General features: G+C 66.3%; 32 protein-coding genes and 1 pseudogene. 18 read left to right on the plus strand and 15 right to left on the minus strand.

Annotated elements, in window-relative coordinates; all coding sequences use genetic code 11:
• The 8 genes and pseudogenes from VLF18_RS14365 to VLF18_RS14400 all read left to right on the plus strand — a co-directional run.
• Positions 1–565 (plus strand): annotated as a pseudogene (locus VLF18_RS14365) (FAD-binding protein); the annotation flags it as partial.
• Between the two features lie 3 nt (positions 566–568).
• Positions 569–1,306, plus strand: a complete 738-nt coding sequence (locus VLF18_RS14370) for an SDR family oxidoreductase (protein WP_325280321.1) — start codon at positions 569–571, stop codon at positions 1,304–1,306.
• Positions 1,306–2,250, plus strand: a complete 945-nt coding sequence (locus VLF18_RS14375) for an NAD-dependent epimerase/dehydratase family protein (protein WP_325280322.1) — start codon at positions 1,306–1,308, stop codon at positions 2,248–2,250. Before VLF18_RS14370 ends, VLF18_RS14375 begins: the two co-directional genes overlap by 1 nt.
• A 3-nt stretch (positions 2,251–2,253) precedes the next feature.
• Positions 2,254–3,570, plus strand: coding sequence for a hypothetical protein (locus VLF18_RS14380; protein ID WP_325280323.1), 1,317 nt, complete (start codon positions 2,254–2,256; stop codon positions 3,568–3,570).
• Positions 3,571–3,646: 76 nt separating this feature from the next.
• Entirely contained in the window at positions 3,647–4,945 is a 1,299-nt protein-coding gene (locus VLF18_RS14385; protein WP_325280324.1) for an NAD(P)/FAD-dependent oxidoreductase, read from the plus strand.
• Positions 4,946–4,953: 8 nt separating this feature from the next.
• Positions 4,954–5,622 carry a class I SAM-dependent methyltransferase gene (locus tag VLF18_RS14390; RefSeq protein ID WP_325280325.1) on the plus strand — a complete coding sequence of 223 codons (669 nt, stop codon included), beginning with the start codon at positions 4,954–4,956 and terminating at the stop codon, positions 5,620–5,622.
• Positions 5,623–5,635: 13 nt separating this feature from the next.
• Positions 5,636–6,025: a GtrA family protein gene (locus tag VLF18_RS14395; RefSeq protein WP_325280326.1), complete on the plus strand. Its 390-nt coding sequence runs from the start codon at positions 5,636–5,638 to the stop codon at positions 6,023–6,025.
• A 33-nt stretch (positions 6,026–6,058) separates the two neighbouring features.
• On the plus strand, positions 6,059–7,849 hold the full coding sequence (locus VLF18_RS14400) for a hypothetical protein (protein WP_325280327.1): 1,791 nt from the start codon (positions 6,059–6,061) through the stop codon (positions 7,847–7,849).
• Between the two features lie 458 nt (positions 7,850–8,307).
• Here VLF18_RS14400 and VLF18_RS14405 read toward each other — a convergent pair whose 3' ends face one another.
• Positions 8,308–8,523: a hypothetical protein gene (locus VLF18_RS14405; protein WP_325280328.1), complete on the minus strand. Its 216-nt coding sequence runs from the start codon at positions 8,521–8,523 to the stop codon at positions 8,308–8,310.
• An 86-nt stretch (positions 8,524–8,609) separates the two neighbouring features.
• Between VLF18_RS14405 and VLF18_RS14410 the strand changes: the two genes are divergently transcribed.
• The 5 genes from VLF18_RS14410 to VLF18_RS14430 all read left to right on the plus strand — a co-directional run bounded on the left by VLF18_RS14410 (position 8,610) and on the right by VLF18_RS14430 (position 17,893).
• The gene (locus tag VLF18_RS14410) at positions 8,610–10,469 is read left to right on the plus strand and encodes a delta-60 repeat domain-containing protein (RefSeq protein ID WP_325280329.1); all 1,860 of its coding nucleotides are present in this window, start codon (positions 8,610–8,612) and stop codon (positions 10,467–10,469) included.
• An 81-nt stretch (positions 10,470–10,550) separates the two neighbouring features.
• Entirely contained in the window at positions 10,551–12,692 is a 2,142-nt protein-coding gene (locus VLF18_RS14415) for a hypothetical protein (RefSeq protein ID WP_325280330.1), read from the plus strand.
• Positions 12,693–12,799: 107 nt separating this feature from the next.
• Positions 12,800–14,101: an OmpP1/FadL family transporter gene (locus VLF18_RS14420; protein WP_325280331.1), complete on the plus strand. Its 1,302-nt coding sequence runs from the start codon at positions 12,800–12,802 to the stop codon at positions 14,099–14,101.
• 191 nt (positions 14,102–14,292) lie between these two features.
• The gene (locus tag VLF18_RS14425) at positions 14,293–16,761 is read left to right on the plus strand and encodes a hypothetical protein (RefSeq protein WP_325280332.1); all 2,469 of its coding nucleotides are present in this window, start codon (positions 14,293–14,295) and stop codon (positions 16,759–16,761) included.
• Between the two features lie 454 nt (positions 16,762–17,215).
• On the plus strand, positions 17,216–17,893 hold the full coding sequence (locus VLF18_RS14430) for a class I SAM-dependent methyltransferase (protein WP_325280351.1): 678 nt from the start codon (positions 17,216–17,218) through the stop codon (positions 17,891–17,893).
• 754 nt (positions 17,894–18,647) lie between these two features.
• Here VLF18_RS14430 and VLF18_RS14435 read toward each other — a convergent pair.
• From VLF18_RS14435 to VLF18_RS14490, 12 genes are all read right to left on the minus strand, one after another.
• On the minus strand, positions 18,648–20,030 hold the full coding sequence (locus VLF18_RS14435) for a right-handed parallel beta-helix repeat-containing protein (RefSeq protein ID WP_325280333.1): 1,383 nt from the start codon (positions 20,028–20,030) through the stop codon (positions 18,648–18,650).
• A gap of 512 nt (positions 20,031–20,542) precedes the next feature.
• Positions 20,543–21,400, minus strand: a complete 858-nt coding sequence (locus VLF18_RS14440; protein WP_325280334.1) for a class I SAM-dependent methyltransferase — start codon at positions 21,398–21,400, stop codon at positions 20,543–20,545.
• A gap of 165 nt (positions 21,401–21,565) precedes the next feature.
• Entirely contained in the window at positions 21,566–22,417 is an 852-nt protein-coding gene (locus tag VLF18_RS14445; RefSeq protein WP_325280335.1) for a phytanoyl-CoA dioxygenase family protein, read from the minus strand.
• A gap of 25 nt (positions 22,418–22,442) precedes the next feature.
• Entirely contained in the window at positions 22,443–24,674 is a 2,232-nt protein-coding gene (locus VLF18_RS14450; RefSeq protein ID WP_325280336.1) for a glycoside hydrolase family 99-like domain-containing protein, read from the minus strand.
• A 91-nt stretch (positions 24,675–24,765) separates the two neighbouring features.
• Complete coding sequence (locus VLF18_RS14455; RefSeq protein WP_325280337.1) at positions 24,766–26,229, minus strand: hypothetical protein; 1,464 nt, start codon at positions 26,227–26,229, stop codon at positions 24,766–24,768.
• On the minus strand, positions 26,226–27,569 hold the full coding sequence (locus tag VLF18_RS14460) for an ABC transporter ATP-binding protein (protein ID WP_325280338.1): 1,344 nt from the start codon (positions 27,567–27,569) through the stop codon (positions 26,226–26,228). Before VLF18_RS14460 ends, VLF18_RS14455 begins: the two co-directional genes overlap by 4 nt.
• The gene (locus tag VLF18_RS14465) at positions 27,559–28,386 is read right to left on the minus strand and encodes an ABC transporter permease (RefSeq protein WP_325280339.1); all 828 of its coding nucleotides are present in this window, start codon (positions 28,384–28,386) and stop codon (positions 27,559–27,561) included. The genes VLF18_RS14460 and VLF18_RS14465 overlap by 11 nt, the downstream gene beginning before the upstream one ends.
• A gap of 25 nt (positions 28,387–28,411) precedes the next feature.
• The gene (locus tag VLF18_RS14470) at positions 28,412–29,581 is read right to left on the minus strand and encodes a cystathionine gamma-synthase (protein WP_325280340.1); all 1,170 of its coding nucleotides are present in this window, start codon (positions 29,579–29,581) and stop codon (positions 28,412–28,414) included.
• 49 nt (positions 29,582–29,630) lie between these two features.
• Positions 29,631–31,001: a pyridoxal-phosphate dependent enzyme gene (locus VLF18_RS14475; protein WP_325280341.1), complete on the minus strand. Its 1,371-nt coding sequence runs from the start codon at positions 30,999–31,001 to the stop codon at positions 29,631–29,633.
• Between the two features lie 475 nt (positions 31,002–31,476).
• Positions 31,477–31,878: a YdcH family protein gene (locus tag VLF18_RS23165; protein WP_414717229.1), complete on the minus strand. Its 402-nt coding sequence runs from the start codon at positions 31,876–31,878 to the stop codon at positions 31,477–31,479.
• Between the two features lie 160 nt (positions 31,879–32,038).
• Positions 32,039–33,076, minus strand: a complete 1,038-nt coding sequence (locus VLF18_RS14485; protein WP_325280342.1) for an OmpA family protein — start codon at positions 33,074–33,076, stop codon at positions 32,039–32,041.
• On the minus strand, positions 33,073–33,579 hold the full coding sequence (locus tag VLF18_RS14490) for a DUF4398 domain-containing protein (protein WP_325280343.1): 507 nt from the start codon (positions 33,577–33,579) through the stop codon (positions 33,073–33,075). Before VLF18_RS14490 ends, VLF18_RS14485 begins: the two co-directional genes overlap by 4 nt.
• Positions 33,580–33,600: 21 nt before the next feature.
• Here VLF18_RS14490 and VLF18_RS14495 point away from each other — a divergent pair, with 21 nt between their 5' ends.
• The 5 genes from VLF18_RS14495 to VLF18_RS14515 all read left to right on the plus strand — a co-directional run bounded on the left by VLF18_RS14495 (position 33,601) and on the right by VLF18_RS14515 (position 41,267).
• Positions 33,601–34,713, plus strand: a complete 1,113-nt coding sequence (locus VLF18_RS14495; protein WP_325280344.1) for a PilT/PilU family type 4a pilus ATPase — start codon at positions 33,601–33,603, stop codon at positions 34,711–34,713.
• Positions 34,714–34,783: 70 nt separating this feature from the next.
• Positions 34,784–38,041 (plus strand): CHAT domain-containing tetratricopeptide repeat protein, encoded by a 3,258-nt coding sequence (locus VLF18_RS14500; RefSeq protein WP_325280345.1) that lies wholly within the window; start codon positions 34,784–34,786, stop codon positions 38,039–38,041.
• A 92-nt stretch (positions 38,042–38,133) separates the two neighbouring features.
• The gene (locus tag VLF18_RS14505; protein WP_325280346.1) at positions 38,134–38,520 is read left to right on the plus strand and encodes a hypothetical protein; all 387 of its coding nucleotides are present in this window, start codon (positions 38,134–38,136) and stop codon (positions 38,518–38,520) included.
• A 67-nt stretch (positions 38,521–38,587) separates the two neighbouring features.
• The gene (locus tag VLF18_RS14510; RefSeq protein WP_325280347.1) at positions 38,588–40,081 is read left to right on the plus strand and encodes a S8/S53 family peptidase; all 1,494 of its coding nucleotides are present in this window, start codon (positions 38,588–38,590) and stop codon (positions 40,079–40,081) included.
• 163 nt (positions 40,082–40,244) lie between these two features.
• Positions 40,245–41,267 carry a hypothetical protein gene (locus VLF18_RS14515; protein ID WP_325280348.1) on the plus strand — a complete coding sequence of 341 codons (1,023 nt, stop codon included), beginning with the start codon at positions 40,245–40,247 and terminating at the stop codon, positions 41,265–41,267.
• A 137-nt stretch (positions 41,268–41,404) separates the two neighbouring features.
• Here VLF18_RS14515 and VLF18_RS14520 read toward each other — a convergent pair whose 3' ends face one another.
• Both VLF18_RS14520 and VLF18_RS14525 read right to left on the minus strand, forming a co-directional pair.
• Positions 41,405–43,720, minus strand: coding sequence for a hypothetical protein (locus VLF18_RS14520; RefSeq protein WP_325280349.1), 2,316 nt, complete (start codon positions 43,718–43,720; stop codon positions 41,405–41,407).
• Between the two features lie 152 nt (positions 43,721–43,872).
• Positions 43,873–44,288: hypothetical protein (locus tag VLF18_RS14525; RefSeq protein WP_325280350.1), on the minus strand; the 416-nt coding region annotated here is incomplete at its 5' end.

Raw genomic sequence — 44,288 nt, forward strand, 5'->3', positions numbered from 1 at the left:
CCTCTCGGTGCCGTTCACGTTTCCGGTCCCGGCGGTCAACCGCCTGACCCTGCCGCTGCTCGCGTCGCTCTACTACCAGCGCCAGCGCCGCCGCGTCGCGCATGCGCTCGTCCACTACGACCCGTATTTCTATCCGCTCGACGCGATCGCCGACTGGAACCGCGCCTACGGCCCGCGCGGCTTCCTGCAGTATCAGTGCGTGCTGCCGCCGGACGCCGCCGAAGCCGGCGTCGCCGAGCTGCTGCGCCGCATCGCGCGCGCGGGCGCGGGCTCGTTCACGAGCGTGCTCAAGGTATTCGGCGAGCGCGCGTCGGCTGGTATCCTCTCGTTTCCCCGGCCCGGCGCGACACTCGCCCTGGATTTTCCGAATCACGGCGAAGCGACGCTGCGCCTGCTCGACGAACTCGACGCGATCGTCGCGACCGCCGGCGGCGCCGTGTATCCGGCCAAGGACGCGCGGCTGCCGGGTGCGCGGTTCCGCGCGTTCTTCCCGAACTGGCAACACCTGCAACCCTATCTGGACCCGCGGTTCTCCTCGGGTTTCTGGCGCCGCGTCACGGAGTAGCCCATGCGCAGAATCCTCATCGTCGGCGCGACCTCGGCGATCGCCGAAGCGACCGCCCGCCTGTTCGCCGCGCGCGGCGACGCGCTGTGCCTCGTCGGCCGCGACGCCGCGCGGCTCGCGACGATCGCCGCCGACCTCGCCGTCCGCGGCGCCGTGCGCACGGCGACCGCGACGCTCGATGTCACCGACTACGCCGCGCACGAAGGCGTCATCGACCAAGCCGAACGCGAACTCGGCGGCCTCGACACCGTGCTGATCGCCCACGGCACGCTGTCGGACCAGAACGACTGCGAAAACTCCGTCGATGCGCTGCGCCGCGAATACGACATCAACGCGCTCAGCGTCATGGCGCTGCTGACGCCGATCGCGAACCGCTTCGCGAAACAGGGCTTCGGCGACATCGCCGTGATCTCCTCGGTCGCCGGCGACCGCGGCCGCATGTCGAACTACGTCTACGGTTCGGCGAAAGCCGCCGTGACCGCGTTCCTCTCGGGCCTGCGCCAACGCCTGCAGAAATCCGGCGTCAACGTGCTGACGATCAAGCCCGGCTTCGTCGACACGCCGATGACGAAGGACTTTCCGAAAGGCGCGCTCTGGGCCCAGCCCGATGCGGTCGCGCAGGGCATCGTCAAGGCGATCGACAAGCGCCGCAGCGTCGTCTACCTGCCGTGGTTCTGGTCGCTGATCATGCTCGTCATCCGCAACGTGCCGGAGTTCGTGTTCAAGCGGGTGAAGCTCTGATGGTGGCCAAGACCGACAAACTCGTCCTGACCGGTGCGGCCGGCCTCGTCGGCCAGAACCTCGTCGTCGAGCTCAAGGCGCAGGGCTATACCAACCTCGTCGCGATCGACAAGCACGCGCACAATCTCGCGATCCTGCGCGAGTTGCATCCGGACGTCGCGATCATCGAGGCCGATCTCGCCGAACCCGGCACCTGGAGCGACAGCTTCGCAGGCGCGGCCGTCGTCGTGCAGCTGCATGCGCAGATCACCGGCAAGTTTCCGGACGAATTCGTGCGCAACAACGAGCAGGCGACGCGGCATGTGCTCGACGCCTGCCGCCAGCACGCCGTGCCCTACCTCGTGCACATCAGCTCGTCGGTGGTCAATTCGGTGGCGGTCGACGATTACACCAACACGAAGAAGACGCAGGAGAAGCTCGTCGTCGACAGCGGCCTCGCGCATTGCGTGCTGCGCCCGACGCTGATGTTCGGCTGGTTCGATCCGAAACACCTGGGCTGGCTGTCGCGGTTCATGGCCAAGGTGCCGGTGTTTCCGATTCCGGGCCACGGCCGCTATATGCGCCAGCCGCTGTACGAGCGCGATTTCTGCCGCTGCATCGTGAAATGCATCGAAACGCAACCGGCCGGCGCGATCTATGACGTCTGCGGCGACACGCGCATCGACTACGTCGACATCATCCATACCATCAAGCGCGCGAAGGGATTGCGCACGCCGATCGTGCACATCCCGTATTGGTTCTTCAAAGCGCTGTTGAAAACCTATGCGCTGTTCAGCAACAAGCCGCCGTTCACCGCGGCGCAGCTCGACGCGCTGACCGCCGGCGACGAATTCACCGGCGTGGACACCCGCGCCGTGTTCGGCGTCGAGCAGACCCCGTTCGCCGAAGCCGTGCGCGAGAGTTACTGCGATCCGCGCTATGCCCATGTCGTGCTGGAGCGGTAGGGGATGAACGCGTCTGGATCCTCCGCTTCGGCGCCGCCGTCTGCACAGGACGAAGCCAGCACGCTCTCCGTCGCCTGGGCACGAATCGCAAACAATCCGCGCCGCCTGTTCTGGATCAAGCTCGTCTCTCTGGCGGCGCTGACCCTAGTCGTTATCCTGCTGCGCCGACCAGATCAGTTCGCGGCCCCTTATGTATGGGTCGAAGACGGCAGCGAGAACCTGCGCGACTTTCTCGCGCACGGCTGGGGCTCGCTGTGGCACCCGATCAGCGGTTACTTCAGCGTGCCGATCAAGTTCGTACACGCGTTGTCGATGACGTTGTCGTTTCGCTGGCTGCCCGAAATCAGTCTGATACTCACGCTGCTGTTCTGTTACGGCGTGCTCGCCGCCGTAGCGTTCGCGCCGACAGCGCTGCGCTGGCCTTTTTCCTGTGCCGTTGCCGTGCTGCTGATTCCGACGGACGCCGAAGCGTTCGGTGTTTCGCTGTATGTCGGATGGTGGGGCACGTTGCTCGTCCTCGTTGCGCTGCTGTGGAATACCGAAAAACGCCGGAACGGATGGCGCACAGGCCTGCTCGCGATCGGCGCGCTGTCCTCACCGCTCGTGGTCGGCATCGCTCCGCTGTTTGTGATTCGCGCTCTGCTGCTGCGCCGCCGCGGCGAGTTGATCACAAGTGGCGTCGCGCTGCTTCTCGCTGCCGTGCAATGGATGGCGATTTCACGAGCCCGCATCGGACCCGGAATCGGCGTGCTCAGTTCCAACATTGGAATCGTTGTCGAACGCTTCTTCGGTTTCTTTCTCGACTCGTCCGACCGCTTCACCGCGGCAGGAGGCGTGATCTACCTCGGTTGCATGCTGGCCATGTTCCTCGCGGTGACATGGCTCGGGCATCGGCGGCAGCTCGGCCTCGTCTTCGTGCTGCTCGCGCTCGCGTTGGGCGCCGCCATTGCCGCGTCGATTTCCCGCGTGAGCGTCGACGCGATTCATCCGATCTACGGTGGACCGCGCTATTTCTTCTTCCCGTATATCCTGCTGAGTTGGATGCTGCTCCAGATCGCTGCGCTGGATCGCACGAATTTGCGCCTCATGACCTGCGTGCTGCTCGCCATGGCATTTCGCAACACCCTCGACGGCGGCCGCCGAACGCATGGCTCGCTCGACTGGCGCGCTGAGATTGAGCGTTGTCTCGATGAGCCCAACGCTCAGCTACGCATTCACTTCGCGGGCGATGTCAACAACGTATGGCGCGTCAATCTGTCGCGCGAAGACTGCGCCGAGCTCGTGCGACGCAGCTGGTTCGACAACAAGGTCACACCGTGAGCTGCGGCCGGATCTTCGATTTTCTTTGTGCGGGAGCGTCGCACGCTACCGCTCGTATCCTGCGAGAGGTTCACCCGTGAGCGACCCGAAAAAACGTTTTGCCATCGTCGGCGCCGGCCCCATGGGTCTCATGGCAGCGATGGAACTCCTCAAGGCCGGTCACGAGGTTGACGTTTATGAGCGCGACGACCGCATCGGCGGCATGTCGGCCGCGTTCGATTTCGACGGACTCACGATCGAGCGCTACTACCATTTCGTCTGCAAGACCGACGATCCGCTGTTCGAGCTCATGGCCGAACTCGGCATCGGCGATGCGCTGAAATGGACCGACACGAAAATGGGCTTCTATTGCCAGGGCAAGCTGTACAAGTGGGGTACGCCGTTCGCGCTGCTCGGCTTCGACAAGCTCGGCTGGATCGACAAGTTCCGCTATGCGTTGCACGTGATGCGCACGAAGAGCGTCGGCGACTGGCGCGCGCTCGACAAGGTCGGCGTCACCGACTGGCTCGTACGCAATCTCGGCGAGCGCGCGTACAAGGTGCTCTGGGAGCGACTGTTCTATCTCAAGTTCTACGAATACAAGGACAAGCTGTCGGCGGCCTGGCTCGGCACGCGCATCAAGCGCGTCGCGCTGTCGCGCCGGAATCTGTTCCAGGAATCGCTCGGGTTCATCGAAGGCGGCTCGGAAACGCTGCTGCAGAAGATGCAGGAATTCATTCTCGCGCGCGGCGGACGAATCCATCTGGCCGCCGGCATCGATCGCGTGAATGCGCCGGACGGCAAGGTCGAGAGCATCACCGTGCGCGGCGAAACCACGCCGGTCGACGGTGTCGTCAGCACCGCGCCCATCCAATATGTACCGTGTCTCGTGCCGGAACTGCCCGAAACCTTCGTCGCGCGCATCCGCGCGCTCGAGAACATTCCGGTAGTCTGCGTCATCCTCAAGCTGAAGCAGCCGCTCAGCGAGAATTTCTGGATGAACATCTGCGACGACAGCATCGACATTCCGGGCGTCATCGAATACTCGAATCTCAATCCGGGCGCCGGCCCGGCCATCGTCTACGCGCCGTTCTACATGCCGAAGACGCATCCGAAGTATGCACGCGACAACGCCGCGTTCATCGAGGAAACGCTGGCCTACCTGCCGAAACTCAACCCGGCGTTCTCGCGCGACTGGGTGCTGGCCAGCCACTGCCACCGCTACGAATACGCACAGGCGGTCTGCCCGCCGGGTTACTATGACCTGCTGCCGCCGATGCAGACGCCGATCCAGGGGTTCTGCATGGCCGATACCGCGTACTACTACCCGGAAGACCGTTCCATCTGCGAGAGCGTCAAGGTCGCCAAGGCCCTGGCGCGCACCGCGTTAGCGTGAGCACCGCCATGTCCGAATCCAAAGTCGAACTCGACAAGCTGTACAACCAGCGTTTTCCCGAAGCCGCGCTTGCGCAAAAGCACGCCATCTGGAAAGTGCTCTGCCGCGATTTCTTCAGCCGCTACGTGAAGACCACCGATACGGTCGTCGACATCGGCGCCGGCTACTGCGAGTTCATCAACAACATCCAGGCCGGCAAGAAGATCGCGGTCGACCTCAATCCCGACGTGCGCCGCTTCGCATCGCCGGACGTGCGCGTCATCAACGAATCGTGCACCGCGATCCGCGAACTCGACAGCGACAGCGTCGACGTCGTGTTCATGAGCAACTTCCTCGAGCACCTGCCGAGCAAGGATCTCGTGCTCGACACGTTCCGCGAGTCGCAGCGCATCCTGCGCAAGGGAGGCCGCGTGATGGTGCTGCAGCCGAACATCCGCTACCTGCCCGGCGAATACTGGGATTATTTCGACCACCACACGCCGCTGACCGAACGCAGCCTCGTCGAAGGCCTGCAGCTCGCCGGCCTCGAACCGACGACGGTCATCGCGAAGTTCCTGCCGTACACGACGAAGAGCCGGCTGCCACAGGCGCCATGGCTCGTGCAGCTGTACCTGAAGGTGCCGTTGGCGTGGCACGTGCTAGGCAAGCAGGCGTTCGTCGTGGCAGAGAAGCGCTGACGCCTGGCCCCGCATGTCGCGTAGAGCGCTAGGGTTCGTAGCCGTCAGCGGCGTCGCTGCGGCCTGCAATTTCGGTTCGCGTATCGCATTCAGCCTGTACGCGCCCTACGCCGTGGCTGTGGTGCTGGCGTTCATCGTCGGTCTGACGACAGCTTTCTGGCTCAATCGACGTTTCGTGTTCCGCTCCGAAGGTCCGTTGCTGCGCCAGTTCGGGCTGTTCTTTGCCATCAATCTGGTCGCACTGCTGCAGACCGTCGTCATCAGCCTGGTGATGCTGCACTGGCTGCTGCCGCTGATGGAGTGGCAATGGCACGCGGCGGAAGTCGCCCATGCCGCGGGAATCATCGCACCGATACTCACGAGCTACTTCGGACACAAGCATGTTACGTTCCGCGCATCCTGAATCTCTTGGCCGCATCGCGCCGCGGAGGTTCCCGTGAGCGCGCACAAGCGCGCGTATGGGCTCCTTGCTGCGATCATGCTTGCCGCGATCGCCGGCCATGCGCTGCAGATCGCTTTGTTTTCCCATTCGCTGCCTTTTGCAGACCAGTGGGACAGCGAAGGCTACGTTCTGTTTCGCCCATGGATCGAAAATAACCTCACGCTGCAGACGCTGTTTTCGACGCACAACGAGCATCGAATCGTCTGGAAACGCCTGTTCGACCTCCTGTTGTTCGAGATCAACGGGCGTCACTGGGACAACCGCGTCATCGCATTGGCGAACACGGTGTTCTACGCGGGCGCGATGGTCGTGCTCGGCAAGGCAGCACTCAATGCACACGTAGCGCTTGCTCGCCGTCTCGTCATCGCTCTGTGTCTGCTGCTGCCGTTCGCTACGTACGCATACGAAAACACGCTCTGGGGATTCCAGAGTCCGTTCTACCAGCTCGCGCTGACCGGTCTGCTCTCGCTTCATCTGTGCGCCGCGCCGCGTTTGGAACCGCGCTCCGCGCTGCTCGCCATCGTGCTCTCCGTGAGTGCGCTTTTCACGGTCGCATCGGGTTTTTTCGTGGGTCCGGTTTGTGCCGTTCTCGTGGCGACGACGCACGCCGAAACCGGTGTACGCGTGCGATGGAAGTACGCGCTGTGCGCGCTGCTGCTCGGGATCGGTATTGCCGGCTATCTGATCATGCCGCAGCTCGACTACCATGCGCCGCTGCGTGCGCAGTCGCTGCCCGAACTCGTCACCGCTACGCTGGTTCTGCTGTCATGGCCCGTCCCTCACCTGCCGCTGGTCTGGCTACCGTTCCTGTTCTGGCTGCTGTTCAGCGCCGTTTATCGTGAATCGCCGTCGCGCGCGGACCGATTCTTCGCTGCCGTTGCGTTATGGACGGGAATCCAGGCAGCCGCGCTGGCCTACGGTCGCGGCCACGCGCTGACGACCGTGCCGTCGCGCTATACCGACGTCCTGGTATTCGGACTCGTGGCAAACGCCTATTTTCTCGGCAGCCTGCTGCGGCACCCGCGAGAAGCGCTGCGTCCGCGTCTGCCGCTGCGGATCATTCTTATCGGCGCCACCCTCGTCGCAATCGGCTACGCCGGCCTGGAAATGGCGCGGTCTGCCATCGTCAGTCACCACAAACAGGCGCTGTGGAGAGCCAACCACGAATCCACGGCCGCATTGCTCGCCGGCGCGCCGCTGGCCGAGGACAACTTCGCACTCGCCTATCCGAGCGGGACCAAGCTGACCGGGCTGTTCCTGGCGGAGCCGTCGATGCGACGCATGCTCGGCATCGTCGGCAACACATTGCCGCCCGACTGCGCGGTTCCTGCGACGGCGAACCTGTCGCGAATCGCGTGCACACTCACCGGCGCCCGCCCGGAGCTGCCGGCGCTGCGGAGAGAAACGTTGCCGCTGGTCCCAACCTACGGGTTGCAGTGCTCGGTCGACCTGATCGCCGGCCTTCCGGCCAGTGGAGCGGTCGATGCGGCCACACCAGTGCCGCTGCGATTCGCCGGCTGGGCGGGCCCGGGTGCCACGGACCTGCGCGGACTGCCGCGACGCATCACGCTGCGGCTGGTTTCCGACGACGGTGCCTACGCCATCGACTCGCGGCTGCGCGGTCCGAGGCCCGACGTGGCAGCCGCGTTCGGCAATCCTCGCTTCGCCTGGAGCGGTTTCGACATACTCGTATCCAGTCGCGGACTCGCACCGGCGTCCTATCACATCGAACTGATCGAGGAAGGCCAGCTTTGCGCAACGGGCCAATTTCTGCAGGTCCGGTGAGCCCATTCGCCCCGTAACGTAGATCACGACGCTCTGGCCGAGCCCGATCCGAAGCTGCCCTCGCGGCCCTTTGAAATTTCCGTTAGCGTTTTCGCAGCGGGCTTTTGCGCAACTCAACCCCAACGGTACGGTGCAAGCGATCGTGCCCGCTCGCGGATGCGGTGAAGCGCAGCAGATATTTTGCAGCTATGCTGTATCGGCAGTACTGGGCGGAGCGCAATCTCGGCGACCACAGCGGAATTGCCGGACGGCATGACCAGATGACGTTCGAGTAGTTTGCGAGCGCATCGGCGTCCCTCAGTGACCCCGTCGGCGTGAGAGTGTTGTTAAGCCTCGGCACGCCCTATGGCTCTTCATCGGAGACGCAGATGATTCGTCGTCAGCCATCGATAGAACGTGTGACGCTTCGCTCGTTTGCTCCGAACCCGCCACGGAGGGTGCAGATCGTGCAGAGGCTGCTACGCCTGATGCGGACCACGATGCTCGTCCATGCTGGTCTCGCCGTCGCCACCGCTAACGCACAGTCGCCGGATCCGCTGCCGACCCCAGATGCTCGTATCGGCGCCGATGGGAATGCTCAGCACATCGCGCCGCTCCCCAACGGCGATGCCATCGTGTTCGGCTATTTCGACCACGTCGGCGATCGCGCCTGCGCGCAGTGGGGTCTGCTCCATGCCGATGGGACTGCGGATTGCTGGGCCGGCCCCGTGCTTGGAGGGGCTACCCGCGCATTAACGCGCTGCACGCAGACGCGGACGGCATGATCTATCTCGGCGGCGTGTTCTCGACCGTCGACGGGCATCCACGCAACAACCTTGCACGCCTGTTGCCGGACGGTTCGCTCGACACGAGCTGGAATCCCGCACCCGACGGCAGCTACGTCGCGGCGCTCGCACTGGATGATGCGGGGAAGCTTTTCGTTTCCGGCGACTTCCAGACGATAGGCGGCCAGGCGATTCCGCTGCTGGCCAAGCTTACGGCGACGACCGGCATCGCCGATGCCACCTGGCTGCCGCTGCCGCAGTCGCCGCCGACGCTGCTCGCCGCAGCGGACGACGCAACGCTGTTCGTCGGCGGATCGTTCGGCTACATCAGTGGCCGGGTGCGCAATGGACTCGCCAAACTGAGCAGGATCACCGGTCAGGCGGATGCCAACTGGGACCCGTCGCCGCCGGCGGCGCAATATCCCGTGACGCTCGTCGGAATGGGCCTGACGGCCGATCGCAGTGCCCTGTATGTCGGTGGCTCGTTCGAGCGGATGGGCGGACAGACGCGCGTGGGCCTCGCAAAGCTGTCGACTGCCGGAACCGGCAGTGCCGACCCGCAATGGACGGGGTCGTCTCCGCTCGTCGATGCGATCGCAGTCGCCGGCAACGATGCGCTGTACGTCATCCCGCGCAGGAACAATGCCATCGTCCAGAAACGTACGGCGACCACAGGCTCGCTGACGAGGAGCTGGGCGACCAGCCCGTCCTCGTATGTGCGGTTGATGGCCGCCATGCCTAACGGCGATGTGCGCATCGGCGGATACCTCGAACGATTCGGCTCCCAACATCGCGTCGGGCACGCGGTGATCGCACTCGACGAAACACTGCCGCCGGCACCTCCGCTCACCATGCCGCCGATCGTCAACGCGATGGTGCGCCTGTCGGACGGCGGACTCGTCATCGGTGGCCAGTTCATCGATGTCAATGGTATCCGCCGGAAGAACATCTTGCGTCTGCAGCCCAATGGCGCGATCGACCCGGGCTGGGCGACGGTAGAGTTCGACGTTCCGGTCAATGCACTCGCGACGGACGCCGGCGGCAGTGTCTATGTCGCGCCTGGCGTTGCCGGCGTCGTGGAAATCCTGCCGGACGGCACGCGGCACAGCTCGGTGTCGGTGCCTTCCGTCCCTTATGCGTTGGCGTTGGACGGCGCCGGGAACCTCTACATCGGCCATCTGCAGGGGATCAACCGCGCGATCCGATCCCCGCTGGGTTATCTGGTCGCTGACGCCAGCTGGACGGCCAATGCCAACTCCGGCGTCTATGCCATCGCCGCCGACGGCCCCGACCAGCTCTTCGTCGGCGGTTACTTCACCGCCATCGGCGGGCAACCCCGCCGGTATGCGGCGCGAATCTCGACCGCAAGCGGATCGGCGGACCCGACCTGGAACCCGTGGCCCGCGGCGGGCGTGCGCAGTTTTGCGCGCGACGCGCAGGGGAACGTCATCGTCGGCGGCGACTTCCTGACGATCGGGGGACAGAACCACGCCTTTCTCGCGCGACTGGACCCGACGACCGGCATCGCCGATCCGAACTGGAATGCTCAGGCAAACGGCGGTGTCAGCGCTGTGCTCGTCAACCCGGACGGTGCTGTTTACGCAGGCGGGGAATTCACTTCACTGGGCGGACTGCCACGCAATCGCATCGCAAAACTGTCGACCTCGGGAAGCGCGATCGTCGATCCTGACTGGAATCCGGGCAGCGACGATGCTGTCCGCGCCCTGGCGTCTGACCGTGCCGAACGTTTGGTCATTGCCGGAAACTTTGGCCGCGTCGGCACGCTCGACCGCAGCGGGATCGCAGCCTTGCCCGCGCCGATTCCCGACATGATTTTCACGGACGGTTTCGAGTAGCCTCGGGCGGCGCGATTCCGCCACGGCACGAACGCAGCGAGCTGCGGACGGGCGACAAATCTTGCTCAGGAGCGACATCGAGTGGACCGGCTACGACGCACGCAGGCGCGTTTCTTCACCGCCATGGCACTGATGCTGATCGCGACGGGTGTCGCCTCGCAGACACCGCTGCCGAAGCCGGATCTGCGGCTGCACGTCGACAGCGCACGCGCGAATGTTATCGCCTCGGTGCTGCCGCTTGCCGACGGTGGTTTGCTGGTGACCGGCAGCTTCTCCTACGTCGGCGAATACGCGCGCGCAAACGTGGCACGTCTGAACAGCGACGGCACGCTGGCGACTGCGACCTATGCCGCTACCGGACCATTCGGCCGAATGGCCGAGGCAGGCGCCGGAACCGTGTATGCGTCGGTTCCCGCCGAAGACCTCGTCAGGAAGTACAACGCCGACGGGACGATCGATACTTCGTTTTCGCTGGCGGTCGACGGCATCTATGCGATGCTGATGGCTAGCGACGGGGATCTGATCATCGCGGGAGACTTCACTGCCGTGAACGGGCAGGCACGCCCGCGCCTTGCCAAAGTCGACGCAGCCACGGGTCAGCTGCGCACTGCGTTCACGCCTGCCGTGCCCATGCCGATGCTCTATACGATGGTCCGCCGCGGCGACGATCTCTATGTCGGCGGCTATCGCAGCGGAACCCAGGGTTTGATGAAGCTGAGCGCCAGCACGGGCGTCGTCGATCCGCAGTGGCAGCCGGTGGCCCAGGGACTGGACCGAGTCGATGCCATCGCGCTGTCGCCGGACGGGACCGGTTTGTACGTTCTTGGCCGGTTCAGTGGGTTCGGCGGGCAGCCCCGGATCAATCTCGCGAAGCTTTCGACGAGCGGAGTCGGCGCCGTCGATCCGACATGGCGCTCCGACACGTCGTCTTGGTTTCGGCGGAGCGTGGCCGTCGCTCCCGACGGGTGGATCCACGTCGCCGATGGCGGAACGGGACTGCTGACGCGCCGGGATCCAGCGACGGGTCAGATCGCCCCGAACCCCGTCACGATACAGGACTTGAGCATGCAGCTCGCGTTCGACGCGTCGGGAGGGCTCGTCGCGAGCGGCGAGCCGACCGCCATTGCCGGACGACCGCGCACCTCGCTGACCTGGTGGACGCCTTCGGGCGCATTCCGCGACCCCGTCGACCTCACCGTCGCCCCGTCGGTGAACGCGGTCGCCCGCCAACCGGACGGCGGCATCATCGTCGGCGGCAATTTCGATGAAGCGAACGGACTGCCTCGCCGCTCGCTGTTGCGCATCAAGCCGGACGGCGAACTCGACGAGCAATGGGCTCCGGCTCTCGATGCGCGGGCGGTGGTCGACGTCGCCGTGGACGCCAACGGCGATGTCATCGTGGGCGGCGACATCCTTGGCGTCGGCGGTGCTCCGCGAAACGGCCTCGCACGACTACACGGCTATGGCAGCGGCGCCGCCTTCGCGGACGAGTTCACGGGTCCCGGATTCAATTTTGCGGTCTCGGCAATGGCGCTGGATTCCGACGGACTGCTCTACGTCTCGGGCTCGAACGGGCGAAGCATTTACCGGTTCCGCGCATCGGGTCCCGGCATGCCGTACACCCTCGACGATGCTTTCTGGCCCAACTTCAGCGCCACGGTGACATCCCTGATCGCGACAGGCGGCGGCCTGCTGTATTTCGGCACGGAATTCAACAACCAGACAGCCATCAGACGGGCATGGACCACCGACGGAAATGCCGATCCGTTCTGGAGCGTTACGACGGATGGGCCTGTTCGGGCGCTCGCGTTCGACCGCGAAGGCGCCCTGATTGCCGGCGGAGCATTCCAGTACATCGACGGCGAGCACCGCCCGTATCTCGCTCGCCTGCCGAGCACGGCCGGTGTGCTGTCGACGCCCGACGGCCCCGTCAGCAGCCTCCTGTCGACGGCAAACGAGATCTACATCGGCGGCCGTTTCGTTTCGGTCGGAGGCCTGCCGCGCCGCAACGTGGCGCGGCTCTCGATGACGGGCGCGGTCGACACGGACTGGCATCCCGACCCCAATGGCCCCATACAGACGATCATCCGCGCCGATGCGGGCACGGTGACACTCGGCGGGCAGTTCCACGGCGACAACGCGATCAGTGGCGCACGCCGCAGCGGCATCGCCTCCTTTGAAGCCGAATTGCCGGACGTCATTTTCGGATCACCGTTCGAGTAGTCTGCAGAGACCGGGCAGGCGACCGCCCCGAGGCGGCCGACCAATTCGATGTCGTGTTTTGACGCCTTCACACGTTTTCGTAGTTCCTCCTGGGGAGTAAGGAAGCCATGAAGCGAACCCTCGCCGTCTGCATCGCCACCGTTCTCAGTTTCGCCTCCGGCACCGCCCTCGCGATCAACGATCTCGAAGCGAACGCCAGCATTCCCTTCAGTTTCGCGAATCCGGGTGCCCGCAGCCTCGGCATGGGCGGTGCCTTCATCGGCCTAGCCGACGACGCGACCGCGGCCTACTCGAATCCGGCCGGACTCACTCAACTGCGCCAGGTAGAAGTCGCTGCCGAGGCGCGCCATACGGCATTCAGCACGCCCTATGTCGACAGCGGCAACACCACCACGAACCCGTTCAGCACAGCGGGACTGCGTGTGTTGGAAGACGACAGTTCGACGAACAACCTGTCCTACTTCTCGATCATCGTTCCGGCCGAGCGCTGGTCGTTCGCGTTCTATCGCCACGAACTGGCGAACTTCTCGAGCGACTTCGACACGAGCGCCGCGCTGCGCTTCGACGACGCGCCGTTGTTCATGACCGAATCGAGCATCGATCTGAAGATCGTGAACTGGGGCGCCGCCGCGGCATTTCGCGCGACCGACCGGGTCTCATTCGGCTTCGGCCTTTCGCGTTACGACTTCGACCTGCACAGCGATACGGGTCGATTTTTCGAGAACCGGCCGCTGCGGCTGCAGACCGCGTTGCAGGACGGCGACGATCACGGACTCGGCTGGAACCTCGGCGCACGCTTCGGCCTCAGCGACAGCGTGAGCCTTGGCCTGACCTATCGTCATGCGCCGCGGTTCGACTACACGTCGCAGATCATCGGCCTCAGCGACGGCACGACGCCGCTGAATCCGCCGATCCAGCAGTACGGCCCGTCACGCGTGACCTTCAACATCCCCGACGTCTTCGGCATCGGCCTGTCCTGGCGCCCGACGGACCGCCTCGTCGTCAACCTGGACGTGAATCGCGTCCGCTATTCCGAACTGACTGACGACATCAGCACTTTCTTCGACATCACGGCGACGCAACGTCTGCAGATCGAGGACGGTAACGAAGCGCATCTCGGCGCGGAATACACGTTCGCCGACATGACGCACCCATTCAGCCTTCGCGCAGGGATCTGGCACGATCCACGGCATTCGGTTTCGTTCGTCGGTGTGCCGCGTCCAGACCAGTTTCAGAACAACGTGACCTTCGACGAGCTGTTCGCTGCGCAATTCGCCGGCGGGCGCGGCGCCGAAAAGCATTACGCCATCGGCGGCGGCTGGGCATTCACGAACTTCCAGCTCGATCTCGCCGCCGACCTTTCCGATGGACTCGACACCTACTCGATGTCGGGCGTCTATCGTTTCTGAGCAGACCAATCGGGGCCGGCCGCACTTCGCCGGCCCCATCGATTCCGGCTATGGGTGAAATTGCGGAGTAAGGCACGATTCATGCTGCGTGGACGTACTTGTCCTTAAGTCGTCGCCGCCCCACAGTGACGATTGCCCCACCGGCACGCATTCGCGCCAGTGGCGGGATCCGCCATCACGCAGGTAGTCGTATGAAGTTCGTACATCGCACACTCGTCGCCCTACTGTTCTCGTCCATGGCAGGAACGGCGGCAGTCGCGCAGTCGTTGATTCTCGTGCCTTCTCAAGCCACCGTGCAGCAAGCCATCAATCAGGTCAGTGACGGCGGCATCATCGAAATAGCCAACGGCACTTACGCCGCACCGGCCGGTGGATTCCAGGCGAGCAACCTCGGCAAGTCGTTCACTATGCGCGCCGCCGTCGCCGCCACGGTGACGCTCACCGGTTCCAATACGACCGACATCCTGCGCATTGCCAACGGATCGGCTGCGCTCGGCAAACCGATCACATTCGAACGCATGACGTTCGCCAATGGCCGCACGACGAACGGCGGGCTCGGCGGCGCGCTGAGCCTGGTCGAAGCGACCGTCACTTTCGTCAATTGCACGTTTCAGAACAACACCGCGGCAGTCCCCGCGGGCGGCGGCGGCGGCGCGATAACATCCAACGCAGCCAATCTGACTTTCGTCGGCACGACGTTCTCATCCAATAGCGCAACGACGATAGGCAACGGCGGCGCGATCCGCTCCAACAATTCCCGCATCCTCATTCTGGACAGCGCGTTTACGTCGAACAACGCAACCCAGTCAGGCGGCGCGATCAACGCCGGTGGAAGTTCTCGTATATTCATCCACAATACGCGATTCGAGAACAATCGCGTGAATCTGCCGGGCCATTTCGTCGATTCGCTGGGCGGGGCGATCTCGCTAGTCGATTCGCAGTTGCGCGTGACGAACTCGCGCTTCGCCGGCAATCGGGCCGGCTATTCGGGCGGAGCCGTCTACGCATTCGGTTGGTGGTCGGCATCGATGCCGACTGATGTGGTGACGGCGAACACGACGTTCGTCGACAACGCATCGGAGCGCGATCCATCAGTCGCAGGTACGAACGTACCGGTCGGCGGCGCCGTGCAGGTCGAGGACCAGGCAACGCTGAATGCCTACAACACGCGGTTCATCACGAACCGCGCGCAGATCGGTGGAGCGATCAGCAGCTACCGCGCGATCGTCAACGTGACCGACAGCGCCTTTCACGGAAACAGCGTGACCGGCACGATTCCCGGCGCGTCGATGGGCGGCGCCATTGCTGCATCGTCGGAAGACAGTGACGCACTCGACGGCCAGGTCAATCGTCGCAACACTAGCGTCACGCTACGAAACACGCTTTTTCAGGGACGCTTCGGCAGTGTCGGCAATGCGGCACGCAGCGGCGGCTGTCTCTACATCGTCGGCGATCTCGTCCGGGCCTATGGTCTCGGCGGAAACGCCCAGATGGGCACGATTGCAGCCAACCGCGCACCGCTCACGATCGAAGGCTCGGCGTTCTACGACTGCGATGTCGCCGAGAACAGCGGCGGCGGTATGGGCGGCGCAGGCATCCTGCAGTTGACGACGACACAGATCAGCGATTCGCTGTTCGCCGGATGTGACGCTACGCCCAACGCTGCCAATACCGGCAGCGGCGGCGCTCTGTTCGTCTTCGACAATTCAGACATGACGATACAGCGCACCGCATTCATCCGTTCGACAGCAGGCTTCGCGGGAGGGGCGATCTATTCGCAGGGCTCGCGACTCGACGTGAGCGACAGTCAGTTCGCCGAGAACCAACTCGTCGGCGGCAGTCGCTGGGGCGGAACGGCAATCTGGACGGGCTGGGAAAATATCGGCGCTCCGCGTCCCGCGGTGAACGCCACCGGCATCGTTCGCAACAGCGTGATGAGCAACAACAGCGGCGCGGCGGCCGTCCTCGACTACGATGCAAACGCGGCACCGTTCAACCTGATGCAATATGCAGCAAACAGCATCTTTCCGAATTCGACGGCCTTCTACTCGAATGCGTTTACCACTGCGCAAACCGTCGCCCAAGTCAATTCATTGACGCTGCACGGGCAAGCAAAGGCGCCGACACCCAACACGGGGCTGGCGTCGGCACCCGCCGTAGTCGCGCTGCGGACCGTGCCGTCGAAGACCTTGCCGACCTATGCGATTGGGGATCCGGCGCAGCCAACCGCTTCATTTGCCGCCTACGCCTGGAGTGGAGGCAGCGCGTCGCTCGACGGAGTACCCGTCAGTGGCAACCTGGGTCTGACGTCGGTTGCCGCTGGCGTGCACCAACTGACTGTCGGCGCGACGTCCGCGTCAGCGACGACCATCGCAGGTCCGGCACCCGCGACGGACTTGCGCGCGCGACCGCAAAAGATCGGTCCAGGCGCCGGCACGACCCTGCAATGGACACAGCTCGCTGGAGCGTTCGTCGAACAGTTCATCGACTTGGGCGTCAATCTGACACCGCCGGGCATTCCCTCCGGTTCCGTGGCAGTCGCGCCGAACAATCGGTCGCTGACGTACCGCAGCCTGCTGGTCACCCAGGAAGGCGGTGCAACCGACACGGCGCCAGTGACCTACATTGCCGATCTCATCTTCGCCGACGTATTCGAATGAGGCCGTATTCCGTGTGAAATGCCGGTCACACCCGGCCCCAACCGGCGTCCTCGCACGATCGCAGGCAAGCGATACCGTACGGAGGCGACAATCACACACGACGTGATCCACACATTCACGCGGTGCCGATCGCACGCGATGTCAATTGGCTATAACGCAAATGTTCCGATGCTAAGATCTGGCGTCAGTGCCGACGTCGCTGCACATCTGCTGCGCACCGTCGGCTTTCTTTACTCGACCGGAACCCGGACTAGCCTTCATGGAAATCAAGCCCGACGTAGGATCGTGGCTGGATAGACTTACATCCAGCATTCACGACGAGAATTTGCGCTCGCCACTCGGCGACGCGCTCCCGCGTTTCCCCACGGAAGAACTCCAGGCAAGCACGACGGGACTTTCCGGCGCTGCGGCACTCGCGCCCGCAGCGGCCTTTTACGCAGACATCGTGGATACGATGGACCGCGTCGGAATTCACGCGTCGCCGGATTGGCGGGTTCTGGATTTCGGCAGCGGCTGGGGCCGCATCACGCGGTTCTTCCTGCGCGAAGCGCGCCTGGCAAATATCGCGGGCCTCGACGTCGACCCGCAGTTCGTCACGTTGTCGAATCAGTTGTTCGGCGAGGAAATCTTCCACACCTGCGCACCATTGCCGCCGAGCCTGTTTGCTGCGGAAAGCTTCGATCTCGTCACCGCCTTTTCGGTGTTTTCGCATCTTTCGGAAACCGCGTGCCGGCTCTGGGTCGACGAGTTCGCCCGAATCCTGAAACCCGGCGGCCTGTTCGCCTTCACCACGCGCAACGAATGGTTCCTCGACTTCTGCAGCCAGGTTCCGGCAGACACCCCGATCGGACACATGCGCGTGCTGCGCACGCTGTTCGCCGATTGGGAAGATGTGCGGCGCCGTTTCCGCGCCGGCGAGTTCGTGCATACGGCGACTGGCGGTGGCGGCGTGCGCGACAGCAGCTATTACGGCGAGTCGTTCATTCCGCGCAGCTATATCGAGCGCGAATACTCGCGCGACTTCGACCTCGTCATGACTTCGGACGCGCCGCAGCCCGGCAACGCGCGACGCGCGATCTCCGACCGCAATGCCGAATACGACCAGGCCCTGTTCATTCTTCGTCGTCGCTGAGCGGCAGCGTCGCCGGTCGGCTGCGCGCGTTCAGGCGACATGCGCAGCAGCGGCTGCATGAGGCCATATTCCGCGCGCAGGCGGTTGCTCGTCGCAAAGCCGCCGATCGGGCCGTAATCGCGACCGATCGGCGCCCTCACAAATCCCGCTTCGCGCGCGTCGGCCGCAGCTCCCGCCGACGCGGTGCGAGCTTGATGCTGCCGTCGCTGCGCGAGCGCTGGTGCCGGCACTCGCGCGGCTTCGGCGGGCCAGTCACGAAGAACGAAACGGCGCAGACCGTCTGCCGCAGCTGCGACCGGCAGCGCACCTCGTGCAGCTTACCCGGCCGACCAGATCGAGCCCCGCTTCGGCGGAGAACCACTCCGTCGTCGACTGAGTTCAGAATCGCCTACACCGGAATAACGGCATCGTGCGGACAGTCCGCACCGGACAGCCACACCGACGACATGCATCTCCGCTCCTGCCCTTGCACGAACGCGACGAGCGCAAGAGGGAAGTGGTCAGCGTGAACTTGGACGCGACCTTCCCGGCAGCGCGGTCACGATCGCGGGGAATCCATGCTTTGACGCACAGCGCACAGACGACGACCAGCGGGAAACGGCACTCGAACCTCATGCAGCGCCGACTGCCTCGACGAACGTCATGCGGCTTCGCCTCGCGTGATTGCGCGGAGTCCGGCCACCTGAGGCGGCCGGACTCGAAACGACGCAGCGCTCTTTGACACACGGGCCGCGATGCGGACCGGCGCCGGATGCTACGGCATGTTGATGTTGGAAACGACGCTCCCGCTCGCGTACACGAAATTGTCGCGCACGCCGATCGTCGCACCCAGCGTATTCGCCGTGACCGATGCCGGCGCCGGGATCACCCCACCGAAGGCATGGGCCATGATCTGCGTGGACCGGTCGTCGAAGATCTTGTTGCCCGTAATCGACAAGCGAGAGGTGGCGGGCGCGCCGGTAATGAAGTCAGTGACGATGATGCCGTAACCAACGCTCGCGCCCTGGCCTTCGTTGTAGATCGTGTTGCTGGCAATCGTAAGTCCCGGCGAATTGATGACCCAGACACCCGGGACGTTGCCTGACGCTCCACCGTCGTCGTGGATCAGATTGCTGACGATCTGGCAGTTGGTGCAGGGCGACACGGAAATTCCAGCAATGCGATTGTGGTGCACTATATTGCTACTGATGTTGACATTGCGCGACGTCATGAGGCCGGCACCGTTGACATCGATTCCTGCATGCGCGTTGTAGACCACATTACCGACCAGAGCGATATCCGCACTGGGGCGCGCAGCGGCAACCCCCGGTGGCGCATCGGTATAGATGGAAATTCCTGCACCGCCGGCGTCATGAACGACCGAATTCGTCAGACTGGCGTTCGCTACGCCGCGATAGAAAGAAAATCCGATGTCGTCGGCGTCAGAAATATGGACATTGTTCACCGACACATTGGTCGAGTTGTGCGCGACCTGGAACGTCGACACGGAATTGTCGGCGGTCACCGAATCGATTTTCACGTTCGTCGCGTTGTCGATCGACACGGGCCACATCGGCGAGTTGACGATGCGCAGGCCGCGGATCGTAATGTTCTTGACGTTCGCGTTGTAGTCGCCGATTTCAGGTCCGCCGGCGACGATGCCGCCCATGCAACACATGCCGCTCGCGTAAGCGCTGCGGTTGCCGTCGAGCGTGCCCGACCCTTCGATCGTGACATTTTGACTGCCGTCAACGATGGTGTACATGCCGTGCTGCTCGGTCGGTGCCGGCGCGACATAGCCGACGAGCTTGACGAGGCCGTTCTGGACGATGCGCGTATTCGAATATACCTTGAGCGGCGCACTGATGAGGCAGCCGTCGGGTCTCATCGGAATCTCGACGACGGTGGGCTCGTAGACGCCGGTGGCCGTGTTCTTTCCGGCATTGAGCAACGCTTGTAGCGTGGCGGTGTCATGGACGCCGTCGCACACGGCTGCGGATTTCGCTTCACCAGCTTCCGCGGCGAGCAGCTCTGCCGCGTCGACCTCCGTGCCTGCGACCTGCGCGCGCGCCACGTCGGCGTGTGCCACCACGGACACGCCGAGAGCCATGAAGGTTGCGCACGCAATAGCGCGCGCAATCGGGTTGATGAGGGACATGAGGTTCTCCGTATGGAAGCCGAGCAATGGGTGTCGCACCGGGTGATCCGACATTCGTCCGTGAAAGGCGTCGAACGGGCCCGGGCGACAAGGTGATTGTCCAGCCAGGGTGTCTCAGCACTTCGGATCGGCGATCCGTGACGGCATTGCGCCGCCGACGAGGGCGGGAATCGGGATCTGTGAAGCAGCCAGGTTTCCGCAGGCCCGCCGGTCGGACACCGACGAGTGCCGCGCACACTGTTCGCCGACAGAGAGGATGCACGGCGCCGTTCCGCGCAGGTCATTCGTCCATACGCGACTGGCGACGCCGGCAGACGCTTACTACGGTGAATCATTCTGCGCGGCCACCCGTTGAACGCCTGTACTCGCACGCTTGCGAGCCTGCCATGGCGTCGTCCATGCCGCAGCATGGCAGCGCGCGATCTCCGGCAGCACGGCTGAATACGACCGGGCTCCGCTCGCTTTTTCGCCGTAGCGCAGCCGCAAGCGTCGCCATCGGCGACGCGGAATGCTCAGGCGATCGCGCGGAACAGCAGCGGATACATCAGCCCGTATTCCCGGCTCGGATGATTGTTGGTCGCGAAGCCGCAGAACAGGTCGTAGTCGAGGCCGATCTGCGCGCCGGCGAAACCCGCGGCGCGCGCGTCGGCCAGCAGCTTCCAGCCGAAGTGATGCCAGGTCAGGATGCCTTCGGGGCGCAGGCCGTCGCCGTGATATTCGGGCTTTCCGAAGAACTCGATGCTGCCGTCGTCGCGCGGACGCGCGAGCACGGCCTCTTCATGGCGCGTCATGAAGAACGGCACGGTGCAGATCATCTGCCCCTGCGGCCGCAGCACGCGCCGCACTTCGCGCAGCGCCGCGCGGTAGTCGTAGACATGTTCGAGCACGTCGCAGTGGCCGATCAGATCGAGGCTCGCATCTGCGTACGACAGCTGCGTGATCGATTCATGCCGCACCGGATGGCCGTGATAGCTGTAGACCTGCCCCGACTGGTGCTTGTCGCTGATGTATTCCGAACCGAGGACTTGCGGCAGCTGCCGGCGCAGCGCGACGAACAGCGGCGTCAGGCACTCGAGCATCGCGACATCGGCCTGCGGCAGCTCGGCGGCACGCGCCCGTAGTGCGGTATAGATCAGCCGGTTGCGGTTCGACAACCCGCAGCGCCGGCAGATCAGTCCTTCGCGCAGATTCGGGCTGTTGTCGTAGAACGCCCCGGCGCGCACGACATAGGTCGTCATCGCATCGCACACGGCGCAATAGCCCGGAACCTGCTCCTGCGTCGCAATGTGCGCCTCGCCGCTGCGGCGGCGCGCGTCGATGGTGTCGACGCTGCGCATGAAATCAACGTGATTTTCGAACCAGCTCAACATACGTGCTCCCAGGGCCGCAGCCGGTGATGCGTCGACGCTCGGCATCCGCACGCGGACGCGTTTGCGCGTGTGCGACGTCGAAACAACGTCGGAAATCGGATGATAGCGGGCGCTTCGCGCCGCGGCACCCGGTCACGGGCACTGCGCGCAGCCGCGACACGCGACTCAGACGAAGTCTTCGACGGCGACGAGAAACTTGTGCCAGAAATCCACATGTCCAAGATGCACGATCTTCCGGTCGCCGCAGTCGTAGTAGTTCCAGCCAGCGACCTCGGGCGGCTCGCGCGCCGGGTCGAAGAAGACATCGATCGGGTAGACCGGCGTGCCGACGGGCGTCACGTGCATCACGAGGCTGTTGCGGCTGCGCTCGCGCTGCTGATGGATCGCGCCACCGTGGAACAGCTCGGGATGCCAGATGACGACGTCGCCGCGCGATACGTGGAGTTCGCGCGGTGCCAGCCCGTACGCGTCGCACTGCCGCCTCACGGCCTCCTGGTATGGAGCCCAGCCTTGTGCGGCGACGGCCGGACCGCCGTCGGTGCCGGCGAAGAGTTCGCGTGCCATCGCCTCGACGTCGATGGGCGGCAGCAGATGGCTGCCCGGCACGACCAGCAGCGGGCCGTTGCCGGCGTCGACGTCGTCGAGCGCGAGCCAGACGCCGAGATAGCGGCCGCCGGGCCGCGTCGTGAAGTACGGCGTGTCGCGGTGCAGCTTCTGCTCCGATCCGCGCTCGAAATAGAGGCTGGTATACAGCGAAGCCGGCGCGTCGAAGTAACGGTCGCATACCGTCAGCGGCGCGCTCAGCGCAGCGAACGCGTGCGCGAGCGGCGCCACGGCCAGATGCAGGTTCGACACGCGATACATGTGTCCGTGTTCGTTTTCGTTCGGCGCGATCAGCGCGGCATTGCGCCGCTTGAACGCGCCGACCGCGTCCAATGCCTGTTCGCAGGTTTCCCGCGCCAGCGCCGCGGGCACCACGGCGTAGCCTTCGCGCATCAGATGGTCGTAGTGCTCCACGGCGGTTTCCTCCGCGCCTGCGGCGTCAGCTGACGGCACGCCGGCTCGATTCGGCGTAGTCGTAGTCGTCTTCGCGCGGCAGCGCGTTCGCGAGCGGATCCTGCGTCGAGGCGAGGTAGGTTCCGGCGGCGCGTACCGACACGGTGAAGCAGCGCTCGATCGCATGCGCCATGGTGCCGTCGACCTGCCCCTTCTCGGCTTCGAACTCGGCTTCGTCGATGTGCAGGTCGAGCAGCGGCCGCAGCGCGCGCAGGTGTACCCAGAACATCGATCCCGCGGCAAAGACGTCCTTGCCCGGATCGGCGTGGGCCACGCCCATGAGGCGGCACAGGTAGTACACGCTCTCCTGGTTCGAGCCCCAGTAGAAATTCATCGGCAGGATGTGACCGTCGGGCGCCACCATGCCCAGATCGGCGCGGCCGCGGAACGCGTCGTGAATGCGGCGGACGTTCTCCGGCGCGATGAGCTTGGTCAGCAGGTCGCGACGCCAGATGTCTCCGTCGGCACGATGCAGCGAGCGCTTGGTGTGCAGCTTCACGATGAGTTCCTCGCCGGCATCGGCGAGTTCGTTCGCGACGCGCAGGAACGGCAGCACGTCGCGGCCGCGGTTCTCGAACACGCGGCATTCGCCGTCGACGCGCGCGTGACGCAGGCGATCGCGCACGTCGGCCTCGCGCTCGGGCACGGTCGTCACGATCAGGCGGTACGCGACGGTCCAGTGCGCGAGCATCTCGACGATCTCGTCGAGCAGCTCGGGGTAGTAGGCGTGGACGACGACGCAGACGCGCTGCAGCGGCAGGGCCGCCGGCGCGTTGACGCGTTCGATCGCGCGCCGCGTCGCGTCGAGCCAGGCATAGCCCAGGCGCACGTCGGGTTCGAGGTGCGCGCCCTCGGCCCATTCGTTCCAGGCATTGATGAACACGAGGCGCTGGTCTCGGCGCGAGAAGCGCGCGATCGTGTCGCGCATCGCGTTCGCGAGCCATTCCTCGTAGCCGCGCGGCGTCGCGTTGACGAAGATGTTGCTGACGCCGGGCTTGCGCGCTTCGTTGTCCCAGCCCGGATTCACGCCGCGATAGAACACGCAGCCCGGATCGGCGTAGTTGCGGCTGCGCTCCGGGAAGCAGCTCCAGTCGTATACATTGCCGGAGAATTCCGGATTCAGCTTGCGCACGCGGTCGGTCACGAGCGGCGGCGCGGTGTTATTCGGCGGAAATTCGACCATCGCGTCGAAGCCGATCGTCGACGGATCGAGACGGTCGAACGCGCTCGTCAGGCACAGGTGGATCTCGCCGATGCCGAGTTCGCGGCAGCGCGCGCGCCAGCGCTGCGCGGTCGCGCGCGGATCGGGCAGCAGGCTCGGGCGGTAGACCAGCAGCACCGGGCGGCCGTCGACGCGCACGTAGCGCGGATCGCGCATGTAGCGCGCGACATGGTCGATGAACGCGAGGTCGTCCTCGGCCGAATAGTCCTGCGCGATCAGCACGTCGCTTTCGTAGCCGTCCCAGCGCCGCGTCCAGTTCTCGTTCGCCCAGCACAGGCAGAACGGCAGATCGAGCGACGGGTCCTCGAGATACTGCAGCAGCGGCGCTTCGAGCAGCCGCTTGCCGGCGAACCAGTAGAAGTAGAAACAGAAGCCGCCGACGCCGTAGCGCCGGGCCAGCTCGATCTGGCGCCGCTGCACGTCGGGCACGCGCAGGTCGTAATAGCCGAGCTCGCCGGGCAGGTGCGGCTGGTACTGGCCTTCGACCTGCGGCAGCGCGCGGCCGACATTGGTCCACTCGGTGAAGCCCTTGCCCCACCAGGCGTCGTTTTCCGGAATCGGGTGGAACTGCGGCAGGTAGAACGCGAGCAGCGTGACCGGCGGCGCCTGCGTCATCGGCTCGTCGCGCAGCCCCTTGTAGCCGATCGCGCGCGTGCCGGCGTGCACGCGGCGCGCCCGCGGCTGGCCCGCGCCGAGGCGCAGCGGCGCGATCTCGGCCGCGGTCTTCGTGGCGTCGCACTCGACGATGCCGGCGTTCTGCGCGCTGACTGCGACGACGTCGGCACCGGGCGCCATCGCGTTGCCGATCGGCACCGGCACGAGGTCGAGTTCGACCAGTACCTGCTGCTCGGCCGTGCGCACGACCTGGCGCAGCGCCGGAAAGCGATACGCCAGCCAGTACGTGTGGCGCAGCTTCGTGCGTTCGTCGAGCGGGATGATGCGATAGAGAAATCGCATGCCCAGCACGAATTTGTCCCAATACGAGGCGTTAGCCATATCCCCACCTGCTCGAAACGTAATCCCTTGCCGGCCGCCCCCACTCTGTCGCCGGCTCCCTCGCCCGTGCATCCACGGCACGCCGTTCCTGTCATTTCCCCGATAACAGGCGGCGCAGGCGCCGCGACCAGCGCGCCTCGTCGCGTTGCTGCTGCTCGGCCGCGATGGCCTCGATGCGTGCCGACAATGCCTCTATCTGCGCCAACAGCGCGTGTTCGCGCGCCGCGGCGGCCTCCGACGACTGCATCAACTGTCCCAAACGCTCGCCGCTGTCCGCGGCGAACGCGGCCAGGCGCGCTTCGCTGCGCTCGGCCGCGGCGTCGATGTGCCGCTGCAGCGCGTCGGCGTGGTCGGCCGCGATTCCGAGCTGCTCGTGCTGCTTCGCCGCCGCGACTGACAGCGTGGCGGCCTGTTCGACGAGCCCGTCGAGGCGGCTGCGCACATAGGGCAGGGTCGAGCGCAGTTCGTTGACGGTCGAAGCAATGCCCGACGCGGCGCCGAGCGCGGCTTCGGTGCCGGTCCGCACCATCGCGCCGAGATCGGCCGACGCTTGGCCGAGCCGGCCCATGCCGTCCTGCAGCCCGGAAATCATGCGGAACTGCAGGCGCGCGAGCGCCGGCAGCGCGTCGCCGTTGCGTTCAGTCGCGACGGCGCCGCCGGCAACGCGCCGCTCGCCGCGCTCGGCGGCGTCGCGCACCGCGAGCAGATCGAGCAGCTCGTCGACGTAGGGCAGCAGGTCGTTGCGATACAGATCCCACGGGTCGCGCAGCGCCGCGACGCCGTCCCAGAACTGCGCCGAGTCGGCCGCTTCGCGCGCCAGCCGGTAGACCCGGCCATTGAGCGAGGCACCGAGCCGCGACAGGTCTTCGGCCGCGTGGTGATTGCGCGCGCCGGCATCGAGGAAGGCGTCGATCTCGGCCGCAGCGGCCTCGTCGGGCACGATCGCGACGTCCAGCTCGCGCCCGATGCGCGCGACGCAGCCGCGCCAGTCGTCGAGCAGCGCCTGGTAGGTGGCGACGCAGCGCACGCGATTCTCCGTCGCGGCCTCGGCCTCGAAAAAGTGATCGAGCAGCAGCAGGCCGGCCTCCTGCGGCACGATGCCGTCGCGGCGCGCGAGCGAGGCGACGACTTCGTCCGGATGCCGCAGCGCGAATATGAATTTCACGTCGATGCCGGCCGCGTCGAGGGCTTTCGTCCAGACCGGCACGAAACGGCAGAGCCGCGGATCCTTGATCGCCCAGACCGGGCTGCGCGCGAACTGGTCGGCGACGAGCGCGGCGACGCGCTGCCCGGCGACCGCCGCGGCCGGCGAGGCCTCCCAGTCCGTTGGCAGATTGCGCGCGTCCGACCAGCTGCGGCCGAGCTGCAGCAGCAGACGCTCGTGCAGGTCGACCGCGTCGAGATGCTCCCAGAAGCCGCTTTCGTTGTTGTCCGCGGCCGGCGGCATCAGGTGCGTGCCCAGATCGACGCCGCAGAGATTCAGCACGCGGGTCAGCGCGGACGTGCCGCTGCGGTGCATGCCGAGGACGAGGATGGCGGTATGGCGTTGCGTCACGGGCAGGCTCCGGCCGACGCGTCCATCGAGACGCTGGGGCGAACGTCGATATCGACGAGGCCCGTCGCGAGGCGATCGGGGTCCGGCATTACGCGGAACATGATCGCGTCGATGCGGCGGTCGAGATACGACTCGGCTTCGCCGTCGAGGCCGAGCACGCCCGCGTTGGCGAAATAGGCGCCCGGCAGCAGCTGGCAGCGGAACGCGAAGCGTACCGCCAGCTCGCTGCCGGCCTCGACCACGTCGATGCCCTCGCCCGGAGTCGCGCTGACGCCGCCGGCGAGTTCGAGCCCGGTCGTCGTGCGAAACAGCATGCCGCAGCGCACGCCGACCGCCGCGGTGTCGAAGCGGACGCGATAGCAGTACACGTAGCTGCCGCCGCCGCGCAGCACGTTGACGCGCGTGCCGTCGGGCGTCTCGATGTGCGGATCCTCGATCTGCGCGCCGATCGACGGATAGCGCAAGGTGCTTTGCGAGACCAGCCCCGGATCGAAATACGAGCCGTCCGCCGTGTCGTCGCCGTCGCGTCCGACCGGTGTCACGACGCCGGCGTCCTCGTCGTCGCGGATGCGCGCGCGAATTTCCTCGGCGCGGTGCGCCGGTGCGTACAGCAGCTTGTGATACCGCGACACGACATGCCGCGGCGTGCCCTGCGCGAGCAGCTCGCCGCGGTCGAGCAGCACCGCGCGGTTGCACAGCTCGACGACCATGCCGGCCGAATGCGAGACGAACAGGATCGTCGCGCCGTCGTTGCGCAGGCGCTCGATGCGCGCGTGGCACTTGCGCTGGAACGCTTCGTCGCCGACCGCCAGGGCCTCGTCGACGACGAGGATGTCGGGCGTCACGTTGATCGCGACGGCGAACGCGAGACGCACGTACATGCCGCTCGAATAGCTCTTGACCGGCTGGTCCATGAACTCGCCGATGTCGGCGAAGTCCGCGATCGCGTCGAAGCGCGCGTCGATCTCGCTGCGCTGCAGGCCCAGCACGGTCGCGTTGAGGTAGACGTTCTCGCGCCCGGTGAATTCGGGATTGAAGCCCGCGCCGAGTTCGAGCAACGCGGCGACGCGCCCGTTCACCTGCACGCGGCCCGCGCTCGGCGTCAGCGTGCCGCAGATGATCTGCAGCAGCGTCGACTTGCCCGAACCGTTGCGCCCCACGATGCCGACGGTCTCGCCGCGATGCACGTCGAAGCTGATGTCGCGCAGCGCGTGGAATTCGCGGTGCCAGTTGCGACCGGCGTTCGGGAACAGCTGCTGCAGCAGGCGGTGGTGCGGCTTGTCGTAGACCGCGAACGCCTTGCTGACGTCTTCGACGCGGATCGCGAGTTCAGAGGACATCGGCGAACCCCGGGCGCGTGGCACGGAACCAGGCGTAGCTCACGTAGCAGAAACCGAGCGCCGCCAGCGCATAGAGGCCAAGGCCGCTCCAGTCGGGCAGCTGCCCCCAGAGCGCGACCTTGCGCGCCTCGTCGATGATGAAGCTCAGCGGATTCAGGCGGAACACGAACTGGTAGTTCGGCGGCAGCGTGTCCACCGGCACCATGGCCGAGGACAGGAACAGCAGCGCGGCCGAGGCCACGCCGGTGACCTGATTGATGTCGCGCAGATAGACGCCGAGCGAGGCGAACAGCCAGCCGATCGCCGCGCCGACGAGCGCCAGCGGCAGCAGCACGAGCGGGAACAGCACGACCGTCCACGGCGGCACGCCGAAGCGCAGGCCGAACAGCAGCAGCAGCACGAGCACGTTCATCAGCGCGTGGAAGAACGCCGACAGCAGCATCGGCCACGGCAGCACTTCGAGCGGAAACACGACGCGCTTGACGTAGTTCGCGTTCGACACGACCAGCGTCGGCGCGCGCGTCAGGCATTCGGTGAAAAAGCCGTGCACGATCAGGCCGACGAACAGGATCAGCGTGAAGTCCGGTCCGCCTTCGCTCTGCTGCGGCCAGCGGCTCTTGAAGATCGAGCCGAACGCGACGGTGTAGACGAGCAGCATCAGGAACGGGCTCAGCACCGACCAGAGCAGGCCGAAGCTCGCGCCGCGATAGCGGCCGAGCACGTCGCGCTTGGTCAGCTCCCGCGTCAGCGACCAGTGTTGCCCGAACGCGGAGAACGGTTCGGCCAGGAAACCCGCCACGCCCGTCTTGGCGCTCATCGTCGGAACACCTGCGCGAACACCGTCAGGCCGCGGCGAGTGCCGCGTCGAGCTCGGCGCGCAGATCGGCCACGTCCTCGACGCCGACCGACAGGCGCACGAGATTGTCGTGGATGCCCAGGCGCGCGCGGTTTTCCGCCGGTACCGACGCGTGCGTCATGACCGCCGGATGATTGACGAGGCTTTCCACGCCGCCGAGCGACTCGGCGACGGCGAACAGGCGGCACTGTTCCATCATGCGCCGCGCGCCGTCGAAACCGCCCTTGACGTAGACGCTGACCATGCCGCCGAAGCCGCTCATCTGGCGCTTCGCGAGCGCGTGCTGCGGGTGCTCCGGCAGGCCCGGATAAATGACTTTTTCCACCTTGGGATGCCGCGCCAGCCAGCCGGCGAGCTCCAGCGCCGACTCGCAGTGCTGGCGCATGCGCAGATGCAGCGTCTTCAGCCCGCGCAAAGCGAGGAAGGAGTCGAACGGCCCCTGCACGCCGCCGACGGCGTTCTGCAGGAACGTCATCTTCTCGGCGAGCTCCGTCTCGTCGCCGACGACGATCATGCCGCCGACGATGTCGGAGTGGCCGTTGAGGTACTTCGTCGCCGAATGCATGACCAGGTGCGCGCCGAGTTCGAGCGGGCGTTGCAGCATCGGCGTCGCGAACGTGTTGTCGACGCCGACGAGGATGCCGCGCGCGCGCGCGAATTCCGCGATCGCGGCGATGTCGACGATTTTGAGCAGCGGATTGGTCGGCGTCTCGATCCAGATCAGCTTCGTGTTCGGCTTCACGGCCGCTTCGAGCGCGGCGCGGTCGTTCAGATCGACCCAGCTGAAATCGAGCCCGGCCGAGCGGCGGCGGACGCGCTCGAACAGGCGATAGGTGCCGCCGTAGACATCGTCCATCGCGATGACGTGGCTGCCGCTGTCGAGCAGGTCGAGCACGGTCGCGGTCGCGGCGAGGCCCGATGCGAACGCGTAGCCGTTGCGGCCGCCTTCGAGATCGGCGACGCAGCGCTCGTAGGCGAAGCGCGTCGGATTGTGCGAGCGCGAATATTCGAAGCCCTGGTGCACGCCCGGACTGGCCTGGACATAGGTCGACGTCGCGTAGATCGGCGTCATCACCGCGCCGGTGCTCGGATCGGGCGACTGGCCCGCATGGATCGCGCGCGTACCGAGGCCGTGGGATTTGCTGGACTGACTCATGCTGACTCGCCGAAAGGCGCCGTAGCGCGACGGGAAACGGAACGCATCGTCATTGCACGCGACGACGCAGGTAATTGAGCAGGTCGATGCGCGTGATCAGGCCGAGGAACTTGTCGTCGTCCATGACGATCGCGACATGGCCGCGGTCGAACACCGGCAGCAGGTCCTCGATCTTCGCGCGGACCTCGAGCACGTCGAGCTTGGACACCATTGCGGTGGACACCGGATCGCGGAAGCGCGTTTCGTCGGCGTGCACGTGCAGCAGCACGTCGGACTCGTCGACCATGCCGACGATCTTCTCGCCGTCCATGACCGGCAGCTGCGAGATCTCGTAGAGCTTCATGCGCTGGTAGGCCATCGTCAGCGGATCGTTCGGTCCGATGACGACGGTGTCGTGCGCCGAATACGGACGCATGATGAGGTCGCGCAGGTCGCCGTGGTGCTCGCGCTCGATGAAGCCGTTGTCGAGCATCCAGTAGTCGTTGTACATCTTCGACAGGTACTTGTTGCCCGTGTCGCAGACGAATACGACGACGCGCTTGGGCTCGGTCTGCTCGCGGCAGTAGCGCAGCGCCGCGGCGACGAGCGTGCCGCTCGACGAGCCGCCGAGAATGCCTTCCTTGCGCAGCAGGTCGCGGCCGGTCAGGAAGCTTTCCCTGTCGCTGATCGCGTAGGCCTTCTTCACGCGCGTGAAATCGCTGATCGGCGGCAGGAAATCTTCACCGATGCCCTCGACCATCCACGACGCGCTCTTCGTCGACAGCGTGCCTTCGTTGATGTACTGCGTGAGGATCGAACCGACCGGATCGGCCAGGATGAATTCGACGTTCGGCGCCTTCTCGGCGAAACAGCGCGAGAGTCCCGTCATCGTGCCCGACGAGCCGCAGCCGAACACGATCGCGTCGAAGTTGCCGTCCATCTGCGCGATGATTTCCGGGCCGGTGCCGAATTCGTGCGCGAGCGGGTTGTCGGGATTGCCGAACTGGTTGATGAAATATGCGCCCGGCGTCTCTTTCGCGAGACGCTCGGCCATGTCCTGGTAGTACTGCGGATGGCCCTTGGCGACGTCCGAGCGCGTCAGCACGACTTCGGCGCCCATGGCCTTGAGGTTGAAGATCTTTTCGCGGCTCATCTTGTCCGGCACGACGAGGATGAGTTTGTAGCCTTTCTGCTGCGCGACGAGTGCGAGACCGATGCCGGTGTTTCCGGCGGTGCCTTCTACCAGCGTGTCGCCCGGCTTGATGTGGCCCGCGCGTTCGGCCGCTTCTATCATGCTGAGGCCGATGCGGTCCTTGATCGAACCGCCGGGATTCATGCTTTCGAGCTTGAAGAACAGTTCGCAGCGGCCGGTATCGAGGCGTTGCGCTTTCACCATCGGCGTTTGGCCGATGAGTTCCAGCACGCTTTGATGGATGGTCATGAGGCTCTCGTCAGCGCCGGGCACGATGCCCGGACGTCGTCGTTTCAGGGGGCCGGATCATAACCGACCGGCCCGGCGCGCCGCGACGCGCCGCGCGCGGCGTCGGCGCGAAAACGCGGCACGGGCGGCAGAAAAACCTTCGCCGCCGCCCGGAAAGGGCAGCGGCGGCAGGGCTGCCCGGCAGGGAACGTCGAAAAATTCCGGTGTTCCCTCGACGCCGTCATGCGCCGCCCGCGATCAGGCGCGCATGCGCCTGATCGGCGGAGCCGGGTCCGGACCTGCGCCGGGATCGGCGACGCTGAAAACCGCCGCAACGGCGGTTTTCAGCGATTCCTTCAGGGGGGCGCGACGGGATCGGCAATCGACGCAACCGGCGCGGAGATTTCGGGAGGACCGGCGGGCGCCCCAGCTGCGGGCGTCCGTCACGGGGAGCCGGCAGCAGGAAATGCCGGAACCGGCGGATCCGGGCGCGGAATCAATGCGCGCCGCTTCGATGTTCCCAGAGATGGACGAGGCGGTCCTTCGCTCGCAGTTTTTCCTTCTTCAGCGAATGCAGCGTCGTGTCGTCCATCGGCAGCACTCCGAGATCGGCGTCGCGCAGCTTGCTGTCCAGTTCCTGGTGTCGCTGGTACAGGCTGCGGAATTCGGTGCTCGACTTGAGCAATGCGTCGATCTCGGATTTCTGGTGATTCTCGAACATCAGCCGTTCTCCTTTCGTTGTGAAGACGCACGCCGACGACGCCCGCGCGAGCAGGGCCCGGGCGAGGACGGATGCGGGAAACTGACCTGAAGCGGAATTTGCGCTGTCGCGCGTCGACCCCATCGGGCGATGGTGGTGTGAGGCGGACTCGGACGTCGGCGATGCGCTGATCTGCATGGATTCGGCAGCCGTACCGCGTAATCCGGGCGACTGCCGAGCCACCCTACTCCTTTGCCGGAGCGCGCGCAAACCGCAACCGCGTGCATTCATTAGCATTTCGTTACGGCCTGCAGGCAGGCCGTTGACGCGGCAGGAAGTCCGCCGCGGGCGCCGCGATTCAGCCTCCGCCGAGCCGGACCACGACGCGGCGGTTGCGTGCGCGGCCCTCGGGATCGTCGTTCGACGCGACCGGCTGCGCGCCGCCTTCGCCCGACACGCTGATGCGCGCCGCGCCGATTCCGCGCGCGATCAGCGCGTCGCGCACGGCCTCGGCACGGCGCAGCGACAGACTGCGGTTCGCATCCGGGCTGCCCGTCGCATCGGTGTGTCCCTCGATGCGGATCGGCAGCGACGCCGCTGCTGCGGCCCAGGCGGCGACGCGGGCGAGACCGGTCCCGGCATCGGCCGAGAACGTCGCCGTGCCGGGCTCGAACACGAGATCCTCGAGCGTGACCTGGCGGCCGTCGCTATCCGCATCCGGCGCGAGCCTCGCGAGCCGCTGCGCGAGCGACGCGGGATCGGCCGACGGCGGTGCGATCGCAACCGGCCGCTGCTCATCCGGCGCGGGCGAGGGCATCGCTGCGGGCGGCGGCTCGACACTGGTCGCCGGCGGCGCGACCGGCAGCGGCGGGGCTACCGGCGCGGCGGGTGCGGCAGATGCAGTCAGCGGTGCCGGCGCCAGCGCCGGAGCACCCGGCGGCGAAAGCGTGACCGGTGCGGCCGGCGCAGCGACACCGCCGCGCAACGCATCTTCCTGCTGCAGCAGTTCGCGCTGTCGCTGCCGGTCGAGTTCGGCACGCATCGCCGCCGTTTCGCGCCGGCTCGCGGCCAGCAGCAGGCTCGCGTGCTCGCGCTGCAGTTCGATCAGGCGCACCGCCTCGCGCTCGGTCTGCGCGGCGATGTAGGCGATGTCGACGCGGCGCTCGGCGAGGTAGGCGAGCTGCGCGTGCTCCGCCGCGTTGACGCTGCTCGCATCGAGACGGCGCACGGCCGCTTCGGCGAGCGCGCGCTCGGCAAGCGCGAGCTTGGCGAGATCGGGATCGGTCGCGAGCGCGTCGAGGCTCGCGCGCAGACGGTCGAGATCGAGGTCGCGCCGCGGCGCCGAACCGCAGGCGGCGAGTGCGACGGCGAGCAGCAACGTGACGACCGCCCTCACGGCGTCTGCGCCGCCGGCCGGTCCGCGTCGGCGCGCAGCTGCGCATTCGCGGCGGCCTGCACCTGCACCGCTTCGCGCGTGCGGCCCAGTCGCGACTTTGCAACGGCGAGATCGCTGTTCACGAGCGATTGCTCGAGCAGCCGGCGCGCCTCGTCGATCTCGCCGTCGCTCTGCAACTGACGCGCCTGCTCGAGCTGCTCGCCGGCATAGCGCAGTTCCAGCGGCGCATACGTCGCGGCACCGGTTTCCTCGGCAAGCGCCAGCGCCGCCGTCGCATGCGAAAGCCCAGGCAAAGGCGCCGGCGAACGTGCACCGGACGCTGCCGCAGCCGCGAGCGAAAGCAGCGCCAGTACATGGATTTTTGCGACCGTTGGTGTCATAACTTCCGCCGACATCAGGGTGGGGCATCCGGGTATTTTCGTTACGTGGGCACGAACGTTGCAACGTAACGCCGTCCCGTCCGCAACCGGGATCCCCAGCATAACGACGGCGGCGGCCGTCACGCATCTCGCAGCGAGGCGAGCATGGATATTGGCTACTTCCTCAAGCTCATGACCGAGAAGGGCGCGTCAGACATGTTCCTGACGACGGGCGCCCCCGTGAACATCAAGGTCGAGGGCAAGCTCTACCCGCTCGGCAATACCGGCCTGCCCAGCGGCATGGTCAAGAAGATCGCCTATTCGCTGATGGACGAGGGCCAGGTGCCGCAGTTCGAGCGCGACCTGGAGCTCAACATGGCGATCGCGGTCAAGGACGCCGGACGCTTCCGCATCAACGTGTTCAAGCAGCGCGGCGAAGTCGGCATGGTGATCCGCGCGATCAAGAGCGAGATCCCGTCGGTCGATGCGCTGAAGCTGCCGCAGATCTTCAAGGACATCATCATGGAGCCGCGCGGCCTGATCCTCGTGGTCGGCGCCACCGGCTCGGGCAAGTCGACGACGCTCGCGGCCATGATCGATCACCGCAACTCGAGCCAGTCGGGCCATATCCTGACGATCGAAGATCCGATCGAATACCTGCACCGGCACAAGAAATCGATCGTCAACCAGCGCGAGGTCGGCCTCGACACGCACGGCTACCACGAGGCGCTGAAGAACGCGATGCGCGAGGCGCCCGACGTCATCATGATCGGCGAAATCCGCGACGTCGAAACCATGGAGGCCGCGATCTCATTCTCCGAGACGGGCCACATCTGTCTCGCGACGCTGCATTCGAACAACGCCGACCAGACCATTGAGCGCATCCTGAATTTCTTCCCGGAATCGGCGCACAAGAACATCCTGATGAACCTCGCCCTGAACCTGAAGGCGGTCATCTCGCAGCGCCTGGTCATCGGCAAGGACGGCCGCCGCCTGCCCGCGGTCGAGATCCTCATCAACACGCCGCACATCCGCGACCTGATGCGCCGCGGCCAGGTGCACGAAATCAAAGAGGCGATGGACCGCAGCCTTCAGGAAGGCATGCAGACCTTCGACCGCGCGCTGTACACGCTCTACAAGGAAGGCCGCATCGAACTCGAGGAAGCGCTGGCCAAGGCCGACTCGCGCGACGGCCTCGCGCTGAAGATCCGCCTCGCCGAAGGCGGCGGCGACAACACGAACGCCGAGCACGATCCGTTCAACATGTCGGCGTTCTGAACCGCCGGCAGCGCACGACAGCAACAGAAGGAATCGATTCTCCGGGACCGACGCGACCGTCGGAGGGTCAATGCGCGCAAGGCGGCTGGGCGGGCTCGTCGGGATGTTGTGCTGGGGCATGCCGGCCGCCGCCGACACGCTTGCCTGCGGCTCCGCGCTCACGCGGACGCTGCAGCCCGGCGAGACAGTGGAATTCTCGCTGACCGCAGACCGCGTCGCCCGCGGACTGCAACTTCAGGCGACGGAATCCGGGATCGATCTCGAACTGCGCTGGCGCTCGGGCGGAGTCGAACTGACCAGCAACGACGGCGATTTCCCGCGCAGGGGCGAGCACCGGCTTGCCGCCAATCTCACCCCGGGACAGACCGGTACCGTGCAGGTGCGCGCACCGCGTCCCGGCTCGCGAGGCGGCGAGTTCAGCCTGCGAACCCGCTGCGTGGACCTGGACGACGCGGCCGACGCACGTCTGCATTCCGCCGAACTGCTCGAGACCGAAGTCGCTCAGCGCACCGGCGACACGGTGCGCGCCGGCGAACCCGCCAGCGTCGACGCGGCGCGACAGCTGCTTGCGCTGCGGCGGGAACTCGGCGATCCGCACAGCGCGGCGCGCGCGCTGTTCCTGCTCGACCAGTTGCTGCGGCGGCAGAACCGCCGCGCCGAACTGATCGTGCTGCTCGAAGACTCGCTGGCGTGGCTGCGACAGGCCGGCAATGCGCAGTTCCTCGCCGCCGCCTACAACAACATCGGCATGAGCCACTGGCGGCTCGGCGACGGACGCCGCGCCGAAGCGCCGCTGCGTCAGGCGCTCGACGCGCTCGCCGGCGAACCCGACTCGTTGCTGCGCGTGCTGGTCGACGGCAACCTCTGCCTCGTGGTCGCCTCGCGCCGGAGCGTGGACGCGAACCTCGCGTGCAGCCTGCGCAACCGCGAACTGTCGGAAGCGACCGGCGATTACGCGCGGATCGCCGTGGCCTGGAACAACCTCGCCGGCGCCTATTCGCTGGCCGGAAAATCCGACGCCGCCGCCGAAGGCTACCTGCGCGGCATCGAATTCGGCGAGCGCGCCGGCGGCCGGAACATCGCCGACCCGCTGATGAATCTCGGCCTGGAACGCTTTGCGCAGGGCCGCTTCGAAGACGCGAGCGAACTCTACGCGCGCGCCGAATCGATCTATCGCCGCGACGACAATGTGCGCAACCTGGCGCTGGTCCTGCGCCATCAGGGCAGCCTCGACATATTCCTCGGCAACACGTCCCGGGGTCGCGCGCTGCTGGAGGAGGCGCTGACCGCGCAGCGCCGCGTGCGCAACACGGAAGACATCGTCCGCACGCTGCTGCTGCTCGGTGAACAGGAACGCCGCGAAGCGGCCAGGCCGTCGATTCCCGCTGCCTATGTCGAAGCGCTTGCGCTCGCCGAGACCGACGCCGAACCGCGCACGCTGACGTCGATCCTGCTGCGCCTGATACCGGCTCAGATCGAGACGAACCAGTTCGAGGCCGCGCGCAGCAGCGTCGCGCGCGCCGACGCGCTGGCCCATGCGCTGCACGACGACTCGCTGCGCAGCCGCGTGCAGCTGCGGCGCGCACGGCTGCTGCTCGCCGAAGGCGACAGCGCGGCGGCCCTGACGCAAATCCGCGAGACGCTGCGCGCCGCGCAGCGCTTCGGGCTCGCAGTCGACGATCTGGCCGAGATGCATGCCGTTCAGGCGCATGCGCTGGCCGCGCAGCAACGCCTGCCCGAAGCGGCACGCGCCTATTCGCGCGGCATCGCGGTCGTCGAACGCGCACGCGCCGGCATCCGCGATGCGGAGTGGCGCGCACGCTTCATCGACACGCGCCGCGAGTTGTACGAGGGCTTCGCCGTCTCGCTCGCCGAACACGCGCTGGCGCGCAACGATCCGGCGCTCATCCGCGATTCGCTCGCCGCGGTCGCCGAGCAGCGCTCGCGCTGGCTGCTCGATGAGATCGGAAACCGAGCCGACGACGACGCTGCGCCTACCGAAGCCTATCGCCGGCTCGTCGCGCGCGAAGTCGAACTGGCCTCGGCCCGCTGGCTCGCGCAGGAACGCGGCCTGCCGGCCGCGGCGACCGCAGGCGTCGACGCGGAGTGGCGCGACGTCTCCGCTCAGCTCGCAAAACTGGAACGCCGGGACACGAAAGGCACTGCGGCCGGTGCGACGCGGCTGCGCGAGATGAACGCCGTGATCGGAGCGCTCGCGCGCGAGGCGACGATCGTCCATTACCTCGTCGCGACCGAACACAGCTATGCATGGACCGCACGCGGCGATCGCGTTGCGCTCGTGCGTCTGCCGGGACGGCAGCAGCTCGAACCGCAGATCGCGTCCTCGCGCGCGTTGATCGACGGCGGCGACGGCGACAACGACGAGGTCATGTCGCAACTCTGTCGCAGCATCTGGGAACCGCTCGACATCGCTTCTTACGATCAGCCGGTGCTGATCGTGCCGGACGAGCGGCTGCACGCCGTGCCATGGCCTGCCCTGCAATGCAGTACCGGCAACGACGCCGCGCCGCGAGAACTCATCGAGCGCGCCGAGATCACGCTCGCGCCGTCGCTGCGCGCCGTCGACGAGATCCGCCGACGCCAGGCCTCCGGGCGCCGCAACGACGCCCGGCGTCCGTTCGAGATTCTCGCCGCGGTCGATGCGGTCTACGACGCGCGCGACGCGCGCATTGCGGCGGGCCGACGCCGTGAAGCTTCCGCGACATCGACGCTGTCGCTCCCGCGACTCACCGCCAGCGCGCGCGAGGCGGCCGCACTGCAGCAGCGCATGAAAACCTCCGCCGTTACCGTGCTGACGGGCCCTCACGCTACGCGCGAGTCGTTCCTGCAGCTTCCGCTGGAACGCTATCGGCTCATCCATCTGGGACTGCACGGCTTCGTCGGACCGGCGTCGCTCGCCGACTCGGGCGTCGCCTTTTCGTTGTTCGATTCCGCCGGCGCCCCCCTGTCGGGTTTCCTCAACGCCCGCAGCATCGCGCGCCTGCGCCTGACTGCCGATCTCGTCGTGCTGGCCGCCTGCGAATCCGCCGCGGGCCGCGCACTCGCCGGCGAAGGCCTGCTCGCGACGCACTATGCCTTCCTCGCCGCCGGCGCCGATCAGGTCGTCGCCGCATCGGCACGCGTATCCGACTCCGTGACCAGCCAGTTGATGGACGCGTTCTATCGCGAACTCGTCGAAACCGGCGCGACGCCGGCGCGTGCGCTGCGCGCGGCACAACTGGAAATCCGTCGCGATCCGCGGACGCGGCATCCGCGGTATTGGGCGGGGTTTGCGGCTTACGGTTTTCCGCCAGCGGCAAATCCGTGACGGAAACCCCGTGCGAGAAAGCGTTCCCGCCAGGCACTAGCGTGAGTGCGAGGCAATAGTGCCCGCCGCTTTTTCAGTCAGGGAGAATCGACATGAGCTTGATGCAGTACATTCACCCGGCCGGATTCACGATCGGCAACCCGTTCGAAACGGATGTTTGCGACGGCCACGCCGGCGACGTTCTATTCATCGACGACGTCGGCGACAACGCCGTGAGGTTTCGCTACCAGAACAATTCAGGATCGCATCGCGGCTCCTGGACTACCGCCAGCGGCAAATACTCGCCGGCGGAAGACATCATCACGGGCACGATCAAGATTTCGCCTCCCGGCACCGGCGCGGCCAGGAACGGCTGGTTCTCGATCGCGCTGAACCGCACGCTGCCGCAACCGCCGGCCAGGCCGGACATCCACGTGTTCGTGAAGTCATCGAGCGGCGGCGCGCCCGACGAAGGCAGCTACACGGGTCAGGGCAACTGACGAATACCGGCTCAGCCGGCGCAGCCCGGCTGGGTGCCCCAGGACGGCTCTTGCGCGGAAATTCCAAATGCTACCGACACGCCTTCTGCAAACGCTCGCCTGCTTGGCATTCATCGCCATGGCTGCCCACGCTGAAGCGCAGACGGTTCCCACGGAACTTCCGGCGGATTACGTGAACTGGTGCGGCATCGGCGAAGTGCTCGAGTTCGAGGACTCCGCGACGGCACAGCGTTTCATCGATGCTCAGGACGATCCGGGCCGGTTCGTCCGTGACGGCAAAGTCGTGTTCGTACGCTCGCCGTACCCGTTGATTCGGTCTCACATCGGTGCGAACCGGAACGGTTCCGCGACATCGGAACTGCGGAGCATACCGTTCAAGTTCGTCCGCCTGAACCGGCGCGACGAACTCTATTGGGTCGACAGAGAATCCGGCGTCGGTGGCGACGACGGAGCGCAACGGCCGGACGTGAACAGCAAGGTTTCCGAGCTTATCGGCGCGAAAGAGCCGCTCAGCCGGATTCCGTTTACGCGCCGCCTGCGCGTTGCGGTACTCGATACCGGCGTGTTCGACCATCGGGAATTCGAGCGCTCCGGCATGCGCGATTCTGTGTTGCGTTCGTATTCGCTGAATCTCGACGAGGTCAGCAGCGCCTGCGCCAACGGCGACTGCTGCAGCGAAGATCTCGAGCAGTCCGCCACTTCCGACCCCCATGCGACCAAGGTCGCCGGCCTGATCGCGGCGGCCGACGACGGGACCGGCATCAGCGGTCTCGGCGAAGTTGCGGAACTGATGTCCATTCCCGTGCTCGAGGCGGGGCACGGATGCTTCAGTCGGCGGCGCCTCGTCGCAGCCTATCGGTGCGCGGTCCGGCGGGGCGCCGACATCGTCAACATCAGCATGCAGTCCGAACCCCGGAGTGCTCGCCCTGTAGACCTCGAACGCGCGATCGAGCGACGCGACGCAAGTCGGCAGCCGCAGCAGGCAGGCACGCTCGTCGTGGTCGCGGCAGGCAACCGGTTTTGCAATTTCGACGCGGATAAATGCGGTGTCTGGCCCGGCGAGATGAGTCTTCCGAATGTCATCTCGGTCGAGGCGCTTCAAACTTCTCTCGAGCGTGTGCCGAGCTCCAATCGCGGCGAGAGCATCGATATCAGCGTACCCGCGCCGACCGATCTGGGAATTTGCACGACGACCTCGCAGAACCGCGTCAACCGGGACACGCAAACGTGCGACGACGGCTACACGCGATTCGGCCAGACGTCGGCCGCCGCCGCCATCGCAACAGGTGCCGCCACGCGAATATGGGGACATCCGAACTTCGATCGCTGCACCGCCGAGCAGATACGACTCGTCATGCGCGGATACGGCCGGAATATTGCGCAGTCTGTCGGTTCGAGCTGTCTGCTTCAGGTCGATTTTCTCTACGGCGTGCGCCGCGACAATCTGTTGAACACGATGAATCTGTGCGCATGCCCCGAACTGACCGAGACCGTGAAGTGCGGCGAATTCCGCGAAACGAGCCTGCTGTGCGGCGGCGAGGTCTCGCGCGCGCTACCTTAGCGCCCTTCGCTCTTTGCCCCCGGGCAGGCAGTGCGGCTAACGTGCGCGTTCCGAACACGCAGGGGAATGCGCAATGACAACGCCGCCACGCCCCTTGACCGCCGAAGAAGCCGATCGCGTCGCCGTCCGCCGCGACAGTGCGAAGCGAATGCAGGAACTGCTCATGGAACGCCTGCCGACGCCGCAGGCGCTGGCCAAGGCGATCGACGGCGGCTGGAGCAAGCGCCGTGACGCCGTGCAGATGCTCGGCTTTCTCGGGCGCGATGCGGAAGCGATCCAGCTCGCGCTGGACGAGCGCGATGCACAGGTGGTCGTCGACGAAGCGCTGAAATTCCTGCCGGCTCCGGTGGAACTCGTCGTACATGCGCTGACGATGAAGCGCGGCGACGCGGCATCGCGCATGTTGTATACGATTCCCATGGGAAACTTCCTGTACGCGGAAAAGGAGATCGTGCGCATCGTCGCGAAGTCGCCGGCCAAGCTCACCGCACCGTTGATCGAATCGTTCGGACATGCGGGCTTCGCGACTGCGGCGACGGTGCTGCGCAGGCACGCGCAGCTCGACGAGCCACGCACCTATGCCGATGCGCTCGCCGCCGGGTTTCCGCAGAACAAGCCGTCGGTCGCGAACGGCTCCGACACGAGTGCCGCGACGCGACAGTGGGACGGACCGACCGAGCGCGCGTTCGCGGCGGTCGGCGCGCTGCGCCGGCTCGGCCAACCCATCGACATCGCCGCGGTGACGGCATGGCGCGATCGCCTCTACGCCGCGATACCGGAAACCAACGCCCACTACCCCGCGGCCGCCGATGCGCTGCTGAGCTGGGCGCTGTTCGACGCCGGCGTGGACGAGAGCTTCGAACGCTGGCTCGCGCTGGAGTACCTGCAGCGCGAAACGCGCTACGACATGGTCGCTACGCTGCTCCGGCGCGGCGATGCGCAGCGGCTCGTGCGACTGGCGCCGACGATCGCGAAACACGTCGAAGGCGCCGGCAGGTATTTCTGCCATTGGCCCGTGGCCGACTGGTGCCACTCGGAAGGACTGATGCCCGCGCCCGACGTAAAGCTCGACGAGATGTACTGCCTGTCGCGCGACGCCGGCATTGCGCCGCCCGCATGGTGGCAGTGGCGCACGCCGTGGCAGCCGGGCGGTTTCCATCACGCGCGGCTGCGCGGGTTGCTGTAGGACGGGATCGGGAATCGGGAATCGGGAATCGTTCGAGCAAAGCACGAAGAAACCTCGCAGCGAACGAGCTGTCGCCTGGATTCACGATTCCCGATTCCCGCGCGCGGATCATTGACCGCGCTATCCGCCGCGCACGCTCACTCGAACGCATTCGCAAAAATCGCATCCGGTGCCTGCACCGTGAACGTCACCGGCACGACGGCCGGGCGCGTGCGATAGGCCGGGTCGTTCGTGAACACGCAGATCACGGCTTCGTAGACGCCGGCCGGCAGATTCGCCGCGTCGAAGGTGACCGGATAGACGCCGACCGGTGCGCCCGGCGCGAACGTGCCGCCGGTGGTCGACAGCGACAGCCACGGCACGTCCTGCGGCATGCTGCAGTCGCTGCCGGCGGTTGCGATCGACAGCACGGCCATTTCCTGGTTGTCCGGCGTCGCACCGACGATGGCCGGCTGTGCGGTGACCGGATCGATGGTCGCGACGAAGCCTATGCTCTGCGCGTAGCCGAGCCAGTACAGCGTGCCGGTCGCGCGATCGAACTTGATGCTCTGGCTGAAGTTCGCGTCGACGCCGAGCGAACCGACGCGCGTCGCCTGCGCAGTGCCCGGATCGATGGCCAGCAGCCCGTCGGTGCGGATGTCGAGCGCGTACAGCGCGCCGCCCTGGTCGAAGGCGATGTCGATCAGGCACTCGTCGCCGCCGCTCTCGACGGGCCCCACGAAGTGCGACTGCGCCGTGTCGAGATCGATCGTATACAAACCGCTCCAATAACAGCCCTGGTTGCCGACCTGCGCGGTCGTCACCGCGTAGAAGGTGTCCGTCGACGGATCCCAGGCCGCGCCCGACCAGCGCTCGTTCGCGACCGTGTTCGCCGGCACCGGCCAGCCGATCAGCGTGCGCGCGCCGGTCAACGTGTCGACGCGATAGAGGCGGTCCATCAGCATGTCGATCTGGTACTGCGCGCCGAAGTCGTCGCCGACGAGATCGCCGCCGCTGATGTTGTCGAGTCCCGGGCCCTGCCCCGTGTCGGTCATGATCGTGCGCCGCTGCGAGGTGTCGGCGAGATCGAAGTCGACGTAGGAGATGCCGGTGCCCGGAATCGCGTGCATCGCATAGGCCGGCAGCAGCCATGCACCGTTGTCCTGCGCCGGCCGCGACGGCGTGCGCGGCATCGCGAGCGGCGCCGGTGCATGGCCCGCGTCGGCGGTCCCGCCGGCGACGGCCGGCAGCGGCGCGAGACGGCGCAGTGCCGATCCTGCGGCCGGGTATTCGCCGGCGCTCCAGACCAGCGGCCGGTTGCCGGTGTTGCCGATGACGATCGGCTGCTGCACCGCGATGCCGGTGCCCGCGAACGCGGTCATCGCCGGAATCGGCAGCAGCAGCTGCGGTGCGCCGATGTCGAAATCGACGGTGGTCGCGACGCTGCGCCGCGTCTGCGCCGTCGGCGTCCAGCGCACGGCCTTGCCCGGCGTCAGCGTCGGCGTGAACTGCGAATACATCTGGCCGCTGGCCGGGCTCTGCTGCAAGCCCGAAACGGCGCCGCTGCCGGCGTCGCCCCAGTCGCCGTTGCCCGTGCCGGTGCTCAGGTACTGGAACACGACCGCGCCGGTCGCTTCCTCGATGACGATCTCGAACGTGTAGCCCGACATCTGCGGAAAGCCGAGCGCGAAATTCTTCCACTCGACGACGAAGCGGCGCTGGCCCGGTTCGCCGAACGTCTTCGTGTGCAGGCTGCCCTGCGCCGGATCGAAGCTCGTCCAGACCGGCGCGATCACCGCATTGAGGTACGGCGACGGAAACAGCAGCGAGCCGGGCACCGCGCAGACCATGCTGCCGACTTCGATCGCGCCGTTGTGACCGACGCAGAGCCGGTCGGTCGTCGTGCCGAAGAAGTCGAACGCGAACGGCATCTGCACGGCCTGGCTGCGTCCGGAGGCGAAGCCGCCGCTCATCGGCAGCGCCGGCTCGCTGCTCGCATCGACATAGGCGAACGGCACGGTGTCGTCGACGCTGTAGGCGGCCTGCTCGACGCTCGCGCTCCAGGTCGCGGCGAGCGGGCCGGCCGCGACCGCGGCGGCACGCTCGACAAGGACGTGGCGCAGGCTCTCGCCCGGTGCGAGCGTGACCTGCCGCTGCGCGAGCACCTGCCCGTGCAGGCTGTCGCTGAGGCTGTGCCAGCTGAGCGTCTGCGTCGACTGGTTGGTCAGCGTGTAGCACCAGCTGATCGGATCGCCGACATTCGCGGTCAGGCTCGTCGTCGTCGCGCAGGCATTCAGATCGACCGTATCGGCGGGGCCGACGGTGACCTCGATACACAGACCGTCGGCGGAACACGTGGACGGCGCGCGCGACAGAGTGACCGGCTGCAGCGGCGCGGTCGCGGAAAAGACCGCGCCGGGCGAGGCGGACGCGGCGAGAGACAACAGGACGGCGGTACGGATGAAGACAAGCATCGGGCGACCTCTGGCGCGGGTGGATTGACCGTCCGGGCCGAGCCCTCGTGTTTGACAGGCCGGTGACGATCGGAAGCACCGACTGTGTCCGTGCGGCCGCGCGGCGCCATGCCGCTCGGGTAGCGAACCGGTAGAAAACCGCTATCAGCGCGTCAATGCATGACGTTGCGCACGCTTGCCGGCGCGGGCGCGCGGGTCAGCGCGGCCGGAATCGGCCGCTCGCCGGCGAGCTGTCGCGCCTGGGCGAGCGCCGCGGCCCAGGCATCGGTATCGCCGCGCGCCTGGAACAGCGCGACGCGCAGCAGCGCGCAGTCGAAGTCCGTGGTGCTCCAGGGCGCGATGCGGCCGCTGAGCGCCGCGGCTTCGTCGAGCCGATGCTGCGCGAGCAGCCAGCCGACGTAGCTCGCCGCGACTTCGGCGATGACGGCCGGCACGCCGAGCGCATCGGCGGCGTCGAGCGCGGCACGGTAGTGGCGCTCGCGGTCCTTCGGAACGTCCGCCGATTCCGCCGCGGCGAGCTGCAGCAGCGCACTGCCCGCGCCCGCAGCCGCGCTGTCGTCGATCGCGG

The organism is Tahibacter sp. (genome assembly GCF_035481375.1).
Lineage (GTDB): Bacteria > Pseudomonadota > Gammaproteobacteria > Xanthomonadales > Rhodanobacteraceae > Tahibacter.

What these genes read in the sequence shown, in the direction of transcription:
- VLF18_RS14370 (WP_325280321.1), top strand. Translation starts at nt 569, where the DNA reads ATGCGCAGAATCCTCATCGTCGGCGCGACCTCGGCGATCGCCGAAGCG.
- VLF18_RS14375 (WP_325280322.1), top strand. Translation starts at nt 1,306, where the DNA reads ATGGTGGCCAAGACCGACAAACTCGTCCTGACCGGTGCGGCCGGCCTC.
- VLF18_RS14380 (WP_325280323.1), top strand. Translation starts at nt 2,254, where the DNA reads ATGAACGCGTCTGGATCCTCCGCTTCGGCGCCGCCGTCTGCACAGGAC.
- VLF18_RS14390 (WP_325280325.1), top strand. Translation starts at nt 4,954, where the DNA reads ATGTCCGAATCCAAAGTCGAACTCGACAAGCTGTACAACCAGCGTTTT.
- VLF18_RS14395 (WP_325280326.1), top strand. Translation starts at nt 5,636, where the DNA reads ATGTCGCGTAGAGCGCTAGGGTTCGTAGCCGTCAGCGGCGTCGCTGCG.
- VLF18_RS14405 (WP_325280328.1), bottom strand. Translation starts at nt 8,523, where the DNA reads ATGGAGCAGACCCCACTGCGCGCAGGCGCGATCGCCGACGTGGTCGAA.
- VLF18_RS14410 (WP_325280329.1), top strand. Translation starts at nt 8,610, where the DNA reads ATGATCTATCTCGGCGGCGTGTTCTCGACCGTCGACGGGCATCCACGC.
- VLF18_RS14420 (WP_325280331.1), top strand. Translation starts at nt 12,800, where the DNA reads ATGAAGCGAACCCTCGCCGTCTGCATCGCCACCGTTCTCAGTTTCGCC.
- VLF18_RS14425 (WP_325280332.1), top strand. Translation starts at nt 14,293, where the DNA reads ATGAAGTTCGTACATCGCACACTCGTCGCCCTACTGTTCTCGTCCATG.
- VLF18_RS14430 (WP_325280351.1), top strand. Translation starts at nt 17,216, where the DNA reads ATGGACCGCGTCGGAATTCACGCGTCGCCGGATTGGCGGGTTCTGGAT.
- VLF18_RS14435 (WP_325280333.1), bottom strand. Translation starts at nt 20,030, where the DNA reads ATGTCCCTCATCAACCCGATTGCGCGCGCTATTGCGTGCGCAACCTTC.
- VLF18_RS14440 (WP_325280334.1), bottom strand. Translation starts at nt 21,400, where the DNA reads ATGTTGAGCTGGTTCGAAAATCACGTTGATTTCATGCGCAGCGTCGAC.
- VLF18_RS14450 (WP_325280336.1), bottom strand. Translation starts at nt 24,674, where the DNA reads ATGGCTAACGCCTCGTATTGGGACAAATTCGTGCTGGGCATGCGATTT.
- VLF18_RS14460 (WP_325280338.1), bottom strand. Translation starts at nt 27,569, where the DNA reads ATGTCCTCTGAACTCGCGATCCGCGTCGAAGACGTCAGCAAGGCGTTC.
- VLF18_RS14465 (WP_325280339.1), bottom strand. Translation starts at nt 28,386, where the DNA reads ATGAGCGCCAAGACGGGCGTGGCGGGTTTCCTGGCCGAACCGTTCTCC.
- VLF18_RS14470 (WP_325280340.1), bottom strand. Translation starts at nt 29,581, where the DNA reads ATGAGTCAGTCCAGCAAATCCCACGGCCTCGGTACGCGCGCGATCCAT.
- VLF18_RS14475 (WP_325280341.1), bottom strand. Translation starts at nt 31,001, where the DNA reads ATGACCATCCATCAAAGCGTGCTGGAACTCATCGGCCAAACGCCGATG.
- VLF18_RS23165 (WP_414717229.1), bottom strand. Translation starts at nt 31,878, where the DNA reads ATGCAGATCAGCGCATCGCCGACGTCCGAGTCCGCCTCACACCACCAT.
- VLF18_RS14495 (WP_325280344.1), top strand. Translation starts at nt 33,601, where the DNA reads ATGGATATTGGCTACTTCCTCAAGCTCATGACCGAGAAGGGCGCGTCA.
- VLF18_RS14500 (WP_325280345.1), top strand. Translation starts at nt 34,784, where the DNA reads ATGCGCGCAAGGCGGCTGGGCGGGCTCGTCGGGATGTTGTGCTGGGGC.
- VLF18_RS14505 (WP_325280346.1), top strand. Translation starts at nt 38,134, where the DNA reads ATGAGCTTGATGCAGTACATTCACCCGGCCGGATTCACGATCGGCAAC.
- VLF18_RS14510 (WP_325280347.1), top strand. Translation starts at nt 38,588, where the DNA reads ATGCTACCGACACGCCTTCTGCAAACGCTCGCCTGCTTGGCATTCATC.
- VLF18_RS14515 (WP_325280348.1), top strand. Translation starts at nt 40,245, where the DNA reads ATGGAACGCCTGCCGACGCCGCAGGCGCTGGCCAAGGCGATCGACGGC.
- VLF18_RS14520 (WP_325280349.1), bottom strand. Translation starts at nt 43,720, where the DNA reads ATGCTTGTCTTCATCCGTACCGCCGTCCTGTTGTCTCTCGCCGCGTCC.